Origin of the sequence: Nocardiopsis alba DSM 43377 (assembly GCF_000341225.1) — a bacterium.
Taxonomy (GTDB): Bacteria; Actinomycetota; Actinomycetes; order Streptosporangiales; family Streptosporangiaceae; genus Nocardiopsis; species Nocardiopsis alba.
Genome location: NZ_ANAC01000024.1, coordinates 57,052 through 114,722, shown reverse-complemented (window position 1 = coordinate 114,722; position 57,671 = coordinate 57,052). Strand labels below are relative to the sequence as shown.

Here is a 57,671-nt window from a genome sequence, read left to right as displayed (position 1 = left end):
TTGTGCCCACTTGTGCGGCGACTCGTCACGAACGCCCCATATTCCTTGCGCACGATTAAATCGTGGGCTTTGACATCGGGTGCGGGGTTACTACGATGTGACGTGATGCCGGACCGAGATCCCGCCCAGGAGGGCGACTTCGAACTCCCGCGAGTCGACGAGCAGATGTGCTTCGCACTGTACGCGGCGTCCCGGGCTGTCACGAACCTCTATCGACCGTTGCTGGACCCGCTCGGTCTGACCTACCCGCAGTACCTCGTGATGATGCTCCTGTGGGAACGAGGGGAGTGTTCGGTCAAGGAGATCGGGGCCGTACTCCAACTCGACTACGGGACGCTCACCCCCCTGCTCAAGCGCCTGGAGACCAATGGTCTGCTCAGGCGGGAGCGGGACCCCGAGGACGAGCGCTCGGTACGGGTCACCCTCACCGAGGAGGGGGCCGCTCTGCGCGAACGGGCCCGAGGCGTCCCGGAGGCCATCGGACGGGTGATCGACCTGCCCGAAGAGGAATTCGAGGCGACCAGACTCGCGCTGCGCCGACTGACCACCAACGTGCTCGCGGGCGAGGCCCGCGTCACCGAGGGACCCTGAGGTCGGAGCGCGCCCTCTTCGGCCTCGCCCCCGCGGCGAGGCCGAAGAGGCGGCGGGCGGGCACCACGGGGGTCGTGCCCGTCACCGAGAGAAGAAGGGCGTCCCGTGCGGATGGGCCTGCCTGTCCACCCGCACGGGTCGCCCCGGATCGGGATCGCGCGGCCCCGATCACTCGCGGGTCCGCGTCTCAGCAGCCGCCCGGAGTGAGTTCCCAGTGGCCTGCGGCGGTCTCGGTCAGCGAGGTCCGCACGGCCGTGTTCCACAGCCCGAGCGGGTCACCGGACCCGAGCGCGTAGGCGTATCCCAGACGGTGTTCGGCCCGCCCTTGTGCGACGTGGGTGTGGTTGCTCGCCGTCACGCACTCCCCCGCGGGCCCCTCGGTCGGTTCACCGGTGGGTTCACCGGTCGGCGGATCCGTGGGTCCCCCGTCGCTCCCCCCGATGCCCCAGAACAGCGCGGTGTACCCGGCGGAACAGACCGTGTCGAGGAAGTGGGCGCCGGCGGCACCGCATCCGGCGGACGGGTCGACCGGGGTCCCGTGCCCCATCCCCGCGACGGAGAAATAGGCGACCGCGGCGTCCTCCGCTCCTCCGCCGTAGTACTCGACGGTGGTGGGCCCCGGCAGGCTCTCCGTGCCGTCGGGTTCGGAGGAAAGTCCCAGGACGTTCACCCACTGGGCGACACTCGACCGTCCGTTGGCCGGGGAGACGGTGGTGTCGGCGGTTCCATGCCAGATCGCCACGCGGGGCGGCTCGGCGCCGTCGGGGAGTTTGGCCCGGACCCGGTCGCCCCACTGCTGCGGGGTCAGGCTCTTCCCGGGGTTCATGCAGGTGAACGCGTCGATCATGCCGGACGCGCATCCCACCGGCACACCCGCGACGACGCCGCCGCCGGCGAAGAGGTCGGGGTAGGCGGCCAGGAGTTCGGCGGTCATCGCGCCGCCGGCGGACAGCCCCGAGACGAAGACGCGGTCGGTGTCCAGGCCGTGACGGGAGACGGCGGACTCCACCATCGAGGCGATCGATCGGGCCTCTCCGGAGCCTCGGGCCACGTCGCCGGGCTCGAACCAGTTGAAGCACCGGTTCGCGTTGTTGGCCGTCCTCTGCTCGGCGTAGACGAGGGCCAGGCCGGAGCTCTCGGCCTGCTCGGCCCATCCGGAGGAGCGGTGGTAGTCGGCTGCGCTCTGCGTGCAGCCGTGCAGGAGGACGACCAGGGGCGCCCCGTCCGAGAGGCCGTCGGGAACGTACTCGTGCATGGCGAGGTTCCCGGGGTCGGCCCCGAAGGAGGGCACCGGGGTGAGTTCGGCGGCCGAGGCGCGCGGTGCCGTGACGACCAGGACGGCCAGGGCCAGGAGGAGGACGACGACCACGGAGAGGGCGGGGGCGCCGAGGCGGGCCGGGATCGGTGGTCCGGTGTCGGGGAGGATCCGGTGGGCGTGGGGGTGCATGGTGCGGCTCCGGAAGTGGGTCGACGAGCGGGAGGTTCGGCCGAACCGGTGCGTCGAAGCCTAGACTTCAAGTGATTCGCGCGACATGTACGTGAGACTCTGATCACAGTGGATCGACGGGTGGGAAGTCCACAGGAGCCCGGTCGGGCATGGGCACGATCCACATGAGAAGACCCGGGGGTGTGTGTTCCGGGTCTATCCCCCGTGACGCGGACCGCGCCTAGTTTTCTGGCATGACGACGCACGAGCCCCCGCGGGACGACGCGCGACAGGCCATCGGGCCCGGCGCCCCCGGCACTACTCCGGACATCTCCGGCCCGTCGACCCCCCAGGTCTCATCGACCTCTCACACCACACGAGTCGACCTGACCGGAAGGACCGCTCTGGTGACCGGCGCCGCCGGCGGTATCGGGCGGGCGTGCGCGACGCGTCTGGCCGACGCCGGAGCCACCGTCCGTCTGGTCGATATCGATGGCGCCGCCCTCGCCGAACTCGCCGAACTGGGCGTGGGCGAACCGGTGGAACTGGACCTGACCGACCTGGACGCCGCCGAGGAGGCGGCGCGGGGATCCGACATCGTGGTGAACAACGCCGGGGTGCAGACGGTCGCCGCCGTACAGGACTTCCCTCCGGAGCGTTTCTCCCTCATCCTTCGACTCATGGTCGAGTCACCGTTCCGCGTGGTGCGCGGGGCCCTGCCGCACATGTACGAGCGCGGCTGGGGCCGGATCGTCAACATCTCGTCCGTGCACGGCCTCCGCGCCTCCGCCTACAAGTCGGCGTACGTGGCCGGCAAACACGGGCTGGAGGGGTTCTCCAAGGTGGTCGCGCTCGAAGGCGCCCCACACGGGGTGACCTCCAACTGTGTGAACCCCGGATACGTGCGGACCGCCCTGGTGGAGCGGCAGATCGCGGAGCAGGCCGAGGCGCACGGCCTCCCCGAGGACCGTGTGGTCTCGGAGGTGCTTCTGGCCCGCACCCCCGTGAAACGGCTGATCGAACCGTCCGAGGTGGCCGAGATGGTCGCCTATCTGTGCTCCGACGACGCCTCGTTCGTCAACGGGGCGTCCCTGCCCATCGACGGAGCCTGGAGTTCGAGCTGAGCACCTCCCCCGGATCCCATGACACCTCCCCGGAGCGGTCGGAGGCCGAGCGGCAGGCCCTCTACCTCGGGCTCCTGCTGCGTGACGCGCCGGCCGTGGAGTACGAACGGCCGGTGCTGCGCGCGCGCTCGGACGGGGCGGACGCGGAGACGATCGCCGCGTTGGAGAACGCGAAGATGGCGGCGTTGCGGGTCCGGTCGGTGCTGCGCGATCGGCAACGGCGGGAGTCGGAGTTGAGCGCGCTCTTCGAGACCGCCAACGATCTGGCCGGGATGAGCAGTCTCGACCAGGTGCTGCGGGCGATCGTGGAGCGGGCCCGGCATCTGCTCGGGACGGACGTGGCGTACCTGACCCTGAGCGATCCGGAGGCCGGCGACACCTACATGCGGGTGACGTCGGGGTCGGTCTCGGCCACCTTCCAGCGGCTCCGCCTGGCCCCGGGAAAGGGCCTGGGCGGTCTGGTGGCCAGCACGTCGCTGCCTTACGTGACCGCCAACTACTTCGCGGACCCCCGTTTCGAGCACGCTCAGAACATCGACGACGGGGTGCGCGAGGAGGGGCTGGTGGCGATCCTCGGCGTGCCGTTGCGGATGAACGGGCGCCGAGTAGGGGTGCTGTTCGCGGCCAACCGACGAGAGCGGCCGTTCGCGCACTCGGAGGTGGCCCTGCTGTCGTCCCTGGCCACCCACGCGGCGATCGCGATCGACAACGCCAACCTCATCGACGACACCCGCCGGGCCCTGGACGAACTGCACGTCGTGAACGAACGTCTGCAACGGCACACGGCGTCGGTGGAGAGGTCGGCGAACGCGCACGACCGGTTCACCGACCTCGTGTTGAGCGGTGGCGGTGTGCGGGAGGTCGCGGCCGCGGTCGCCGAGGTGCTGGGGGGAACGGTGCGTGTTCACGACCGGGTCTCCGACACCTCGGTGACCGCCTCTCCCGAGGGGACGGCCGGCGGGTTCTCCCCCGGAGGGGACCCCTTGGCGGAGGGGGACGAGGCGCTCTCCGAGGCGGCCCGCGCCTCGTTGGCCGGTGGCCGTGCCGTATCCGTGGGGGAGGCGTGGGTGGCCACGGCGGCGGCGGGGACCGAGCCGCTGGGGACGCTCGTGCTCCACGGGGTGGAACTGGACGGCACCGATCAGCGCGTGCTGGAGCGGGCCGCGATGGTGACCGCTCTCCTACTGCTCATCCGCCGCTCGGTGAGCGAGACCGAGCACCGGGTCCGAGGCGACCTGCTGAACGAACTCCTGGAGATGCCCGCCCGCGATCCGGAGTCCCTGCGTCAACGGGCCGCGCTGCTCCACACGGACCTGGACGCCCCGCACGTCCTGGTGGTGGCCGAGGCACCGGGAGGCGACCCGCAACGGCTGCGTTCGGCCGCGGCCTTCGCCGCCGAGACGACCGGGGGCCTGGCCGCGGTCAGGGGAGGCCGACTGGTGCTGGCCCTGCCCGGCACGGACCCCTCGGACACGGGCCGCAGGGTGATGACCGAGCTGACCACCGCCGTCAACGGTCCGGTGACGGCCGGGCTGGCCGGCCCCACCCGAGGCCCGGAATCCTTCCGGAGCGCGTTCACCGAGGCGGTCCGATGTCTACAGACCCTGAGGGCGCTGGGGCGCACGGGGGACACCGCCACCACCGAAGACCTCGGCTTCTCCGGGCTGCTGCTGAGCCGGGACCGCGACGTGCCCGGATTCGTGGCGACCGCCCTGGGACCGCTTCTGGAGTACGACGCCGAACGAGGAACCCTGCTGGTGAGGACACTGCGCGCCTACTTCGCGGCCGGGGGCAACCTCTCTCGCGCCAAGGACGACCTGCACGTCCACGTGAACACGGTGGCTCAGCGTCTGGAGCGGATCGGTCGGCTCATCGGGGAGGACTGGCAGCGTCCCGACCGCGCGCTCGAACTACAGCTCGCCCTCCATCTGCACGGTCTACTCGACAAGGGTGTGGATCTGCTCGGCGAGCAGGACGGCGGTTGACGAGAACACGGACAGAGGACGTTCCCCGGAGGACTTGACCTCTACCTTTGTTGAGGTCTTTGAGTGGTTCCTGAGCACCGAAAGGCGCCCGGCCGGGATCGCACCCGGTCTCCACCGACGGAGGAGAGACGATGACCGCACCCGTTCTGGTCACAGGAGCCACAGGGAACACGGGGCGCCACGTGGTGGCGGGCCTGCTCGCGGAGGGGATCCCCGTCCGGGCCATGACCCGGGACCCGGAGCGCGCCGCCCTGCCCGCCGGCGCGGAGATCGTGCGAGGACGGACCACCGATCCCGAGGACGTGGCCGCCGCGGCCGAGGGGGCCTCCGCCGTCTACCTGGTGTGGCCCGGCACGGACGACGAGGCGGAGGGGGCGGCCGAGGTCGTCGAGGCGCTGGGAGGACGCGTCCCCCGAGTGGTGTACCTGTCCGCGCAGGGAGCCGAGGAGGGCGGGGTCTGGGGCGTCGTCGAGACCCTGGTCCGACGGAACGTGCCCGAATGGACCTTCCTCCGAGTGAGCGGGCTGGCCACCAACACCCTGCTCTGGGTGGAGGGGGTCCGGCGCGGCGTGGTCGAGGAGCCGTTCGGCCGGGCCCGGCGCTCCCTGGTCCACGAGAAGGACGTCGCGGCGATGGCGGTCCGGGCCCTGGTCGATCCGGACCACGTGGGCCGTGCCTACACGGTGACCGGCCCCGAATCGATCGGCCAGGCGGAGCAGGTACGCGTGATCGGCGAGGTCATCGGTCGCGAGACACGGTGGGTGGAGCAGTCACCGGAGGAGGCCCGGGACGGGCTCGTCGAGCGGGTGGGGGAGGAGTTCGCCGACCAGCTCCTCTCCCACTGGTCGGCCAACGTCGATGTGGTCGAACCCGTCTCCCAGGACGTCCCCCGCGTGTTGGGACGCCCCGCCCTGACCTACCGGGAGTGGGTCGGGGACCATCGGGCCGACTTCGCCCCCGAGGGGTGACCTCCGCCGGGGGCGAGGTCTCCGCTCAGCACGGCCCTTGGTCGGCCCAGGGCCCCCATTCACCGGAGGCGCTCGGCGGGTCTCCCCTGACCCACCAGCGCGCCTCGTAGAAGCGCCCCTCGTAATGGACGACGTCACCGTCGTCGTAGACCTTGTGCTCCTTCCAGGGCTGACCGGAGCACACGGCGTTCGGACCCTCGCCTCCCGACCCCGGTTCGGATCCGGCGTCGCCGGCCTCCTCCTCGACCTCGGTCTCCTCCTGTCCGGCCCCCTCGTCCGGGCCGGAGGAGACGGTCAGGACGACCTCCTGGTCCTCGGCCGCGATCGTGCCGGGTTCGGGGTCCTGCCCGATGACCTCGCCCTCCGGCGCGGTGTCGTCGGGCGTCTCCACCACACCGGCCCGCAGCCTCAGCCCTTCGAGGGCGAAGACGGCATCGGCGCGCGCCATCCCGACGAGAGAGGGGACGATGGTGCCCTCGCTGACGTTGAGGGTGATCTCACCCTCCCGGTCCCCCTCCTCCCCCACCTCGGGGGTGGAAAACAGGACGGTGCCGGGGTCGTGTTCGGAGGAGTGCTCCTGGACGATCTCCACGGAGGTGAACCCGGCCGCGCGCAGAAGGTCACGGGCCTCCGTCTCGCTCTCGCCCACCACGTCGGGGACCTCGACGTACCGGGGGCCGACGGAGATCGACAGCAGGATCCGACTCCCCTGTTCCACCACCACGCCGGCGGCCGGCTCGGTCACGGCGACCGTGCCCGGTTCGACGTCGTCGCTGTAGTCCTCCTCGTAGGAGGGACGCAGTCCGTACTCCAGGGACTCCAGTTCGTCCTCGGCGCTCTCCACCGAGAGACCGACGAGGTCGGGCAGTACGAGCTCGTCGTCGGATCCGAGGAACAGGAACCCCGTGAACAGACCGAGGACCAGAACGCCGGCGCCCACCAGGACGGGGATCCGACGCCATGGGGGCGGAGGCCGCCTCCGATCCGCGGGGCCCGCCTCCGCGCCTTCGATCACGGGGATCGGTCGGGTGCTCACGTTCTCCTCCGGCCCCTCCCCCGGTTCGGGGAGGGATCGGAGGACCTGTTCGACCAGGGTGAGGTAGCGGCCCGCGTCGCGCGGCCGGTAACGCGGGTTGGGATCGGTGGCGTTGGCGACGAGCATGTCCAGGTCGGGGTGGAGCCCGGGCACCACCGCCGAGGGGCGCGGAGCCTCGCCCTCTCCGCCCCGGAACTCCCCCGTCAGGAGCGTGTACAGCAGGATCCCGACGGCGTGGACGTCGGTGCGCGGGTCCGCCTCCTCCGCACCGACCATGCGGACCCCGGTGACGAGTACCCGGTCGTCCTCGTCCAAGAGGACGTCCTCCGGTCCCGGACCACCGTGGACGAACCCCTGGTCGTGGGCCTCCGCGAGGACGGCGAGCACATCGGCCACGATCGACAGGGCCGTACGCGGCCCGTAGCGATCGTTCCCATCCTCGGCGGTGAGCAGGGCCGCCAGGCTCTCGCCCCGGGCCGCCCCGGTGACCATGTACACGTGGTCGCCGTCGCGCCCGTCCCCCAGGGCCCGGATCAGCCCGGGCGCGTCGGTTCCGGCAAGGCTCTGCGCCCGTCCGAGGAAGGCGTGCGCGATCGCGGGATCGGCGCCCGCCGCGGGGTCGAGGAGGGTCACGGTCACGGGGAGTCCGGAGGTCGTGTCCTTGCCGGAGTACACGGCCACCGTGTCGTCACCGTGGATCCGGTCTTCGAGGAGCACTCGACCGTGCAGAACGAGACCGGTGAGGGGATCGGGGGTCATGTTCCGGATTCTATGGTGCCGAAACCACACATCACCGCCCCCATCAGGCCGAATGTGGACAGTGACCCTCCGTAGCGCCCGCTCGTCCGCTCTCGATCAGCGGCGGCCCCCGCCCCCGCTTCCTCCACCGCCCCCGGTGAAGCCGCCCGAGCCGCCGGAGGAGTGGAAGGAGGAGGGGTGGTGGGAGGAGAACACCCACCCCCGTCTCGGTCCGGAGCGCGCTACGGTCCCCATGGAGGAGAGGAGCCGGGCGTCCCACCAGGCCACGGAGGAAGGGTCGCGGTAGTGGAAGGGAGAGACCAGGGTTCTCCGCCGTTCTCTCGGCACCTCCCGTGTGTCGACCCCGCCCAGAGCGAGCTCGAACGAGGGAGCGAAGGCCGTGAAATCCGTCCCCCGATCCAGAACGTCCTTCCGGGCCTGGTCCAAGAGGTCCCTCAAGTGCCGACCGGCGGCGGTGAGACGGGAGAACGCCTTGCCGCGCCAGAGGCCGATCATCATGAACGGGGTCACCAGGAGGATCGGGCCGAGACCGGCCATGGCCTCGCCGGATATCGACAACTCGACCAGTTCACCGACCAGTAAGCACACGAAGACCCCCGCGAGGACGATCACGGTGACGATGAACGTCGTCCAGCGCTCGGGGTCGGTGAGCTTCATGAACCACCGCCGTTCGGCGAGCGTGGCCTTGAACAACTCTCTCCCCGCGCTCCGGTCGAGCGAGGAGACGAGTGTGTCCAGGTCGACGGTGCGCCTGTCCTCGAAGACCTTGAGGAGCAACCGCTCCTCCGCTCGGCCCCGGGCGGGCTTCGGCCCGTCGCTGCTCAGGTGGAAGAGGCGGCCACCCGGCGCTTCGGGTGCGGGCTCGGAGACCATCCGCCCCTTCTCCTCCGAGAGGGCGAGGAGGATCAGGGCGGCCCTCGAGACCCGCACCCGATCGTGGAGCATCGAGTACGCGGTCAACGGGTGCAGATCCCGGGGAAGATCGGGCATCCTCCGGCGGGCTCGCGTCTCCGCCAGGGCCCGGTACATCGGGCAGGCGATCGCCAGGACGAGCATGAGCAGGGCCAGGGAACCCGACCAGAGGGTGGGACGCCAGAAGTCGTTGAGCTCGGTCAGAACGACCGAGGTGTCCACGGCCCCCGACGGTAGGGACACGGTGACGGCCATCCCCTCGTCCTCGGTCAGGGAGGACGGGGATACGACGGCGGTCGTCCCGTCATGTTCGAACCCGTGGCAGCCACGGTCCTCTCCTTCCACCTTTCGATGGCAGGAGAGATCGCTGATCTCGGGGGCGGTGATCTCGACCGAGACGTCGTCCTTGGGGACGTCCCACTCGCTCCCGACGAAGTTCCAGTGGAACTCGTCGTGTCCTCTCCGCTCGACGATCGCGCCGACCAGGGTGTAGGAGATCTCGTAGGTCTGTTCCTTGGTGACATGGGTCTCGGGGGAGTCCTCCAGACCGATGAGCACGAGGTGTTCCCCCTCCTCCACCCCTTCGAAATCGAGGGCGGTCTCGGCGCCGGTGGGGCTCCGCACCTCCAGGTCGCGCACCTCGACGTGCCTGGAGCGCAGGGGGCCGCTTCCCAGGTCGACGGGGATGTGGCGGGAGATCCCCGCACTCGGTCGGTGTCCGAAGTCGTAGGTGATGGACTCGGTGACCTCGACCGTGCCGTCCTCACGGATCTCCGCCTCGGTGTGGTAGCGGGTGATGCCGTCCCCCATCAGGGAGTTCGCGGAGGCGGGGGCCGAAGAGGCGAGCGATGCGACCGTGAACAGGAGCGCCGTCAGCACGGAACAACGCCTTCGGAGGGTTTTCGGCATGGATCGACCATAGGGGGATGTTCCTCGCTTCGGGGTACGCCGGCCGACCGTGGCCGGCGTACCCGCGAACGGTCGGGTGCGACCCGTACAGTCGGTGGCCGTGCGGCATCATGGTCCCGCACGGTGCGGAACGCGAGTGGGGAGCGGTCATGACGGAGCGGATCGAGTGGAAACCCGCGCTGGATCACCCTGAGTTGATGGCCGAGGCGGTGCGCGCCGCTATGACCAGGTTCGACGGTTCCGCGCGGATCGCGCGGATCGACCCCGAGTCGGCGGACACGGCGACGTTCTGCGAACGCTACGGGTTGTCCCTGGACACGAGCGCCAACTGCGTGGTGCTGTCGGCCAAGCGCGGCGGAGAGGTCTCCTACGCGGCGTGCGTGGTGCCGGCCACGCGACGCGCGGACGTCAACGGGGTACTGCGCCGCCACCTGGGCGCGCGCAAGGTGTCCTTCGCCCCGATGGAGGAGGCGACCGGGGAGACCGGGATGGAGTACGGCGGCATCACCCCGTTCGGTCTGCCGAAGGAGTGGCCGCTCCTGGTGGACAAGGAGGTCCACGACACCCCGTGGGTGGTGGTGGGCAGCGGCCTGCGCCGTTCCAAGCTGCGGGTCCCGGGCCCGCTGTTGGCCGAACTGCCCGGCGCCGAGGTCCTCTCCCTGACGAAGTAGGGGGTCTCCTGGGGATCTTCCCGGGGAGCCTTGTGGAAGTCGATTTGTCGACAAAACGACCTATGGTTTGGGCGGATTTCCTGGGGTTTTCGGGCCGACCGTACCTCGAAGTGCCCGAGTGAGCGATTCTCGAGCGCACCCGTGAGGCCGATCGACGGGCCCTGTACGCCGCCCGAGCGGCGACGACACCCACCGGAAAGGGTCTCCGCCGAACCGGTCCTATTTACTGACCGATCGGTCTGTAATACTGTTCCACCAGACCCGCCAGCCGAGGAGAGGACCGCCAGGTGTCCGGAGTACTGGAGAGTTACGCCCGAGGGTCGTGGTTCACCCCCTCGGACGAGGGCACGCCCCTGGCCGACGCGAACACCGGGGAGACCGTCGCCCGGATCTCGAAGAACACCCCCGACATCGCCGGGATGATCGACTACGCGCGCTCCGTGGGCGGCCCCGCCGTGCGCGCGCTCACCTTCCACGAGCGGGCGGTCCTCCTCAAGGAGGTCGCCAAACACCTGATGGGGTACAAGGACGAGTTCTACGCCCTCTCCCACCGGACCGGCGCCACCTCTCGCGACACGATGGTCGACGTCGACGGCGGCTTCGGCACCCTCTTCGGCTTCTCCGGCAAGGGACGCCGCGAACTGCCCAACTCCACCGTCATCCTCGACGGACCCCCCGAACCCTTGAGCAAGGGCGGCACGTTCGTCGGACAGCACGTCTACACCTCCCGCCCCGGGGTGGCCCTCCAGATCAACGCCTTCAACTTCCCCGTCTGGGGCATGCTGGAGAAACTCGCCCCGGCCTTCCTCGCGGGACTGCCCAGCATCGTCAAGCCCGCCGACCAGACCGCCTACCTCACGGTCGCCGTGGTCCGACGGATCATCGAGTCCGGGCTGCTGCCCGAGGGATCCCTCCAGGTCCTCGTCGGCACCCACGAGGGGCTGCTCGACCACCTCGGTCCCCAGGACATCGTCGGCTTCACCGGCTCGGCCGCCACCGGCGCGCTCCTGCGCGAACACCCGAACGTGGTCCGCGGCGGCGTTCAGCTCAACGTGGAGGCCGACTCCCTCAACTTCTCGATGCTCGGGCCGGACGTGCGGGTCGAGGACCCCGAGTTCGACCTGTACGTGAAGCAGGTCGTCGCGGAGATGACCGTCAAGGCGGGCCAGAAGTGCACCGCCATCCGCCGCGTGCTCGTGCCCTCCGGCATGGCCGACGCCGTCATCGAAGCCCTCACCGACCGCCTGTCCAAGGTCCGTGTCGGGGCGGCCGACCATCCCGACAGCCGGATGGGCGCGCTGGTCTCCCTCGAACAGCGCGAGGCGGTACGCGAGGCGATCGGGGCTCTGGGACGCTCCGCCGAGATCGTGTTCGGAGACCCCGACCGGGTCGAGGTCATCGGGGCCGACGACGGGTCGGGCGCGTTCATGTCACCGATCCTGCTGCGCGCCGAGCCGGGCGCGCGTGAGCCGCACGAGATCGAGGCCTTCGGCCCGGTGTCCACCGTCATCACCTACGACACGGTGGCCGAGGCCGTCGAGCTGGCCGCGCTGGGCCGGGGCGGCCTGGTCGGTTCCCTGGTCACCCACGACGAGGACGTGGCCCGCGAGGTCGTCCTGGGCACCGCCCCCTGGCACGGGCGTGTCCTGGTGCTCGACCGGGACGACGCCAAGGAGTCGACCGGCCACGGGTCCCCGCTCCCCGCCCTGGTGCACGGCGGCCCCGGGCGCGCCGGCGGTGGCGAGGAGCTGGGCGGCGTGCGCGGCGTCAAGCACCACATGCAGCGCACCGCCCTCCAGGGCTCCCCGGACATGATCACCGCGATCACCGGTCAGTGGACCCCGGGCTCGCGCCGCCTGGCCGACGACGTCCACCCGTTCCGCAAGGACCTGTCCCGTCTGCGGATCGGCGACACCATCGAGTCGGCCGAACGCGCCGTGACCCGCGCCGACATCGACCACTTCGCGGAGTTCACCGGGGACACCTTCTACGCGCACACCGATGAGGAGGCCGCGGCCGCCAACCCGCTGTTCGGCGGGATCGTGGCCCACGGCTACCTGGTCGTGTCGTTGGCCGCCGGGCTGTTCGTCGATCCCGCTCCGGGCCCGGTGCTCGCCAACTTCGGCGTCGACCACCTGCGCTTCCTCACCCCGGTGAAGGAGGACGCGGTCATCAAGGTGACCCTGACCGCCAAGCAGATCACGCCGCGCACCAACGCCGACTACGGCGAGGTGCGCTGGGACGCGGTCGTCACCGATCAGAGCGGAGAGGTCGTCGCCACCTACGACGTCCTCACCCTGGTCGCCAAGGGCGAGGAGTAGTCGCCCCGCCGCGCCGGTGACCCTCCGGCCCGTCTCCCGTCGCCCCCGACCGGATCGTGGTATCCGTCGGGGGCGGCGGCGCGCCGGGAGCACGACGGAGGAGGGTACGTGTCGAGAAGAGGACACGACAGAAGGGTCCGTCCGCGGCGGACCACCGTCCTGAGGGTGACCGAGGACTTCGACGCCCCGGTGGATCGGGTGTTCGCCCTGATCGTCGACCGGTCGGCCTTCCTGGACGCGATGCCGCCGGGGGTGGGGGTCCGGGACTGGCCCGAACCCTTCGGCAGGGGCGGGATCCTCGACCTGCGCTGGGGCGCGGCCGGTCTCGCACCCGTACGGTGGACCGCCGTCATCGACGCCTACGAGGAGGGACGCACGTTCAGCGACCTCCAGGTGAGCGGCCCCTTCCGCTATTGGCGGCACACGCACACGGTCGAGCCGTTCGCGGAGGGCACCCGGCACACCGACGTCGTGGAGTTCTCCACCGGGCTCGGGCCGGTCGGCGACCTCGCGGTCGCGATCGCGATCCGCGGCGCGTTCGGCCCCCGCCTGCGTCGGATGCGCGCCGCGCTCGGGAGTGGATGAGAAAGGGCGTTCCGGCAGGGTCCGACCCCGCCGGAACGCCCGCCCGTCACAGGTGGGCGATGGCCCGCCCCGGGTCCTCCATCGCGTCGGCGACCACGCGCATGAAGCCCGCCGCCGTGCCGCCGTCGCAGACCCGGTGGTCGAAGGCGAAGGACAACTGCGTGATCTTGCGGACCGTCAACTCCCCGTCCACGACCCAGGGGCGATCGATGATCCGGCCGAGGCCGAGGATCGCCACCTGGGGATGGTTGATGATCGCGGCGCTGCCGTCCACCCGGAGCGATCCGTAGTTGTTCAGGGTGAAGGTACCGCCGGTCATCTGCTCGGAGGAGAGTCCGCCCTCACGCGCCCGTCGGGTCACCTCCCTGATCGCGGTGTCCAACTCGGCCGTGGTCATCCGGTGCGCCCCCATCACGGCCGGGGCGACCAGACCTCGTTCGGTCTGGACGGCCAGACCGAGGTTGACCCCGTCGTACTGGACCAGTTCCGAACGTTCGGCGTCCACCAGTCCGTTGAGTTCGGGGTGGGCGCGCAGCCCCGCCAGGACGAACCGGGCCACGTGGGCGAGGAGGCCGGGACCCTCCGGGTTCGCCTCGCGCAGCCGCACCAGTTCGGTGGCGTCCACGTCCACCCACACGGTGGCCTCGGGGATCTCACTGCGGCTGCGCGAGAGCGACGCGGCCATCGTCCTGCGGAAGGCGCCCATCGGCACCCTGCGGGATTCGATCAGACCGGTGCGGGCGTCGACCGCGCCCGGCTCCACCGGAGATGGGGGAGAGGGGACCGCGATCGGGGCGGACGGGGCCGGAGCGGTGTTGGCGCCGGCCGCCTCGATCGCGGAGCGTACGTCCCGACGGGTGACGAGCCCACCGGGTCCACTGCCCTGGAGGTCTCCCACGCGCAGCCCGGCCTCCCGGGCCATCTGCCTGACCAGGGGAGAGGTGACCAGAGGGACACGGCGCGTCTCCACCGAAGGACGGGCCTCGGGCACGGTCACCCTGACACGCGGACGGCGCCGACGTCCCGAAGGGCTCCCCTCGGATGTGCCGTAGCCGATGAGGACGTTGCCCGAACCCGCGCGCTCCTCCTCCCGGTAACGTTCACCGGCGGGGTCCTCGGTGGTCTCCGGCACGGCCGGGTCCGGGACCCGGGCCTCCGCGGAGGGGACCTCCGTCTCCACGGTGATGAGCGGTCGACCGACCTCCATCACCTCGCCCTCCGCGCCGTGCAGTACGCCGACCGTGCCGGCGAAGGGGGAGGGCACCTCCACGAGGGACTTGGCGGTCTCCACCTCGACGATCGGCTGGTCGAGGGCGACGGTGTCGCCGACGGCGACCAGCCAGCGGACCACCTCGGCCTCGGTCAGGCCCTCGCCGAGGTCGGGCAGGTCGAAGGTCCGTGCGGTCACTGGTCCTCCCACTGAAGGTCGTCGACGGCGTCGAGGACGCGGTCCACACCGGGCAGGTGGAACCGCTCCAGCTTGGGCGGGGGATAGGGGATGTCGAAACCGGAGACCCGGCGGACCGGGGCGGCCAGCGAGTGGAAACAGCGTTCGGTGACCCTGGCGACGATCTCCGAGGAGACGCTCGCGAACCCGGAGGCCTCGGCGATCACCACGGCACGACCGGTGGAGCGCACCGCCGCGCATACGGTCTCGTCGTCGAAGGGGACGAGGGAGCGCAGGTCCACAACCTGGAGGTCGCGTCCTTCGGCCGCCGCCGCCTCGGCCGCCTCCAGGGCGACGGGCACGGTCGGTCCGTAGGCGATGAGGGTGGCGTCGGCGCCTTCACGCCGGACGACCGCGCGGCCCAGCGGGGCGGCGGGCCGTTCCACGTCGATCTCTCCCTTGGCCCAGTAGAGCTTCTTGGGCTCCATGAGGACGACCGGGTCGGGGGAGGCGATCGACTCGCGCAGCAGGAAGTAGGCGTCCTCGGGGGTGGCGGGGGTGACCACCTTCAGGCCGGGGGTGTGGGCGTAGTAGGCCTCTGAGGAATCGCAGTGGTGTTCGACGCCGCCGATGCCGCCGGCGAAGGGGACCCGGATGACCAGGGGCACCTCCACACGGCCGCGGGTACGGTTGCGGATCTTGGCCACGTGGCTGGCGATCTGCTCGAAGGCCGGGTAGGCGAAGGCGTCGAACTGCATCTCGACCACCGGACGCAGTCCGTTCATCGCCATGCCCACGGCCATACCGACGATCCCGGACTCGGCCAGCGGGGTGTCGAAACAGCGTTCCTCGCCGAACTCGGCGGTCAGCCCGTCGGTGATGCGGAAGACACCGCCGAGCGGGCCGACGTCCTCGCCGAACACGTGGACGGTCGGGTCCTCCGCGAGGGAGTCGCGCAGCGCTCGGTTGAGGGCCTGCGCCATGGAGAGCTTCTCGGTCGCCATCGTCACAGACCCTCTCTGCTCAGTTCCTCGGCCAGGAAGGCGGCCTGCTCGGCCAGTTGGGGGGTGGGCTCGGAGAACACGTGCGCGAACAGTTCGGCGGGCTCGGGTTCGGCCCCTTCGACGACGCCCTCGCGCATGTACGCGGCGACGGCCTCGGCGGCCTCGGTGATCTCGGTCCGGCGTGCCTTGGTGAGGGCCCTCTTGCGCTTGAGGTGCTTCTCCAGGCGGGTCAGGGGGTCGCGCGCGACCCAGGGGTCGACCTCGTCCCCGCTCCGATAGCGGGTGTCGTCGTCGGCGTTGGTGTGCGCCTGGATCCGGTAGGTGTGCGCCTCGATCAGGCGGGGGCCTCCCCCCGCTCGGGCGTCCGCGACCGCCCGTTCCAGGACGGCCAGGACCGCGGCCGGGTCGTTGCCGTCCACCCGTTCGCCGGGGACCCCGTAGCCGACGCCCTTGTGCGCCAGGGAGGGGGCCGCGCTCTGTCGGGCGAGGGGGACCGAGATCGCGTACTCGTTGTTCTGCACGAAGAACACGACCGGTGCCCGGAAGACGGCGGCGAAGTTCAGGGCCTCGTGGAAATCGCCCTCACTGGTGGCGCCGTCGCCGCACAGCGCCATGACGACGGTGTCCTCTCCCTTGAGCCTGGCCGCGTGGGCGACGCCGACGGCGTGCAGGAGCTGGGTGGCCAGCGGGGTCGCCTGGGGCGCGACCTTGCGCTCGTAGGGGTCGTAGCCCGCGTGCCAGTCGCCTTGGAGGAGGGTGAGGACCTCGATCGGGTCGACTCCGCGCGCGATGACGGCGGCGGTGTCGCGGTAGGTCGGGAAGAGCCAGTCGCCGTCGGAGAGGGCGAGAGCGGCCCCGACCTGGCAGGCCTCCTGGCCGTGCGAGGAGGGATAGACGGCGAGGCGTCCCTGGCGGACGAGGGCGCCTGCCTGGTCGTTGACCCGGCGCGCCGTCACCAGGGAGCCGTACACCTCCAGAAGGCGTCGGGTGTCGGGCATGGGGAGGCCGGAGCCGTCGACCCGTGAGCCCGACTCGTCGAGCAGTCGAAGGGGTTCCTCGGAGGGGAGTAGGGCCTGATGTTCCGCCATGCTGCAACCTCCTGGGCGCGGAAGATCTGTATGCAGACATGGTGCTGTTCGCGACCATCTGTTCGCCACAAACCGGTCAAAATCGAGAAAATGTCGCAAATCGATCAGAGTTTTCGGGCCGAGTGTCCACATATGTGACCTGGGACACCACTTCGCGTGGACATGTGGCCTACACCTCACACCCGAGTGACCCTCTTCTCGACCCGACCCGGTCCGGCCTTCGGGAGGGGCACCGCGCCTCGGAGAGGTGCGGGGGCGTCGTTAGCATGGGTCGGTGCCGCGAGCGGCCTGACCTGCGAGGCGCCGCGCACATCGGACACCGCAGGGACATCAGGGGGAGACAAGACCGTGAGCGACGAGCGCGAGAACCTGAGCTATGAGCTCTTCGGCACCGCGATGCGCGAGATGGCACAGGCGATCGCCGACGACGGGTACGAGCCCGACATCATCCTGTCCATCGCCCGCGGCGGCCTGTTCGTCGCCGGCGGCCTGGGCTACGCCCTGGACGTCAAGAACCTGCACGTCATGAACGTCGAGTTCTACACGGGTGTCGGCACCACCCTGGACATGCCGGTCATGCTGCCCCCGGTCCCCAACGTGGTGGACCTGAGCAACAAGAAGGTGCTCGTCGCCGACGACGTCGCCGACACCGGCAAGACCCTCAAACTCGTGCACGACTTCTGTTCCGAGCACGTCGCCGAGGTGCGCAGCGCCGTCGTCTACGAAAAGCCCCAGTCCCTGATCAAGTGCGAGTACGTGTGGAAGCACACCGACCGCTGGATCAACTTCCCCTGGTCGGTCCTGCCCCCGGTGGTCCACCGCGAGGACCAGGTCCGCGACGCCTGACACGAACGCACCGGAGGGAGCCGGCCCCGGGCGGGGGCCGGCTCCCTCCGTATTCGGGCCGTTCAGGACCCGTCGTCGGCACCGGTCAACCGCCGACGAGGCGGGACAGCTCTACGCGGGAACGGATCCCGAGCCTGGTGTAGATGTTGCGCAAGTGGTGATCGACCGTCCGGGTGCTCAGAAAGAGCCGCGCCGCGACCTCCCGATTGGTGGCGCCGCCCGCCACATGCCGGGCGATCCGCAACTGTTGCGGGCTGAGCCGTTCCAATCCGCCCGCCTCAGGCGTCGCCGTGCCACCGCGCGCCGCCCGGAGCTCCTGTCCGGCCTGACGCGCCCACGGCCGGGCCCCCAGCCGTTCGAAGGCCTCCATCGCGGTGTACAGATGCTCACGCGCCCGCCCCGGATGGCGTGACCTGCGCAGATGGCCGCCGTACAACAACCGGGTGCGCGCCTCTTCGAAGTCGCAGTAACCGGAGGAGTGCAGTTCCAGCGCCCTCTCGAAGAACCCGGTCGCCTCCTCTCCCTCGCAGAGCAGACCCCGGCAGCGCATCACCTGGGCCCGGGCGGTGTCCTGGCCGGTCGCCTCGGCCCACCCCGCGAAGGTCTCCACCGCGCGACGCACCCGCACCTCGACCCCGCCGCGTACCGACGCCTCCACCAGGTGCGGGGTGATCAACAGCCGCACCGCCGCGTGACCGCGTCCGGGGCCGGAACGGGCCAGGGAGCGCAACCGCATCGCCGCCTCCGCCGTACGGCCGGAACCCAGATCGAGCAGGGCCAGGGCCCAGGAGGCGAGCCCCGCGGGGAGGCCGACGTCGTGTTCCCCGGCCAGCGCCAGCGCGGTCTCCGCGTGCTCCCGACAGTCGTCCTCCTCACCCCGAAGGGCGGCGACGAAGGCGAGCGCGCCCCGGTGATGGCTCGCGCAGTTGTCCTGCCCGGACCCCACCGCGCTCCGCAGCCCTTCGGCCGCGCTCTCCTCGGCCAGGGAGAGGCGTCCGAACCACATCTCCGCGTAGGTCAGGAACTCCAGGGCCTGCGGGACCAGGGCCAGAGCACCGGTCCGGCGCGCGATCGTCACGGCCCGCCCGGCCAGGGACCGGGTGCGCATGTGGTCGCCTCGGAGCAGGCCGGCGATCCCGCCCAGAACGAGCGCCTCGGGGTCCCCGATCCGCTCCGCGACCCTCTCGGCCCGTTCCAGGAGCTCGGCGCCCTCACGGTGCCGGCCCTGGAACATGGCGGCCTTCCCCGTCATGTAGTCGAGGACGAGACGATCCCAGGGCCTCGCGCGGCCGCCATCGGGCACGGCCTCGGAGACGAGGGTCCGGGCGCGTTCGACGGTGGCGAAGAAACGCTCGTGGTCACCGGACAGGCATCCGGCCTCGCCCGCCTGCAACAGGGCCCGCAGGGCCGTACCCGGATCGCTCCGTGCCAGCCGTTCGGCGGCCGGGCCGAGTCGTTGGACGGCGTCGATGGCCACCCCCGAGCGCAGGTCCATCTCGGCCCGGAGCAGGTCGGCGTGGTCCTGGACGGCGTACCCCCGGTCGCTCCGGACGGGCAGTGAGCGCACGCGTTCGAGGAGCCGCCCGGCCCGGGCCGGAGCACCGGACAGCCAGGCGGATCGGGCGGCGTCGACCAGGCGCCTCCCCCGAAGGATCGGATCGAGGCTCAGGCGGGCCGCGTGTTCGTGGAGCAGGGAGGCCGGGGCGTGGCCGTTCCGCTCTACGGCGCGGTGCGCCTCCGCGTGAAGGGAGGCCGCGACCCTCTCGTCCGGGCCGCCCCCGGCGAGCGCGCGATGCCAGAGGGCCCGGCCGGTGTCCCGGGCGTCCTCGTGCGCGCGGGCCAGGTCCAGGTGCGCGGAGCGCCGTTCGGCGGGGGAGGCGTGGTGGTAGCCGGCCGAGCGGGCCAGTGGATGGGCGAAGACCGTCCGGTCCCCCGTCTCCACGACCAGTCCGGCGCGACGCGCGGGTTCGAGGACGTCGGGGTCCGTCGACGCGGGGGCGTGCGGGTCGGCGGCGGCCCGCACCAGGGCGAGTCGGGTCTCCTCCGGAAGCCGATGGAGACGCTCGGCGAAGGCATCGGTGAGTTCACCGTGAGAGCGTGGTGGTCGTTCCAGGGCGACCGCCCCGGAACGCTGGTCGGGGGTGCTCCCCTCCAGTAGCTCGAGGGCCGCACGGGGGTTGCCCTCGGCGGCCTCGGCGAGCGCGGAGGCCACCGGTTCGGTCGGCCCGTCCTCGGCACGCCCTCCGTGCCCCGCGGCCGACTCGCGCAGCAGGCGCAGAACGGCCCGTTCCGGCAGAGGGCGCAGACGAAGGGCCGGGACGCCGGCGAGCAGCCCCGGCTCCGGACCTTCGGCACTGAGCAGGACCACCGCTCCGTCGTGGGTCAGTCTGCGGGCGGCGAAGGCCACGACCCTCCGGGAGAGCGGGTCGAGCAGGTGGAAGTCGTCGACGTGGAGCAGGAGCGGACTCTGGGCCGCGACCTCGGCGAGCAGCCCCAGGGCCGCGCCGGCCAGGGGGAGGTCGCCGCCCGGCTCTCCGGTGTCCAGGGCGCGGGTGAGGGTCTCGCGTTGGACGTGCGGCAGACGTGGGAGGTAGGGGAGCGCGGGCCTCAGGAGTTGGTGGAGCCCGGCCAGGGGGATCCGGCTCTCGCCCGGCGCCGCGCGGGCGTGGAGCACGGTGAAGTCGGGTGCCTCGGACACGGCGCGCTCCAGGAGTGCGGTCCTGCCGGAGCCGGGAGGCCCCGTCACGAGCAGGCCGCCGCTCCGTCCCGAACGGGCGGATTCGAGCAGGTGGCGGAGGGAGAGCAGTTCGTGGTCGCGCCCGTACAGGGGCGCTGTACGTGTGAGCGGGTTCACGCTGTTCACCCCCTTAAGTTACTCGTCGGTTAAAAACGAGTAAAGGGACCGGCGATTCGGCCGATGCGCGCGCCATGGTCCGCGGCGCACAATCGGGATCCCCCGCCTCCCCCACCCTCGGAGCTCATATGAGACGCCCGATCTCCCTCCTGCTCGGATTCGTCCTCGCCCTCGGAATGTCCCTCCAGGCCGCCCCCGCCGGCGCCGACTCCCACACCCCCGTCGTCTTCGTCCACGGGTTCATGGGCAAGGGCGGCCAGTGGGACGACATGCGGGCCGCCCTCGTCGACTCCGGCTACCCGGAGGACCGGCTGCACGTCTTCTCCTACGACTGGGCCCGTTCCAACACCACCATCGCGGAACGGCTCTCGGAGCGGATCGACGAGGTGCGCGGCGAGCACGGTGTCGACCGCGTGCACCTGGTGACCCACTCCATGGGCGGCCTGTCCTCGCGCTACTACATCAAGAACCTCGGCGGCACGGAGACCGTCGACCAGTGGATCTCCATCGGCGGCCCCAACAACGGGACCGACATCGCGAACCTGTGCCCATCGCCGATCACCCCTTGCGCCGAGATGAGGCACGGGTCGGACTTCCTCGCCGACCTCAACTCCGGCGACCCCACGCCCGGGCCGGTCGGGTACACGACCCTGCGTTCCCCCTGCGACATCGTCATCTCTCCCACGGAGAGCACCTCCCTGCCCGGGGCCGACAACATCCGGGTCGGGTGCGTGGAGCACATCTCGATGATGTGGAACGGCGAGGTCATCGATCACGTCCGTCGCGTCGTCGGCTGACCCGTCCCCGACATGGGACGGGGCGACGGTCCGTTCCCACGAACCGTCGCCCCGTCCTCGACCGGAGGCCTACCCCGCGGTGGCGGGGTCGGCCTCGTCCGCGTGCAGGTCCCGGCCCTCCTGGACCTTCACCAGTGAGACCGCGGCGAAGGAGATCACGGAGAGCCCGACGATGTACACGCCGATGGTCCACGAGGCGCCGAAGCTGTTCAGCAGCAGCTCGGCGATCATCGCGGCGAAGGCCCCGCCCAGGATCGCCCCGAGGGCGTAGCCGATCGAGACGCCCGAATAACGGACCTCCGCCGGGAACATCTCCGCGTACAAGGCGGACTGGGGTCCGTAGCTCAGGCCGAAGGTCAGCGTGAAGACGAAGACCCCCACGAAGTACAGGAGGACGTCGCCGGTGTCGACCAGGAACCACATCGGCACCGCCCAGGCGGCGAGCAGCACGTAGCCGATCTGGAAGGTCCGCACCCGGCCGATCCGGTCGCAGATCCATCCGCCGTACAGCGTCGAGATCAGCCAGCCGAAGGAGGCCAGGGTCGTCGCCAGCAGGACCGGGCCGCGTTCCATCCCCAGCCCCATGTCCTCGACCGGCCTCGAGGCGTAGGTGGCGAGGAAGGCGATGACGAGGTAACCCGCGGCGTTGTTGGAGACGAAGATCAGCGCGGAGAGGACGACCTCACGGGTGTTCTCGCGGAACAGGCGGCCCAGCGGGGCGGAGGACTTGGCCCGACGCGCCTGCATGTGCTTGAAGACCGGGGACTCCTCGACCGTCTTGCGGATGAGGTGGCCGACGACGATCAGCACGACGGACAGCAGGAAGGGGATGCGCCAGCCCCACTCGAGGAAGGCGTCGGTACCGATGATCGCGGTGATGACCCAGACCACGAAGGTCGCGAGGATCATGCCGCAGGGGACGCCGATCTGCGGGTAGGCGCCGAAGTAGCCCCTCTTGTGCACCGGAGCGTGTTCCACCGACATCAGGGCGGCCCCGCCCCACTCGCCGCCGGCGGAGAAGCCCTGGATGATGCGCATCAGGATCAGCAGGATCGGGGCGGCCATGCCGATCTGCGCGTAGGTGGGCAGCAGGCCGATGACGAAGGTCGCCACGCCCATCATGACGAGGGTCGCCACCAGGATCCGCTTGCGTCCGAACCGGTCGCCGAGGTGACCGGCGACGATCGCGCCGAGCGGCCGGAAGAGGAAGGAGATGCCGATGGTGGCGAAGGAGAGCACCTGGGCGACGCCCGGGCTGCTGGCGGACAGGGGTTCCAGGAAGAGCGGTGCGAGTACGAGGCCCGCGGCCTGGGCGTAGATGAAGAAGTCGTACCACTCGATGGTGGTACCGACCATCGTCCCGGCGAGGACCTTGCGCTTCTCTCTTCGGTCGAGAGGGGCACCCGGTTCGGGGGTCGTGGCGTCGGAAGTCGCCATTGCTGCTCCGTAGTTCTCTGCCGGCATGGGCCGGATCCGTCGATGGGCCACGGCAGGCGCCGTCCGCGTATTCGGGGCGTACAAGGGGAAAAACGGACGACATGCTCATGAGCCCCAGAACACCATGCCATGTGAGGCACGACACTTTCTACACCGGGGCCTTACTTTCGCAGTTGAGAACACATGTCCTTACCGAACGGTCGGTCGGAAAGTCCGGGTTCCGGCACACTCCGTGACGCCGTACCGCACCCCACCCCACGTCCTCGAAAGGACGGTGGACTACCTTGAGCACCAGTGACACGGGGTGCTTCGGACCGCACAGGGGTTCCGAGCTGAGATCACACCCGTCGAACCTGATCCGGGTAACGCCGGCGAAGGGATGTCCACTCACCCGCCCCCGGCGGTGACTCCTCTGTGCACGGCTCCCTTCTCCGCCAGACAGAAAGGGAACCGATGTCCTCCCCCGAAGCCGCACAGGCGATCCCTCTCGACCGACAGGTCGTCCTCGTCACCGGTGGAGCCCGCGGGCTGGGCTCCCATCTGGCCCGGGCCTTCCTGCGCGAAGGGGCCCGTGTGGTGATCAACCACCGGAGCAGCGCCGAGGCCGCCCGCGAACTGGCCGAGACCCACCCCGACACCGCCCTGGCGGTCCGGGCCGATGTGCGTGACCGCGACCAGGTCACCGCGATGGTGGAGGAGGCCGAGAGCCGCTTCGGCGCCCCCGTCACCACCGTCGTCAACAACGCCCTCGTCGACTTCTCCTTCAACGGCGACGCTCGACCGCACGCCGACACCTTGACGTGGCAGGACCTCGACCGGCAGTTCAGCGGGACCGTCCAGGGCGCCTTGAACACCGTGCAGGCGGCCCTCCCCGGAATGCGCCGGGCCGGGGGAGGGCGGATCGTCAACGTGGGCACCAACCTGTTCCAGCACCCGGTCGTGCCCTACCACGACTACACCGCGGCCAAGGCGGCCCTGCTCTCCCTGACCCGCACCCTCGCCCACGACCTGGGCCCCGACGGCATCACCGTCAACATGATCTCGGGCGGTCTGCTGCGCACCACCGACGCCAGCTCGGCCACCCCCGAGGAGGTGTTCGACCTGATCGCCTCCGGCACCCCGCTGCGCCGGGTCACCACCCCGGCCGAGTTCGCCGACACCGCCCTGTTCTTCGCCTCCCCCTGGGCCCGGTCGGTCACCGGACAGAACCTGGTCGTCGACGGCGGGCTGGTGATGGACTGATGTCCGAGATCGAACGTCAGGCGCACATCAACCTGTTCATCTTCGGCTCCGGCCACCACAAGGCGGCCTGGCGTCACCCCGATTCCCCCGCCGAGCGGATCGGGGACATCCACTACTACGAGGAGCTGGCCCGCACCGCCGAGCGGGGCCTCCTGGACGCGGTCTTCTTCGCCGACGGCCACGCCGCCGGCGAGGTGGCCGAAGGGCCGTGGTGGTTCCTCGAGCCCCTGACCGCACTGGCCGCGATGAGCCGGACCACGGAACGGATCGGGCTGGTCAGCACCGTCTCCAGCACCTTCTACACCCCCTTCCACGCCGCCCGCATGCTGGCCTCGCTCGACCACATCTCCGGCGGTCGGATCGGGTGGAACGTGGTCACCTCCATGTTCGACACCGAAGCGCGCAACCACGGCTACGAGAGGATGCCGGAGCACGGGGAGCGCTACGCCCGCGCCGAGGAGTTCGTGGACGTGGTGCTGCGTCTATGGGACTCCTGGGGCGAGGACGCCCTGCGCCACGACCGCGACGGCGTCTTCGCCGATCCCGAGCTGGTCCGCCCCATCGACCACCAGGGGGAGCACTTCCAGGTCGACGGCCCGTTGAACGTACCGCGCCCGCCCCAGGGTCACCCGGTGCTCTTCCAGGCGGGCGCCTCCGAGCAGGGCCGCGCGCTGGCCTCCCGTCGCGCCGAGGCGATCTACTCGGTGGCCTACGACCTCCCCAGCGCCCAGGACTACTACCGGGACGTCAAGGCGAGGATCCGGCGGGCGGGCCGCGACCCCCGTTCGGTGGCGATCATGCCGGGGCTGGTCACCTACGTGGGCTCCACCGAGGCGGAGGCCGAGGCCAAGCGGAACGAACTGGACCTGCTCCTTCCGGTGGAGGAGTCGTTGCGACAGTTGGGCCTGTTCGTGGAGCAGGACTGCTCGAACTGGAAGCTGGACGCGCCCGTCCCCGAACTCCCCCCGTTGGAGGCGTTCACCGGACCCAAGGGCCGCTACGCCACCATCCTGCGGATCATCGAGTCCGAAAGGCCCACGGTGCGCGGGCTGCTCGGACGTCTGGCCGCCGGCGGCGGGCACTGCACCATGACCGGCACCCCCGAGCAGATCGCCGACCGGATCGGCGTATGGCTGCGTGAGGAGGGCGCGGACGGCTTCAACCTCATGCCGCCGTCCCTGCCGGGAGGGATCGAGGACTTCGTGGACCACGTGATCCCCGTCCTCCAGGAACGGGGGCTGTTCCGCCGCGAGTACACGTCGGAGACCCTGCGCGGGCATCTGGGGTTGGAGCGCCCGGCCGCACCCTCGCATCGGTGACTTCGCCGGCCGGGTCCACCCACCTCGATCACGGTGGGCGGACCCGGCGGTGCCGTCGCGGTGGTCTACTCAGAGCAGGTGCCTCAGGTAGCGGCCGGTGCGGCTCTCCGAGGTGGCCGCGATCCGCTCCGGCGTCCCCTCCGCCACGATCCGACCGCCCGCGGAGCCCCCGCCCGGGCCCAGGTCGACGACGTGGTCGGCGCCGGCCACCACCCGCATGTCGTGCTCGGCCGCGACCACCGTGGCCCCGGACTCCACGAGGTCCCGGAGCCGGTCCATCAGCACGTCGGTGTCGTACGGGTGCAGCCCCGTCGTGGGTTCGTCCAATAGATAGACCGTGTCCGCCACCCGACGCCGCTGGAGTTCGCCCGCGAGCTTGATCCGCTGGGCCTCCCCGCCCGAGAGCTCGGTCGCGGACTGCCCCAGACGCAGATATCCCAGACCGACCGCGCGCAGGGTCTCCAGGGAGCGCCGCACCGCCGGCACCTCGTCGAAGAACTCCAACGCCTCCTCGACCGACATCGCCAGGACGTCGGCGATGGTGCGCCCCCGGTAGAGGACCCGCAGGGTGTCGGGGTTGTACCTGGAGCCGCCACAGGTGGGGCAGGGGGCGTAGGTGGTGGGCAGGAACAGTAGCTCCACCGAGACGAAACCCTCGCCCTCACAGGTGGGACAGCGTCCGCCCGTGACGTTGAAGGAGAAGCGACCCGCGCCGTAGCCGTACTCCTTCGCCTCGTCGGTGGCGGCGAAGAGTCTGCGCACGGTGTCGAACAGACCCGTGTAGGTGGCCAGGTTGGAGCGAGGGGTGCGACCGATGGGCTGCTGGTCGACCCACACCACGCGCCCGCGTTCCGACGCGCGTTCCTCCACCGCCGCCAGCAGGCTGGACTTGCCCGCCCCGGACACCCCGGTGACGGCGGTGAACACCCCCAAGGGGAGATCGAGGTCGACGTCGCGCAGGTTGTTGCGGTCGGCGCCGCGTAGTTCCAGCACGCCCCGGGCCTCGTGTCGAGGACGCTCGGGAACGACGTTCTCGAACAGGTAGCGCCGCGTCACCGACTCCGGCTCGTCGCGCAGACCCTCCACCGGGCCGCTGTAGAGGACACGGCCACCGTTCTCACCGGCCCCGGGGCCGACGTCGACCACCCAGTCCGCCCCGCGCACGATGTCGAGGTTGTGCTCCACCAGGCAGACGGTGTTGCCGCCGTCGCGCAGCCGTCGCAGGATGTCGGAGAGCGCCTCGCGGTCGGCCGGGTGCAGCCCCGCCGAGGGCTCGTCGAGGACGTAGACCACACCGAACAGTCCGGTGCGCAACTGGGTGGCCAGACGAATGCGCTGTAGTTCCCCGTGGGAGAGGGTGGGGGCGGGCTGGGCCACGCTCAGATAGCCCAGTCCCAGCTCCATCAAGATCTCGGCCCGGCCGGTGATGTCCCGGGTCAGGACCCCGGTGGCCCCTTCCTCGTCGTCGTTGTGAGGACGTAGCAGATCGACCAGGTCGGTCAAGGACAGACGGGCCAGTTCGGCGACGTTGTATCCCGCGAAGGTGACCCTCAGGGCCTCCCGCCGCAACCGGAGCCCTCCGCACTCGCGACAGGTGCGGTTCTCCATGAACTCGGCGGCCTTGCGTCGCCGGGCCTCGCTCGCCGAGGTGCCGTAGGCCTTGAGCACCAGTCGACGGGCGCTGGTGTACCGCCCCTGGTAGGGGCGGTGGATCCGACCGGCCTCGCGGACCGGATGGACCGTCACCACGGGTTCCTCGTCGGTGAACAGGATCCACTCCCGCTCCCGTTCGGGCAGTTCCCGCCAGGGTCGGTGGATGTCGTATCCGAGGGTGTCGAGGATGTCGCGCAGGTTCTTGCCCTGCCAGGCTCCGGGCCAGGAGGCGATCGCCCCGTCGGCGATGCTCAGGGAGGGGTCCGGGACCAGGGAGGCCTCGGTGACCTCGTGTTCGACGCCCTCGCCGTGGCAGACCGGGCAGGCCCCGACGGCCGTGTTGGGGGAGAAGGCGTCCGAGTCGAGGTGTTCGTCTCCCGGTGGGCGCTCTCCGGATCGGGACAGGAGCATCCGCAACGAGTTGGAGATCATGGTGAGCGTGCCCACCGTGGACCGGCCCGAGGGGCTCGTCCTGGGCTGGGCCAGCGCCACCGCAGGCGGCAGACCGGTGATCGACCCCACCTCCGGGTCCGGGAGTTGGCGCAGGAGCCGCCGGGCGTAGGGCGCCATGGACTCCAGGTACCGGTGCTGGGCCTCGGCGTAGAGGGTCCCGAAGGCCAGCGAGGACTTGCCCGATCCGGACACCCCGGTGAAGGCCACCATCGCGTCGCGGGGCAGCGACACGTCCACGTTCCTCAGGTTGTGGATGCGCGCCCCTCGGACACGGATGTGATCGTCGATTTCCGCCATGTTCCCAGGTCTACCCGGTTCGACCGCTCACCTCGACCGACGAGGCGCCGCGCCCCCATCGACCTTTCTTGATCAGTGACCTACTATCTCTTGTTCAGCAACCAATAAGGGGCAGAACATGGATCAGAGGGTCGTGATCGTCGGGGCGGGTCCGGTGGGCCTGTGGCTGGCCGCGGAACTGAGGTACGGCGGGGTCGAGGTGACGGTCCTGGAGCGGCGCACGGAACGGAACGCGAACTCCCGGGCACTGACCGTCCACGCGCGCACACTCGAACTGTTCGACTCCCGAGGGGTGCTCGACCCCTTGCTGGCGGAGGGCACCCGGATACCGAACGGGCACTTCGCCGTACTCGACAGCCGACTCGACTTCCGCGGGCTCGACTCGCCCCATCCGTTCACCGTGGCGATCCCCCAGGAGCGCACCGAGCGGATCCTGGAGGAGCACGCCCGAGGGAGGGGCGCCGATGTCCGCCGCGGGGTCACGGTGTCCGGTCTGGAGTTCGGCGAGGACCAGGTGCGCGTTCTGACCGAGGACGGGGAGAGGATCGACGCGCCGTGGGTCGTCGGGTGCGACGGCACCCGCGGCATCGTGCGCACGGCGGCGGGCATCGACTTCCCGGGAACCTCCTCGACCTGCCTCGGATGGTTGGCCGACGTCCGCGTCGCGGAACGGCCCGACCCTCCGATCGTCGACGCCTGGAACGACGAGGGACAGGTCCTCGGGGTGCCCCTGTCGGAGGACCTCTACAGATTCGTGGGCATCGCGCGCGAGGACGTGCGCGAGGACCGACCGGGCGAACCGACCTTGGAGGAGGTACGGCGCAAGATCACCGCGGTCACCGGACGGGACTGGGGCGCGCACTCACCGGTCTGGCTCTCCCGGTACGGGAACGCCGCACGGATCGCCGAGCGCTATCGCTCGGGCCGGGTCCTGCTCGCCGGGGACGCCGCCCACCGGCACATGCCCGCCGGCGGTGTCGGGATGAACGTGGGGATCCAGGACGCGGCGAACCTGGGCTGGCGACTCGCCTCGACCGCCCTGGGGACGGCCCCCGAGGGCCTACTGGACGGCTACCACGACGAACGCCACCCCGTGGGCGTCGATCTGCTGCGCGCCACGCAGGCCCAGACCGCTCTGCTCACGGACTTCTCCCCGGACGGGCGGAGACTTCGGGAGTTGATGAGCGAGCTGATCTCGGAGGTCCCCGCCCTCGCCGACGACCTCGCCCGACGCCTCTCCGGACTGAAGGTCCGCTACCCGGCCCCGCCGGACGCGCACCCGCTCGTGGGGACGAGGGCCCCGGATCTCCCGCTCGCGGACTCCGGCGGGCTGTTCACGGCCATGCGATCCGGCGGGTTCGTCCTGCTCGACCTCACGGGCGGGCTCAAAGCCCCGGGCCTGCCCGCCCACCGGGTCGCCTCGATCGAGGGCCGCCGAGAGTGGACGAACGTCGACGCGGCGCTCGTACGTCCGGACGGACACGTGGCCTGGGCGGGCGACGCCTCCGGTGTTCCGGCGGCCCTGAGAGCGGTGGGGATCGGCGCGACCAGGGCCGAGGCCGGCGGATGACGTAGGCTTTCGGGTCATGGTGAGGGATCGTCGGGCCGAGATCGTCCGGGCAGCGTTGGAGTTGTTGGACGAGAAGGGGCTGGAGGCGGTCAGCCTTCGCGCCGTCGCCGACCGGCTCGGGGTACGGATGAACACCGTCTCGTGGCACGTCAAGACCAAGGCCGGGTTGCGCGACCTCATGGCGGACGCGATCCTCGCCGAGATCCGGCTCGACGACCTGCCCTCTCCTGGGGAGGAGGCGGTGCGCGCACTGCTCCGCCGCTACCGGGGGGCCATGCTCGCCCATCGTGACGGCGGACGGGTCGTGGCCGGAACGTTCACCGCCGAACCGGCCACCCTGCGCTACGCCGACCGGCTCGTCGGCGCCCTGCTGGAGGGCGGTCTCGACGAGCGGGCCGCGGGTTGGACCGCCTGGACGCTGATCTACTTCGCCCTCGGTCTGGTCCAGGAGGAGCAGGGCGCGGAGCGTGAGCAGGGCTCCCTCTCCGACCGTCTGGCCTCGGCGTTGGACGTCCGGGCCCATCCCGCGTTGGTGCGCGTCTTCCCGCACCTGACCGAAGGATCGTTCGAGGAGCGGTTCGAATACGGGATGGACCGCGTGCTCTCGTCCCTCGCCTGACCTCGACCCTCAGGAGTCGGCGGGGCGGCGCAGGCCCAGGCGACCGCGGGTGGCCAGGGTGAGGACCACCGCGACGAGGAGCACCGCGGAGACCTCGAACAGACCGGCCGGGTCGCCGACGAGCATGCCCTTGAGTCCGGCGACGACGTTGACCGCGGCGTGGGCGACCACGGCGGCGAGCACCCCGCCCCGGGCGGAGTTGAAGACGTGGCCGAGGACGACGGTGAGACCGACGCAGAGCAGGGCGTAGGCGGGGAAGTACACCTCGGACTGGATCGTGCCGGCCACCTCGAACAGCGGGGCGTGCCACACGGCCCAGATCGCGCCGAGGACGACATTGGCGGCGAGCGGGGGAAGTGATCCCTGGAGACGGGGCAGCGCGAACCCTCGCCACCCCAGCTCCTCGTTGCCGCCGCCGACCAACGCGATGAGCAGGAACTGGACGGGCACCGTCATCAGCGCCGCCTTCAGGGCCTCCTCCTCGACCGAGGCCGTCCCCAGGTACACGGGGAGCGCGGCCGACCCCGCGATGGCCAGGACGACGAGCGCCATGATCGCGTAGGGGGCGATGCCTCCCCTGTGTCGGAGCGAGTGGCGCCGGAAGAGCGCGCCCACCCCGGCACGTCCCTTCGTGGCGGCGGTGACGAGGATCGCGGCCACCATCGGGCCGAAGCCGCCGACCAGGACGGCCGGGGTCGGATCACCGCCGTCGAGGAGGCGGGGGCCCAGCCACCAGGCGGTCCAGGAGAAGGCGAAGGAGATCACCAGGAAGGCGGTGAGGCCTCGGGGGTCGACGGCCGTCGTCCGTGACGGGTCGGGGGAGTGGGCGGGAGCGGGGGAAACGGGGTGCGTGGAGGGGGTCTCGGTAACCATGCCGAGAAACATACACTGTTGGAGAGAAACCTACAACGTATGATTACTTGTATGCTGTCGGACATGGACGAAACAGGCTCCGACCGGCACGTCGACAGCGTCTTCCACCGCCCACAACGGCGCCGCAGGTCGAAACCGGCCCTCAGCAGGGAACGCATCGTCACCGCGACCATCGCGTTGCTCGACCGGGAGGGGGCCTCGGCGCTGACCATGCGCAAGGTCGCCGCCGAACTCGGGGTGCACGCGACGAGCCTCTACTGGCATGTGGACCGCCGAGAGGATCTCGTGGACCTGGCCGTGGACGAGATCCTCGCCGAGGCCGCCTCCCGGCTCCCCTCCGCCGACCTGCCCTGGGACGTCGCCCTCAAGGAGACGGCCCAACGCTTCTATTCGGCCCTGACCGCGCACACCTGGGCCGCCGAGTTCGCCGGGTCCCGTCCCCTCGTCGGACCGAACGCCGTCGCCCTGTCGAGGCGGATCATCGAGGCCCTCGCCGCGCTCGGCGGGGAGGAGGAGAAGCGGGCGGTCGCGATCCGGGCGGTGTCGAACCAGCTCCTCGGCGCCGCCACGTCCGCCGTCGCCATGCGTGTGGCCAGATCCGGCGGAGCGGGGGAGCACGAGGAGGCCGTCGCCTCGGCGGTCTCGGAGGCGGACGCCCTGGCCGTGGAGAACACCTATTTCGACCAGGTACTGGACCTGATCGTGCTGGGCATCAAGGCCCGCCACGACGCCTGACCCGAGCGCGGGGCGGCGGGCCCCGCTCCGGAACACGACCGAGGGCCCACCGAACGGATCGGTGGGCCCTCGTGACGTTCATGCCGGCCGGTCAGTCCCGGCGATCGCCCTCGGTCTCCTCGGGACGATCCTCGGGGGCGTTCGGGGTGTCGGTGTCCTCGTCGGGGCGGTTCTCGTAGGGCTTCGTCTTCAGACGCACGCCGACCTCCTTCTCGGCTCTCCCACCAACGTAGGAACGTCCGGGAACGACACCAAGCCCCTGACCGGACCCGGCCGGAAACGGGGAACCGCGTGGCCGATGGTCCTCATGAGGCCCCGCGGCCGTCGAGGGCCGGGGCCGTTGAGCGGGACGGTGGGATCAGCCCGTGTAGGAGGGCTCCCGCTCGATCGGTTCGGACGGCGCCGCCTCGGGGAACTCCGGACTCGGTTCCTCGACGGAGGGATCCTCCGGCTCGAAGGTGGGGTCGTCGGGGGCCGGGGTCGGGACCTCGGGGGCCGGGGTCGGGACCTCCGGCCCCTCCGTGGTGGAGACCGCCGGAACATCCGGGGCGCCCTCCGAGGCGAACGCCGGGGCGGCGCCGAGGAAGGCCACCGCCAAGGCGGCGACGATGAGCGTTCGGGACTTCACTCGCATGATCGACCTCTGGTCTTGTGGGTGTCCGCTCGCTGAGCGGTCATTCGGTGATCTCGACCGGGGTGCCGATCGGCAGGCGTTCGGCCATCCAGGTGATGTCGTCGTCGGACACCCGGATACAGCCGTGGCTGACCTCACCGCCCAGACCCGACTCGTCGTCGGTTCCGTGCACGCCGAGTTGGCCGGGCCCTCCCGCGAAGCTCTCCAGGGTGTCGGAGTGCCCGCTGAGGCCGAAGGCGTAGGCCCCGTACTCCCCTCCGGGGTCCGGGGGCCGGAGCAGCTCGGTGAAGTAGTACTCACCGGGCGGTGTCGGGGCGTCGCTCGTACCGATACCGACCGGTCCGGTCCGGAGCTCCTCCTCTCCCTCGGTCACGGTGAAGGAGAAATCCGACATGTCGACCACCACGCGGAAGGCGGTGACGGTGACCTCCACGTCGTCGGCCTCGATCCAGCCGGTGGAACCGTTGGGCCGTACCGGCAGAAGCACCTCCAGCCAATCGCCCCGGGTCCGCCTGACGAGGAAGACCCGGTCCGCGCCGAAATCGTTCGGGCTCGCGAGGGTGTGCACCACCTCGCCGCCGTCGGGTTCGGAGCGGATCTCGATCTCGTCGGCGAGGACCGTGGCGATGTGGCCGCCCGTCGACCCCTCTCCCCGCTCCGGCGCCTCGGCGGTCTCCTCGGACTCCGCCGAGGTCTCCGAAGACGAGCAGGCGGAGGCGACGGCCAGGACGGCGACGGCGGCCAGGACGGGAAGCGTCCCGGCCGGCCCACCGGGTGTCAGGGATCGGAACATGGGGTCCATCCGGTCGAGGGGGTCCGGTGGGCCTCTCCGCACCGGACACCATGAAGACTGGCCGAGGAATGTGAAGAACCCGTGTGGCCGCCGTGTGCGTCCCATGTGGTGACCTGCGATGTCACCCGACACCCCCTTCGCCCCGTGTGTCCGCGGTCGTACGATCGTGGACGTCGGGGGGCCTCCCTCCCCGACCGGAGAACGGAGGCCCTCCACGTGTGCGCGCATGTCCTGGTGGCCGAGGACGACGTGAACCAGGCCGAGCTGATCCGGCGATACCTGGAGCACGAGGGCCACACGGTCCGCGTGGTCCACGACGGCCGGTCCGTGCTGGACGAGCACCACCGTGCCCGCCCCGACCTCATCGTGATGGACGTGATGATGCCCGTCATGAGCGGGCTGGAGGCGTGCAGGGTCCTGCGCGCCGAGTCCGACGTCGCGGTCCTACTGCTCACCGCACGCTCCACGGAGGACGACCTGCTGACCGGGCTGGACCTGGGCGCCGACGACTACGTCACCAAGCCGTACAGCCCGCGCGAGCTGATGGCGCGGGTGCGCACGCTGTTGCGCCGCTCCCGTGCGACGGTCCCGAACGAGGAACGGGTGCTGGAGGCGGGACCGATCACCGTGGATCCGGCCCGGCACATGGTGCGGGTCGACGGGGAGCCGGTGACGTGCACCCCCGTGGAGTTCCAACTGTTGCGGGCCCTGGCGGTCCGGCCCGGACGGGTACTGAGCCGAACCCAACTCCTGGAGACCATCCACGGGATCAGCGGGTACATCACCAAGCGCACCATCGACGTCCACGTGAAGAACCTGCGCCGCAAACTCGAACCCGACCCCCGACGACCGGTCCGGTTGATCACCGTCTACGGCGTCGGCTACAAGCTGGCGGGGCCCGACCGTGTCCGTTGAGGGGTCCTCGCCCCGACCTCACGGGGAACGGCGACGGGCCTCCCTGCGGCACGGGCTTCTCTTCCGGCTGCTGGCGGGATCGTCCCTGGTGGCGGTCTGCTCGATCACCGCGACGGCCTGGCTGGCGGTACAGAGGACCTCGGAATCCATCACCGACCAACAGGGCGAGACCCTGACCGTGGACACCCACATCCACGACACCCTCGTCGGATACGCGGCCACGCACTCGGACTGGGCGGAGGTGTCGGAGAGCGTCCAAGACCTGGCGGAGGAGACCGGGCGCCGGATCGTCCTCACCACCGAGGGCCGTGCGGTGATCGTCGACTCCGCCTCCCCGGCCGCGGGGGCCCAGGGTGAGACCCCTCCCCTGCCCGCTCGAACGTCGTCCGTGGTGGACCCGCTCGCGGTGGACGTGACCCTGGTCTCGGGGAACGGCGACCGCATCGATCCGCGCGCGACCGGACCCTTCACCCTGACCGATGAGGAGCGCGGCGCGCTGCGCTCCCGGGCGGAAGAGGGCGCGTCCTGCCTGGAGGAGGTCTACGGCGTCACCGCGGATGTGGTGACCGGGCCGACGGGACGTCCCGCGGTCGAATCGGAGCACGGGGACGCCTACATGTGGGCCGGCTGCGGCCTCACCGCCCTTGACCGGCCGTTCGGCGGCGAGGTGGAGGCACTGGCCGACCTGAACGAGCGCGCCTCCGACTGCGGCGACGCCGGAACGGACCTGGTCTACGCGATGGACGGCCGCACCGGGGGCCTCGTGATCACGGGCACGCCCCCCGACTCCCCGGGACCGGCCCCGGACGAGGCCCGACCCCCCGCCGCTCCGGACGACCCGACGGCCGAACTCCCGGAGGATGCCCCGGACGGCGCCGACCCCGTGGAGGGAGTCACCGAACCCACCCCCGGCCCGGAGCTCCCGTCCGGCCGGCCGGAGCCGCCCGCGCCCCCGTACGACGAGGCCCCCGTCGAGTCGTATCCGCTCCCGACCGAAGAGCCTTCGGAGGCGAGCCCCGGGGCCTGGCCGGACGACCCGGGTTCCGATCCCCCCGGTGCCGAGAGCCTGACGTGGTCGAGGGTCGAGTTGAGTCGGGAGACCGCCGCCTGCCTGGACTCCGCCCGGCGCGCCCAGCTCGACCCCTACGTCGCGCCCGCCGCCCTGCTGTTCATCGACGACCCCGCGGAGGGCCCGGAGACCGGACTGTCGTTGTCCAGGGAAGGCGCCCTGCGGCTGGGTGGCGTGGTCCTACTGGTGCTCTTGCTGACCGTGGTGGTGAGCACGACCCTGGCGACCCGCCTGCTGCGCCCCGTGCACGCGCTCACCGACGCCGTGAACCGCATGCGGGAGGGCGGTGGGCCCTCGATCCGGGTGCGGGTTCGCGATTCCGGGGAGATCGGCCGGCTCGCGGAGGCGTTCAACGAGATGTCCGAGCACCTGGAGCGGGCCGAGGACCAGCGCAAGGCGATGGTGAGCGACGTATCGCACGAGTTGCGGACCCCGCTGAGCAACCTGCGCGGCTGGTTGGAGGCCGTCCAGGACGGCATGGTCGAACCCGATCCGGAACGCGTGAGGATGTTGTTGGGGGAGACCCTGCTGCTCCAGACGGTCATCGACGATCTCCAGGATCTCGCCCTGGCCGACGCCGGTCGGCTGCGCCTGTCCCCGGAGGCCGTGGAGGTCGTGCTCCTGATCGACCAGGTGATCGCGGGCCACGGGCTGCGCGCGGAGGAGGCCGGGGTGCGCCTGGTCGGCGAGGCCCGTGACGTGACCCTCGTCGCCGACCGGTCCCGGATGCTCCAGGTCTTGGGGAACCTGGTCGGCAACGCGCTGCGGCACACCCCGGAGGGCGGGACCGTCACCGTCGGCGCCCACCGGGCGGGCTCCCAGGTCGTGATCCGAGTGGCCGACACCGGGGTCGGCATCGCCGAAGAGGACCTGCCGCACGTCTTCGACCGGTTCTGGCGCGCGGACCGGTCCCGTAACCGACGCACCGGCGGCAGTGGGCTCGGGCTGGCCATCGTGCGCGGACTGGTGGAACTGCACGGTGGTTCGGTGACGGCGGACAGCACGGTCGGGGAGGGCACGACCTTCACGTTGCGGCTGCCCCTGACCGGCCGCCCCGAGGGGGACACGGACGACACCGGAAGGGGGAGGGCCGCCTCGGGCCCTGGGTGACCTCGGCAAGGTCGAGTCCATCCCTGGAACGGCACTCCCAAGGTCCGATCGCCATGGGTACGGCCCCGGCCGTCGAGGGCCGGGGCCGTACGGGTGCGCCCGTGACGCCGCTACACGCGGCCCTCGCCGGTTTCGGCGATGAGGGCGAGGAGCGCGTCGGCGGCCGGACCGGAGGAGGCCGGGTTCTGGCCGGTGACGAGCAGTCCGTCGGTGAGGACGTAGGGCAGCCAGTCACCGATCTTGGAGTAGTCGGCTCCGAGCCGCTTCAGTTCGTCCTCGACCAGGAAGGGGACGACCTCGGTCAGGCCGACGGCCTCCTCCTCCCCGTTGGTGAAGCCGGTGACCCGGCGTCCCTCGACCAAGGGGGCGCCGTCGGGGTCGACGGCGTGGCGCAGCACGCCGGGGGCGTGGCAGACCAGGGCGAGGGGCTTGCCGGCGCGCGAGGTGGTCTCGATGAGCCGGATGGAGTCGGGGTCCTCGGCCAGGTCCCAGAGGGGGCCGTGGCCGCCGGCGTAGAAGACCGCGTCGAAGTCGTCGACGGAGACGGTGTCGAGCCGGACGGAGTGCTCGAGGGCGGCCATGGCCTCCGGGTCGTCCTCGAACCGGCGGGTCTCGTCGGTCCGGAAGTCGGGCTCGTTGCTCTTGGGGTCCAGCGGCGGCCTGCCGCCCTTGGGCGAGGCGATGACGGGGTCGGCCCCGGAGTCCTTGAAGCGGTAGTAGGGGGCGGCGAGTTCCTCCAGCCAGAAGCCGGTCTCGCGGCCGGTGTCGCCGAGTCGGTCGTGCGAGGTGAGGACGATGAGGACCTTCATGATGACTCCTTGTTTAAGTAGACCGGTCGTCTCAAAACAGACAGAACGGCGACCGGTCGGGTGATCACGGGTGATGAGCGTCCCGGGGCGGGCCCGCCCCGGGTCCTACAGGTTCAAGAGTCGACGGGTGACCCGCGTCGTGGTGTCCAGCGGGCCGATGTCACGGTGGATCTTGGCCATGACGCTCGCGCCGAGCCACATGTCGTACAGGACCTGCGCGGTGTCGCGCGGGGCACCGTCCACGACGATCGAGCCGTCCTCCAGGCCGTCCGCGATCGTCCGCTCCAGGCGGTCGATGATGGCGGTGGTGCCCTCCTTGAGGGCGATCCGCATCGACTCCGACAGGTCGGCGACCTCGGCGCCGAGCTTGACGGCCAGACACCTGCCCTGGCACTCGTCGACGCTCTGCGACTCGCGCCAGTTCCGCCAGTAGTTCATCAGTCGCTCCGCCGAGGTCGTACCCGACTCGCCGAGGACGCGGTCCATGTCCGCCAGGTAGTCGGCGAAGTAGGCCTTCATCATCGCCTCGCCGAAAGCGTCCTTGGAACCGAAGTAGTGGTAGAACGACCCCTTCGGCACCCCGGCCGCGGAGAGGACCTCGTTGATGCCCACCGCGGCGAACCCCTTGCGGGACATGATCCGCTGCGCGGCGTCGAGGATGCTGCGACGCGTGTCGCCCTGGTTGACTGTCACGATCTCACCCTATCGCTCATTAGACCAGTCGTCTAAGCGAGTCCGAGCGTCGACCCGGGCGACCCGCCGCGTCATCGGCCCAGGAAGTCCAAGAGGATCTCGTTGACCTCGGCCGTGTGGGTGGTGAGCAGCCCGTGCGGAGCACCCTCGATCTCGACGTACTCGGCGGCGGGCAGGGCCTCGGCGAAGCGGCGCCCGGTGGCGTCGATGGGCAGGGTCCGGTCGGCCGTACCGTGCACGATCAGGGCGGGCACGTCGATCCGGGGGATGTCCGCCCGGAAATCGGTGGGCCAGGTCAGCGGCGCGGCGGCCGAGGCGATCGGACCCGCGCCGGCCGCCACGTTCCAGGCGTTGCGCACGGCCTCCTCGCTCACCCGGGTGCCCAGGTTCTCGTCGAGGTTGAAGAAGTCCGCGTAGAAGCCGGTGAAGAAGGCGTAGCGGTCCTTCTTCACCGCCTCGGAGACACCTTCGAAGAAGGAGGGCGGAGCGGCGCCGTCGGGGTTGTCGTCGGTGATGGCCAGGTACGGCTCGAGCGAGGCGAGGAAGACGGCCTTGGCGACCCGGTCGGAGCCATAGGTGGACAGGTAGCGGGCGACCTCGCCGGTGCCCATCGAGAAGCCCACCAGGACCGCGTCGCGCAGGTCGAGGGTCTCCATGACCGTGTGCAGGTCGGCGGCGAACGTGTCGTAGTCGTAGCCGATGGAGGGCTTGTCGGACCTACCGAAGCCGCGCCGGTCATAGGTGATGACCCGGTGGCCGGCGTCCAGCAGGGCCGGGATCTGCCCCTCCCAGGAGTCGCCGCTCAGGGGGTAGCCGTGGATGAGGAGGACCGGCCGCCCGGCCCCCTTGTCCTCGTAGTGCAGTTCGATGTCGGTGCTGTTCTCCGTGCCGACCTTGATGCGTCCCATGATGTCCGCCCTTTCGAGGATCTCGGTGTCCGCCGTGTGCCGACAACGGGACTATACGACCGGTCTACTCTAATGACAACCCCCTCCGTCGCGGAATACGACGAGGGCCCACCGATCCGCTCGGCGGGCCCCCTGGGACCGGCGGCCTCGAAAGACCCCGGACATGAGAAAAGGCCCCCGCATGGGAGCCTTTTTCTTCGAGGTGGGCGTACCAGGACTTGAACCTGGGGCCTCATCCTTATCAGGGATGCGCTCTAACCGACTGAGCTATACGCCCTCGTTCCGTCAGGAACTCTACCGCATCCGGGGGACCGGGGCGAACCGGCGACCTCCTGGCGCGAGAGAGGGGACACGGGTCTCCCGCGTCCCTCTTCACCTCCCATTTTAGCCGGTTCCCGACAGTGCTCGGGACGGTCCGGGAAAGAGGTCGGGCCCGGCCCCGCGAAGGGTCCGGGCCCGCAGGAGGCCGTGTGGTCCTACTCGGCCTCGGACAGGGTCACGTCGACCCCGCCGACCAGGTCGGAGACCAGGTTGTAGACCATCGCGCCCACCGTGGACAGGGCGGTGATCAGCACGACGTTGAGCGCGCCGATCACACCGGTGTAGCCCAGGACACGACCGGGGGAGAACCAGGCGGCCGGGTTCAGGCCCAGCTCGTCGTCTCCTCCGTCCCCCTCCAGGAGGGCGTTGATCATGTTGGTCAGCTCGTCGAACACACCCAGCATCGACAGGGTCGCGTAGATCACCGCGACCGCGACGAACAGGATGATGAAGCACACGAGGGAGACCACGAAGCTGAACTTCATGACCGACCAGGGCTCCACGCGGGAGACCGTCAGGTGGGCCTTACGACTCGCCAGCGTCGCCTTGACGGCGCCGGGGGTCGCGGGAGCGGGTTCGGCCTCGGTCACCGTGTCGGTGCCCTCTGCCTCCTTCTCACCGGCAGGCTCGGTGGAGTCCGCAGCGGTCGAGTCCGCAGTCTCCACGTCCGAGTCCCCGGCGACACCCGCCGCGTCGGAATCTTTGCTGCTGGCGTTCGGCTGATTCTCAGACATAGAAACGTTACCGGTGGACTTTCGTTGAGACGGATCGGTCCGTGTGCCCCGTGGGGGCGCCGAAACGCACCCCACGGGACGTACTGCGCTTAACGCGCAGTCTAGGCCTCCTGGTTGCCTTCACCCGCGACCTCTTGATCGCCCGTGTCGAGCGGACCCTCCGTGTCGTCGATCTCCTCGGCGTCCTCCGCCGCTTCGGCGTTGGCGGCGACGGCGACGATCTTGTTGCCCTTGTCGAGGTTCATCAGCCGGACGCCCATGGTGGTACGGCCGGACTGCTTCACCTCGGCGGCCCCGGTGCGGATGACCCCGCCCGCGGAGGTGATCGCGAAGATCTCGTCGACCTCCGGGTCCACCATGAGGGCGCCGACCAGCTTGCCCCGGGCCTCCACGACCTTGGCGGTCAGGACGCCCTTGCCGCCCCGGTTCTGGGTCGGGTACTGCTCGGACGGGGTCCGCTTGGCGTAGCCGTTCTCGGTGGCGACCAGAACGTCGGTCGAACCGTCACCGGGCCGGATGACGTCCATGGAGAGCAGGTAGTCGCCCTCCAGGAAGCGCATGCCGATCACACCGCTGGTGGCGCGACCCATCGGACGCAGCGACTCGTCGGAGGCGGAGAAGCGGATCGCCTGGGCGTCGCTGGAGATCAGCAGCAGGTCGTCCTCGGGGAAGACCAGTCGGGCGGCGATCAGCTCGTCGTCCTCGCGCAGGTTGATCGCGATGATGCCCGCCGAACGCGCGGAGTCGAAGTCCTCCAGACGCGACTTCTTGACCAGGCCCTCCCGGGTGGCCAGCACCAGGTAGGGGGCGGCCTCGTAGTCGCGCAGGGCCATGATCTGCGCGATCTCCTCGCCCGGCTGGAAGGGCAGCAGGTTGGCCACGTGCTGGCCGCGCGCGTCACGTGCGGCCTCCGGCAGCTCGTAGGCCTTCGTCCGGTACACCCGTCCCTGGTTGGTGAAGCACAGGATCCAGTGGTGGGTGGTGGTGACGAAGAAGTGCTGGACGATGTCGTCCTGCTTGAGCTGGGCCCCGCGCACGCCCTTGCCACCGCGCTTCTGCGCCCGGTAGTTGTCGATGCGGGTGCGCTTGGCGTATCCACCGCGGGAGATCGTGACGACCACGTCCTCCTCGGCGATGAAGTCCTCCATGCGCATGTCGCCCTCGAAGGGGATGATGTGCGTGCGCCGCTCGTCGCCGTACTTCTCGACGATCTCGCCGAGCTCCTCGCGGATGATGGAGCGCTGGCGCTCGTCCGAGGCGAGGATGTCGTTGTAGTCGGCGATGAGCGTCATGAGCTCGTCGTACTCGGCGGTGAGCTGGTTGCGCTCCAGCGCCGCGAGCTTGCGGAGCTGCATGTCGAGGATGGCGCGGGCCTGGATGTCGTCGATCTCCAGAAGCCCCATCAGTCCGGTGCGGGCCTCGTCGGCCGACGCGCTGGAGCGGATGAGGGCGATGACCTCGTCGATGCGGTCCATGGCCCGCAGCAGGGCACGCAGGATGTGCGCCCGCTCCTCGGCCTTGCGCAGGAGGTACTTCGTCCGGCGGACGATGACCTCGACCTGGTGCTTGACCCAGTGCCGGATGAGCTGGTCCAGGCGCAGGGTGCGCGGCACCCCGTCGACCAGGGCCAGCATGTTGGCGCCGAAGGTCTCCTGGAGCTGGGTGTGCTTGTACAGGTTGTTCAGCACGACCTTGGCCACGGCGTCGCGCTTGAGCACGATGACCAGACGCTGACCGGTACGGCCGCTGCTCTCGTCGCGCACGTCGGCGATGCCGGTGATCTTGCCGTCCTTGACCAGGTCGGCGATCTTCAGCGCGAGGTTGTCCGGGTTGACCTGGTAGGGCAGCTCGGTGATGACCAGGGTCTGCCGGCCCCGGCCGTCCTCCTCGACCTCGACGACGGCGCGCATGGTGATGGAGCCGCGGCCGGTCCGGTAGGCCTCCTCGATCCCGCGCTTGCCCACGATGAGTCCGCGGGTGGGGAAGTCGGGGCCCTTGACCCGGGCGATGAGCTCGTCGAGCAGCTGCTCGTCGTCGACCTCGGGGTGGTCCAGGTACCAGTTGACGCCGTCGGCGACCTCGCGCAGGTTGTGCGGCGGGATGTTGGTCGCCATACCGACCGCGATCCCGGAGGAGCCGTTGACCAGCAGGTTCGGGAAACGCGCCGGCAGTACGACGGGCTCGGCGGAGCGGCCGTCGTAGTTGGGCCGGAAGTCGACGGTCTCCTTGTCGATGTCCCGGAGCATCTCCATGGCCAGCGGCGCGAGCTTGCACTCGGTGTAGCGCATGGCGGCCGCCGGGTCGTTGCCCGGAGAGCCGAAGTTGCCGTTCGGGTCGACCAGCGGCATCCGCATCGACCACCACTGGGCCAGGCGGACCAGGGTGTCGTAGATCGCACTGTCACCGTGCGGGTGGTAGTTGCCCATCACGTCGCCGACGACGCGGGCGCACTTGAAGTAGCCGCGGTCGGGCCGGTAGCCGCCGTCGTACATCGCGTACAGCACACGCTGGTGGACGGGCTTGAGGCCGTCTCGGACGTCGGGGAGGGCGCGGCCGACGATGACGGACATCGCGTAGTCGAGGTAGCTGCGCTGCATCTCGACCTGGATGTCGACCGGTTCGACCCGGTCCGTCACGCGCGGCAGGGACTCCACCTGGGAGTCGCCGCCCTCAGGGGCGTCGGGGTTGTTCGCATCCGTCACGGATGTCGATCCCTTCTAGGCTGGCTTGAGCGGGTGAGAGCGGGATTCCCTAGATGTCCAGGAAACGGACGTCCTTGGCGTTGCGCTGGATGAAGGAACGCCGGGACTCGACGTCCTCGCCCATGAGCACGCTGAACATCTCGTCGGCCTGGGCCGCGTCCTCCAGGGTTACCTGGAGCAGGACACGGCGGTCGGGGTCCATCGTGGTGTCCCACAGCTCGTTGGCGTTCATCTCGCCCAGACCCTTGAAGCGCTGGACCATGTCGCGCGGGCGCGGGTCCTTCTTGCCGGCGGCGATGCCGGCCTCGATGACCTGGTCGCGCTCGGCGTCGGAGAAGGCGTAACTCGCGTCGTTGCCCTTCTGGTCCCACTTGATCTTGTACAGCGGCGGCGCGGCCAGGTAGACGTTACCGGCCTCGACCAGCGGCTTCATGAAGCGGAACAGCAGGGTGAGCAGCAGGGTGCGGATGTGCTGACCGTCGACGTCGGCGTCGGCCATGAGGATGATCTTGTGGTACCGGAGCTTCTCCGCGTCGAAATCCTCGTGGATACCGGTGCCCAGGGCGGTGATGATCGCCTGGACCTCCTGGTTCTTGAGGATCCGGTCGATGCGGGCCTTCTCCACGTTCAGGATCTTGCCTCGGATGGGCAGGATGGCCTGGTTGTGCGGGTTACGACCGCCCTTGGCGGAGCCGCCCGCGGAGTCACCCTCGACGATGTAGACCTCGCACTCCTCCGGGTCCGTGGACTGGCAGTCCGACAGCTTGCCCGGGAGGGAGGTGGTCTCCAGGAGGGTCTTGCGGCGGGTCAGATCGCGGGCCTGGCGCGCCGCGACGCGAGCGCGGGCCGCCTGGCTGGCCTTGGAGACGATGTCCTTGGCCTCGCCCGGGTTGCGCTCGAACCAGTCGCGCAGGTGCTCGTTGGTGACCTTCTGGACGAAGGACTTGGCCTCGGTGTTGCCGAGCTTCGTCTTGGTCTGACCCTCGAACTGCGGGTCGGCGAGCTTGACCGAGATGATCGCGGTCAGACCCTCGCGGATGTCGTCGCCGGTGAGGTTGTCGTCCTTGTCGCGCAGCAGCCGCTGGTCACGGGCGTACCGGTTGACCAGGGTCGTGAGCGCGGAGCGGAAACCCTCCTCGTGGGTGCCGCCCTCGGCCGTGTTGATGGTGTTGGCGAAGGTGTGGACCGACGAGGTGTACGACTGGTTCCACTGCATCGCGATCTCGACCGCGATGCCCTCGCCCTCCTCCTCGAAGGAGATGATCGAGGCGTGGGCGGGTTCCTTCTTGTTGTTGATGTGTCGGACATAGTCCGACAGACCCTCCTCGTAGTGGAAGGTGTTGACCACCGGGCCGTCGTCGGTGTGCTCGGGACGCTCGTCCCGAATGGTGATGGACAGCCCCTTGTTGAGGAAGGCCATCTCCTGCATCCGGCGGGCGAGGGTCTCGAACGAGAACGTGGTCGTCTCGAAGATGTCGCCGTCGGCCCAGAAGGTGATCTGGGTACCGGTCTCGTCGGTCGCCTCGCCCTTGACGAGCTCGCCCGTGGGGGCGGTCATCTCGTAGTGCTGACGCCAGACGTGCCCCTGCTGACGGATCTCCACGTCCAGGGCCGTGGACAGCGCGTTGACGACGGAGATACCGACGCCGTGCAGACCGCCGGAGACCGCGTAGGACTTTCCGTCGAACTTTCCGCCCGCGTGCAGCGTGGTGAGGACGACCTCCACGGCCGGACGCTGCTCCACGGGGTGGATACCGACCGGGATACCGCGCCCGTTGTCGGTCACCCTGAGGCCGCCGTCGGCCAGCAAGGTCACCTCGATGGCGTCGGCGTGGCCCGCCAGGGCCTCGTCGACCGAGTTGTCGACCACCTCGTACACCAGGTGGTGCAGACCGCGCTCGCCGGTGGAGCCGATGTACATACCCGGGCGCTTGCGTACTGCCTCAAGCCCCTCGAGAACCGTGATTGATCCTGCGTCGTAGGCCAAGTGGGAACACCCTCCTGCTGGGGACGCCTGTCGGCCGCGGCCGAGCGGACAACGGTCAACCCACGACAGGGCGATCGGAGGGGCGACGTACATCGCAGCACCTGGGAGATCACCGTTCGCCGCACGGGCCGCCCGCCCACCCTCTACATGGGGGCGTGGTACCGGCTACAGGCGTCTGAAGAACCTTCTCCATGATACCTCGCGCGGTACGACAAAGTGGCATTGGCGGCGCTGTGCCGCCCGAGAACGAACGATCAGGGAGGGAGCCGAGCCCCTACACGCGGGAGGGCCTTCTCGCAACTCCCGGCGCGGTTCAGTGCCCTTGCGCGCCCCTTCGCCCGTTCCCGCCCGAAGGGTGAGGTCCGGTCCTCGTAGGGTCACCCGGAACGACCGGACCGCTCGATCCTCCCGAACAGGCCGTAAAGCCCCTGTTCATGGCGGTCTCGGATGAACCACCCCGCTCCCGACGCGTTCAGCGACGACGGGAACCGGGCCCCTTCACCTTGATGGAGACGACGGTCCCGTCCCCCAGCTCCTCGTTGAGCCGGCGCATGAGATCACGCACCATCGCTCGCGCATGGGCCGCCATGGTCGGCGAATCGGCCACCACGACCAATTCACCTTCCGAATAGCTCTCCGGTCGCAGATGTTCGGCGTTGAACTCGCCGACGATGTCGCTCCACCGGCCGAAGACCCCGCCGATGGCCACCTGTTCCTGCCAACCGTGTTCGATCAGCCAGGTGCGGACCGCGTCTCCGAAGAGTTGGGGCTCGTTCCGTGACCGCAATCGGCCACGCGCGCGCGGGCGCGAGGTGCCTCTGGGGACCGCCCCTCGTTCACGGGCCTCGGCCCTGGCGCGGGCCAGGGCCTGCCGGGCCAGATCGGCCCCCGAGGCGTGCGGCACGGTGGGGACCACCGCCTCCCCCGAGACCGCCGACCCGTCCACAGGCTGTGGACGGTGCCGGTCGCCACCGCCTCCGAACGTTCCCCGTCCCGCCATCGGATCCACAGGCTGTGGATGACGCTCATTCACGCTCGACCACCCCCCGACGCACCCCGTATCTCACGCCGTCCAACTCCCCGGGGATGTCCTCGCCGACCGCGGCGGTCACCAGGACCTGCTCGGCGTCGCCGACCCGTTCCGCCAGACGACGTCGCCGCTCGGCGTCGAGCTCGGCGAACACGTCGTCCAGGATCAGGACCGGATCGTCCCCCTCCGCCCTGAGCAGATCGAACGCCGACAGCTTGAAGGCCAGCGCGTACGACCAGGACTCCCCCTGACTGGCATACCCCTTCGCGGGCAGCTCACCGAGGCGAAGGTGCAGTTCATCGCGGTGCGGCCCCACAAGACCGACCCCGCGCTGGAGTTCGCGATCGCGTTCCCGTTCCAGGGCGCCACGCAGGAGGTCCACCAGCGCCGGGCGGTCGAAGGGGATCTCCTCCCCCTCCTCCACCGCGGAACTCCGGTAGGTGGGGACGGCGGGCCCACCGGAGTCGGTCAGCCCCGCGTAGTTCTCCGCCACCAAGGGCCGCAGCTCCTCCACCAGAGCAAGACGGGCGGCCAGGAGCTCGGCGCCGGCCTCCGCCAGATGCGCGTCCCACACCTCCAACGTGCTCAGGTCGGGGGCGGCCCGCTGACGAAGACGCGCGGAGGCCGACTTGAGCAGGGCGTTGCGCTGTTTGAGGACCCGCTCATAGTCGGAACGCACCCCCGCCATCCGGGGAGTACGGGCCACGAGGAGGTCGTCGAGGAAACGGCGTCGCTCTCCCGGATCACCCTTCACCAGGGCCAGGTCCTCGGGGGCGAAGAGCACCGTGCGCAGGATCCCCAGCACATCGCGGGGGCGCCCGGCCGCGCCTCGGTTCACCCGGGCCCGGTTGGCCCGGCCCGGGTTGATCTCCAGATCGACGAGCATGTCCCGACCGTCCCGCATGACCCTGGCGCTCACGATCGCCCGGGCGGCGTCCTGACGGACCAGCGGGGTATCGGAGGAGACACGATGGCTGCTCAGGGTGGAGACGTAACCGATCGCCTCGACCAGGTTGGTCTTGCCCTGACCGTTGGAGCCGACGAACACGCTCACGCCGGGTTCGAGTTCGAGCAGAGCCGACTCATAGGTGCGGAAATCGGCCAGTTGCAGGTGAGAGACGTACATCCGGCCTTCCTCCTGGTGCGGGGGAGCGCAGAACGATGACAGAGGGTGAGAAAAGGGAGAGGGGCGGTCCGGGTCGGGCCCGGCCGCCCCATGACGCGGGGATCAGCTCTGTGATCCGGCGTCGTCGGCCTTGGTGACGGCGTGTCCGCCGAACTGGTTGCGCAGGGCGGCGACGACCTTCATGGCCTGGCTGTCGTCCTGGCGGGAGGCGAAGCGGGCGAAGAGCGCCGCGGTGATGGCCGGGGCCGGGACGGCGAGGTCGACGGCGGCCTGGACGGTCCAGCGGCCCTCACCGGAGTCCTGGGCGTAACCGCGCAGGCCGGACAGGTCCGGGTCCTCCTCCAGGGCCCTGCTGAGCAGGTCGAGCAGCCAGGAGCGGACCACGGTGCCCTCGCGCCAGCTCTCGAAGGTGCCGGGGACGTCGTCCACGATGCCCGAGGCGACCATGAGCTCGTAGCCCTCGGCGAAGGACTGCATCATGCCGTACTCGATGCCGTTGTGGACCATCTTCACGAAGTGACCGGCACCGACCGCTCCGGCGTGCACGAAACCGCCGCCGTCGTCGGGGGTCAGGGAGTCGAAGACCGGGCGCAGACGCTCCACGTTCTCGGCTCCGCCGCCGACCATGATCCCGTAACCGTTCTGACGGCCCCACACACCGCCGCTGACCCCGGCGTCGACGTAGCCGATGCCCTTGGCGGCCAGCGCCTCGGCGCGGTTGCGGTCGTCGACGTAGTGGGAGTTGCCGCCCTCGACGATCAGGTCGCCCTCGGTCAGGAGCTCGCCGAGCCGGTCGATGGTGGCGGAGGTCGGGTCGCCCGCCGGGACCATCACCCAGACCACGCGGGGCGTCTGAAGGCGGTCGACGAGGGCCTCCAGGCTCTCCACGTCGCGCTCACCGGGGGAGGCGTCGTAGCCGACGACGTCGTGCCCCTTCTCCCGCAGGCGGGCGGCCATGTTGCCGCCCATCTTGCCGAGTCCGATCATTCCGAGTTGCATGCTTGGGCTCTCCCTTGGGCACCTGTGGACACGTGGAAGCCGACCGGCCCGGGCATGGAGCCGCGGGCCGGGCGGCGGACGCCGGTCTTCGAGTTCGCCGGATCCGTCAACCGGACAGGCGCACCGGCATGATCAGGTAGCGGTATTCGGGGGAGCCGCCCTCCTCGGCCGGCTTTCCGGTGAGGATCGCGGGCTTGGTCGAGGTGGTGAAGTGCAGGCGGGCCACGTCGGTACCGATGGCGCCGAGCCCGTCGAGCAGGTAGCCGGAGTTGAAGGCGATCTGGATGTCCTCGCCGTCCAGCTCGGCCTCCAGGGTCTCCACGGCCTGGGCGTCCTCGCCGGTCCCGGCCTCCAGGACCAGGGCGCCCTGGGAGAAGGCCAGACGCAGCGGGGTGTTGCGCTCGGCGACCAGGGAGACGCGCTTGACCGCCTCGATGAACTCCGAGCGGCTGACCTCGGCCACCGTGTTGAAGGTGTCCGGCAGCAGGGCGCGGTACTTCGGGAACTCACCGTCCAACAGACGGGTGGTGGTCCGGCGACCGCCGCCCTCGAAGCCCATCATGCCCTCACCGGAGTCGCCGCCCGACAGGGCGATGGAGACCTCGGCGCCGGAGGTCAGCGACTTGGCGGTGTCGTGCAGGGTCTTGGCCGGGACCAGGGCGACGGCGGACAGTTCGGGGTTCTCCGGCTTCCAGCTCAGTTCGCGCACGGCCAGGCGGTAGCGGTCGGTGGAGGCGAGCGTGATGGTCTCGCCCTCGATCTCGACCCGGATGCCGGTGAGCATGGGGAGCGTGTCGTCACGCCCGGCGGCGACGGCCACCTGGCCGACGGCCGCGGCGAAGACGTCGCTGCCGATGGTGCCGCTGACACCGGGCATCTCCGGCAGGGAGGGGTAGTCCTCGACCGGCATGGTGTTCAGGGTGAACTTCGCGCTGCCGCAGGTCACCACGACCTTGGGGCCGTCGGTGGAGATCTCCACCGTCTGCGGCGGGAGGTTGCGGGTGATCTCGGCGAGGAGACGACCGGAGACCAGGGTCTGCCCGGGCTCCTCGATCTCGACGTCGACCGAGACCTGGGCGGAGACCTCGTAATCGAACCCGGACAGGCGGACCCGCTGACGACCGTCGACCTCGGAGGCGTCGAGCAGGATGCCCGCCAGGACCGGTACCGAGGGGCGTGTCGGGAGTGTGCGCGCTGTCCAGGCGACAGCGTCGGACAGTACGTCGCGTTCGACCCGGAACTTCACTTACCGACTCACTTTCCGCAAGGCCGGTGGACCGGCCATAGCCTCAACGTTGCAGCTCGTGGGCCCACCGAGGGCTCCGTCAACAGGGTGTGGACGCGCCGATCGCGGGAGCCGCCTCGATGCCCGTGGGACCACCGCCCGAAGCGGGGCGGCGAAGGACAGGGGCGAGAACACACGTTACCCGGATTCACCCGCTGTCGCTGCCGGCTCGGGGCTCGACCGCCGTCACCTCGATCTGGAGGCGTTGTCCACAGTTTTTCCGCGAAGCTGCTTTGAAGCCCCAACTGAGCTTAGGTAGGTGCGTCGTAGTAGTAGGGCCTGTGGATAATGTGGATAACCATTGTTTCCGCAGGTCAGCTCAGGAATTTTTGTCCACAGGCCTTGTGGAGAACCCTGTGGGTAACTCGGGCCGCCTGTGGACGGAGCAGACGCCTCTCAGTTTTTCCACACGCCGTCCACAGTCTCATCCACAGGTTTTCCCCATCTTTTCCACAACAGCCGGTGATGCGGTGGTCGGATCATGGGTTCCCCTGTCCACAGGGCGACCCCGGGTTACCCACAGGGCCGAGGCGGTTGTCCACAGCTTGTCCACAGGGTTATCCACAGATTTTGGGGCCTGGCTGTGGATAACTCGGCTCCGATGCGGCAAAAATTTTTTTCCCGACCCTCGCGCATACCTCTCGAATCAGGGCGAAAGGTCTGTGCACAGGGTTTTCCACAGGTCACCGGAACTTTGTGAGCAACGTTCGTTGTCACGGTGGTCGCACCCCCTCCGGCCGGCACGGACAAAAGGTCGCCCCACCTCCCGAAAGCCCTGAGGAGCAGGGGCGAACCATACGTGTCGGGCACGGACGGTAGCACCCGGCGACGACACTCTCCTATCCCCCGAGAGGGGAGGAAACCTCGCACAAGCCTGTGGATAACTCTCCGTGGGCGGACCCTGGAGGGTTCGGACGACGGAGGGACGCGGAACCTGTGGACAACGTCTCTCTCCTCGGGGCGGAGGGGCTGTGGACGGCGGAACGGGGCTCTCGGAGGAACGAGGGCCCCGATCCGGGGGATGTGGACGTGTCGACTTGTGGACGGAGCGACGAGGCGACTCGTCCACACGTGGGCGACGGAGAGCGGGAGAGAAGAGAGGAGGAGGGGCACCGCACGGTGCCCCTCCTCCTCTCGCGCGTCGTCCCCGACCGGGACGGTCAGGTGAGCGTCGGTTGATCCTTGATCCGACTGGTGAGCTCGTGGACCTGGTTGTAGATCGAGCGGCGCTCCGCCATCAGCGCCCGTACCTTGCGGTCGGCGTGCATGACGGTGGTGTGGTCCCGACCGAACTGCTGGCCGATCTTGGGCAGGGAGAGGTCGGTCAGCTCCCGGCACAGGTACATCGCGATCTGACGGGCCGTCACCAGCACCCGGGAACGGGAGGTCCCGCACAGGTCCTCCAGGCTCAGCCCGAAGTAGGCGGCCGTCTGGGACATGATCGTGCTCGCCGTGATCTCGGGGACCTCGCTGTTGGGCACCAGGTCGCGCAGGACCTGGCCGGTGAGGTCCAGGTCGACCGACTGCCGATTGAGGCTGGCGAAGGCGGTCACCCTGATCAGGGCGCCCTCCAACTCGCGGATGTTGGTCGAGATCTTGCTGGCGATGAACTCCAGCACCTCGGGCGGTGCCGCCAGGCCCTCCTGGGCCGCCTTCTTACGCAGGATGGCGATGCGGGTCTCCAGCTCGGGCGGCTGGACGTCGGTGAGCAGACCCCACTCGAACCGACTGCGCATGCGGTCCTCCAGCGTGGTGAGCTGCTTGGGAGGCCGGTCGCTGGAGATGACGATCTGCTTGTCGGAGTTGTGGAGCGTGTTGAAGGTGTGGAAGAACTCCTCCTGCGTCTGCTCCTTGTTCTCCAGGAACTGGATGTCGTCCACCAAGAGCACGTCGATGTCCCGGTAGCGGCGGCGGAACCCGTCCGCCTTACCGTCCCGGATCGAGTTGATGAACTCGTTGGTGAACTCCTCCGAGCTGACGTAGCGGACCCGCGAGCCTTCGTACAGCCGGTGCGTGTAGTGGCCGATGGCGTGCAACAGGTGGGTCTTGCCCAGACCGGAACCGCCGTGGATGAACAGCGGGTTGTACGCCTTGGCCGGGGCCTCGGCCGCGGCGACGGAGGCCGCGTGGGCGAACCGGTTGCTGGAGCCGATGACGAAGGTGTCGAAGGTGTACTTCGGGTTCAGCCGCGCGTGATCGCCCGGCGGGATCTCCGGAGAGCGCCCGGGCGGTGCGGTGGGGGAGGGGGCCTCGGCGGCGGGCCTCGCCGACTCCGGGGGCTCCTCCTCCGTGGCCTTCGCGTCCTCGACCTCGTTCGGGGCCACCGTGCCGACCTCGGGTGTCTCGGCGGCCTCGGACGCCGGGGTCTCCCAGCGGTTGGGGCGGTCCCAGTCGGCCTCGCCCCAACCCTGCTGTCGCCAGAGTTCCTCCTGGGTGGGCCATCCTCCGGCCGCCCCCCAGGACGCGGGGGTCTCCGGCGGTGTCTCCTGGAGCCCGGGCGCCTCGGCAGGGGTCTCCGGCGCGGGTGCCTCGGGCCACGGTTCCGCGGATCCGCCCGCGGTGGGGAGCGGCTCCTGGGTCCCGTGCGCCCCCTCGGGGCCGAGCAGGTCGGCGGGGACCGGGCCTCGCTCGGGGGCGGGCGGCGCGGGAGGGCTCGCCGGGCGCGCGTGCTGCCCGCGCGGCTCCTGGAAGGAGGGCCGGGCGGGGGAGGGGCGCGGTTCGGTGACCGGCGGCGCGTGGTCGGGCAGGGCCGGGCCCTGGTCCCGCCCGGGGGAGAACGGCCCGGGCACGGGCTCTCGGGGCCCGCCATAGGGCGACGGGGTCGGGGGAGGGGTGGGGACGGCGGTGGGATCCACCGTCACCGCCACACGGATCTCCCGTCCCAGGTGGGCGGAGAGAGCCTTGCTGATCGCCGGGTGGAGCCGGCTTTCGAGGACCTTCTTCGTGAACTCGTTGGGCGCCGCGATCAGCGCGGTGTCCTCGATCAGGCCCAGCGGACGGGTCTGCGGCAGCCAGGCGCGCTGGTGTGCGGGGAGGGCGTCGTTGTCGATCCCGTCCAACACGCTCGACCAGACCATTGCGAGGTTGACCTGTGCGTCAGCCAAGGTGACCTGCCATGGTTGCTGTCCCTTCGGTGCGGATCTGTTCGGGTGGGTTTCGGAGGCGGTGAGGGGACGGGGGAGATAGGTGCTGCGTGTCTCGGTGTCGGACCCCGGGAGGTCCGCCACTCCCATTGTCCTCCCCTGAGGGAGGTGTCGGGGCAGGGATGGAGGTACGGATCCGGACTCTCGGGCCGGAACCACCCTGTGGAGAACTCCACCGCCCGCGTGTCGCGGGGGCGGCGAGGTCCCCCGGGTTTCCACAGGTTCCCGGGGTTGTCCACAGGTTGTGCACAGGTTTATCCACAGGATGTCAGGAGTCTGTGCACAGTGGGAGGTTATCCACAATCCCCTGGTCAGAAGGGGTTTATAGCGTTTCTGTTCGACGGCGGGGAGGCTGTGGACAGCTTCGGAGGTGAGTTATCCACAGGTTGAGGTTATCCACAGACCCCACCTTCTGTGGAAGTCTCACACGCCGATCGGGCGGGTTGTCCACAGGCCGTCGGGGTGAGCGCGCGCAGTGGTCTCCACCACCGCCCGGCCCCCGCCCGGAGGCCCACGCAGCGGTCTGATTTGACCCCGACCCGACCAGGTCGTATCTTCTTTATGCTTATGCCGAGGATTCTGCCTGCGCTCGTGAGATCACGATGTCGCGGCGACGGCGTACGCACTGTAAGGCCCCGCATATCCTGGGGGTCTGTCGTAGTACTTTCCTGACACGCCCCTGGAGCCAGTAGTGAGCAAGCGTACGTTTCAGCCGAACAACCGGCGTCGCGCGAAGGTCCACGGCTTCCGGCTGCGCATGCGTACGCGCGCCGGTCGCGCCATCATCGCCTCGCGTCGTCGTAAGGGACGCGCCGCGCTGACCGTGAGCCACTAGGCCACGCGCAGCCTCAAGTCTTCACTGGGACCGTCCGGCCTTCTCGCCGGCCGGTCCCTTTGTCGTGGCATGACGGCGTCGGTCGAGGCGTCCGGCCGTGCCACCTTCCGCTCCCGGAGGAACGCCGATGTTGTCGCCGCGGAATCGGATGCGTCACAGCTCCGAGTTCGGATCGGTCATGCGTTCGGGCAGGCGCGCCTCGCGTGACGCCCTGGGCGTGGTCTATCTCGCTCCGAAGAAGGAGACCGACGCCGCCGACCCGCCACGTATCGGTTTCGTCGTGAGCAAGGCGGTCGGGGGAGCGGTGGTGCGCAAGCGCGTCCAGCGCAGACTGCGTCACCTGATGCGCGCTCGATCGGAGTTTCTGCCAAACGGTAGCCTGCTGGTAGTACGTGCCCGACCCTCCGCCGCGCATCTGCGGCAGGAGGAACTGGCTGTACAACTCGACAGCGCGATCGCCGCGGCCCGACGACCCCGTGGGGCCTCGCGACGCCGACGCGGACGCGGGGGAGACGAACCCGCGCCGACCGAGGCGACGAAGAGCGGAACAGACGGGAACCGCCGCCCCGACGAGGGCGCAGAACGGTGGACGAGCCGATGACCGAGCACAGACCGACGGCGTTCGCGCGGTTGCTGATCTTGCCGATCCGCGGCTACCAACGTTTCATCAGCCCGCTCTTCCCCCCGGTCTGCCGCTTCTATCCTTCGTGCAGCGCGTACGCCGTCGAGGCGCTCCGCGTGCACGGCGCGCTGTACGGGTGGTGGCTCGCCGTCAGGCGCATCGCCCGTTGCCACCCCTTCCATCCGGGGGGTCTTGATCCGGTTCCGCCGCCCAGGGGGCGCCGGAACGAGGAGTCCGAGGAGTCTACGGGCGGAACCGGGTCCACCGGCACCGCTTCCGGGGACCAGTAGCTGAACCGAATCACCGAGGAGTTGGCCGGTGCTGGACTGGCTTTACAACATCATCGGCCACGTGTTGGTCTGGATCCACTCGGGTCTGACCATCGTTGGCCTGAACCCCGACAGCGGGTGGGCGTGGGGCCTGTCCATCGTGCTGCTGACCTGCCTGATGCGTCTGCTGATGGTGCCGCTGTTCGTCAAGCAGATGAACACGCAGCGCAAGATGCAGGAAGTGCAGCCGAAGATCATGAAGCTTCGGGAGCGCTACAAGCACGACAAGGAGCGACTCCAGCGGGAGTCGATGAAGCTCTATCAGGAGAGCGGCACCAACCCGATCATGGGTTGCCTCCCGCTGCTGCTCCAGATGCCGGTCTTCTTCGCTCTGTTCAGCGTGCTGCGCAGCGTCGCCGAGGGCAAGGTGCAGTTCGGCTTCACCCAGGAGTTGGCCGACAGCGCGCGTGAGGCGCTGATCTTCCACGCTCCGATCGCGGCCCAGTTCAACACCTCGCCCGAAGAGCTTCGGGCCCTGGGCGCCACCGACCCGATCATGGCGAAGATCGTCATCGCGATCGCGTGTGTGGTCATGGGAACGACGACGTTCCTGACCATGCGTCAGAGCATCAAGCGCAGCATGGCGCAGCAGCCTGACAACCCGATGATGCAGACCCAGAAGATCATGATGTACATGGCGCCCCTCTTCGGGCTCTTCGGTCTCATGATGCCGATCGGTGTCCTCGTCTACTGGGTCACCTCCAACATCTGGACGATGGTGCAGCAGCACTTCCTCTATCGGAACCAGCCGCTTCCGGGCGAGTCCGACGCCTCCGCCAAGGGCACCCCCTCCAAGGGGCCGGCCAAGGGGATGTTGGGTCGCAAGAAGAGCTCCGAAACCACGCCGGAGCCGCAGGAACAGCCTAAGATCGAACGCAGGCAGCCGAAGAAGCAGTCGCGTTCCAAGCGCGGCGGTGGGTCCAAGTAGGGTCGAATCCGCTTCGTGTCGACGGCGGTGACTTGCGAGTGCGCAGGCGACAATGCCCCTGAGGCGTACGGCGGTCAGGGACTTGACGGATACGAGGAGACGGGATCGCTGTGGGAAGTAGCGCGGAAGAGAGCGGTGGAGTAGCGGTGGCTGAGGCACCTGAGGCCGGAATCGACGTCGAGGCCCTGGAGAACGAGGGTGACATCGCCGCGGACTACATCGAGGGTCTCCTCGACATCGCGGACTTCGACGGCGACATCGACATGGACGTCGAGGGCGACCGGGCGATGGTCTCCGTCGTCGGTGCCACCCTGGACGAGCTCATCGGCGAGGACGGCGAGGTCCTGGAGGCCCTCCAGGAGCTGACCCGGCTGGCGGTCCACCGCGCCACGGGCGAGCGCAGCCGTCTGATGCTGGACATCGGCGGGTACCGGGAGGGGCGCCGCAAGGTGCTCTTCCAGACCGGGACCGAAGCGGCGAACAAGGTCAAGGAGACCGGTGAGGCCCGCGAGTTGGAGCCGATGACCCCCTTCGAGCGCAAGGTCGTTCACGACGCGGTCGCCGCGGCCGGCCTGCGCAGCGAGTCGGAGGGCGAGGAGCCCAACCGCTACGTGGTGGTCCACCCGGCGGACTGACGTCCGCTCTTCGAGCGTCGGGGGCGGTGTTTCACGTGGAACACCGCCCCTTTCGTATGCGCTCGATCGGTACGGGGAGGCGTTTCACGTGAAACCCGGGGGCGCCTCACACATAGGATCGAGCCGAGACCCTTCCCTCGTGTCGTCCCGCTCTCGGCAGTGTGAGGACGACCCTGAACCGCGCACCGCGCGATCCCTCGGTGGGAGAGTCTCTGTGCGCGCGGACTGCCGTGATCCGCCGTGCGCTCCGCTCGTCGTCGACCGATGGACAGGTCGACATGACGACTCAACGGTTCATGGAAGTGACGATGGACGAGTTCCGACAGGTGGTGACCGATGACCTCGGGCGCTGAGGAGACCGGCGCTACGCTCCCCGCACCGCCCCCGCAGGCGGAGGCGGTGTTCGGCGACAGCCTGCCCGTGGCCATCCGCTACGCCGAACTTCTCGCCGACGATGGTGTGCGGCGTGGGCTGATCGGCCCCCGGGAGGTGCCCCGCCTCTGGGGGAGGCACCTCATCAACTGCGCCGTCGTCGAGGAGTTGCTTCCGGAGGGCGCGGAGGTGGTGGACGTCGGATCGGGTGCCGGCCTGCCCGGGCTGGTGCTCGGCCTGGTACGTCCCGACATCCGGATGACCCTCTTGGAGCCTCTGCTGCGACGGACCGTCTTCCTCGACGAGGCGGTCGAACTGCTGGGGCTGAAGAACGTGACGGTGCGTCGAGGGCGTGCGGAAGAGGCCCACGGGGAGCTCCACACCGACTTCGTCACGGCTCGTGCGGTGGCTCCGCTCTCCCGATTGGCCGGTTGGTCGCTACCTCTGTTGCGCAAGGACGGCAGCCTGCTGGCCCTCAAGGGGGAGCAGGCGGAGGCCGAACTCGCGGAGGCCGAGAAAGACGTTTCGAAACTGCGGCCCAGTGCGTGCGATGTGATCAGGGTGGGTCGGGGTAAAGTCGATCCCGCTACCACGGTCGTTCGCGTCACGGTGACATCCGACGGTGGTCCGTCCCGATCCGGAGGTTCCCAGAAGAAGAGACGGGGCGGCAAGAAGAAACGCGGACGGAAGAGGTGAACTCATTCGTGTCCCAGAACCCAGCCGACAACGCCGGTGTTTCACGTGAAACACCGGTAGGCGCCTATGGAGACCTGCTCGATGTTTCCCCTGGAGCACCGGCGGATCCAGCGGTGGGTCAGTCCCCTGTTTCACGTGAAACATGGGGGGCGGCTCACGGTGGCGCTCCCGAAACCCCCCTCGCCCAGGCGGCCCGTTCGGCCATGTCCGGCCGAGGACGCGAGGAGATCTGGCCTCGTCCCCGGTCCTGCCGGGTGATCAGCGTCGCCAACCAGAAGGGCGGCGTCGGTAAGACGACCACGACGGTCAACATCGCCGCGGCCCTGGCCATGCACGGCCAGCGTGTCCTCGTGGTCGACCTCGACCCGCAGGGGAACGCCTCCACCGCTCTCGGTATGGAGCGCGACGATCAGACCCGGTCCATCTACCACTGTCTGGTGGAGGACGAAGAGATCCGGAAGCTGGCCAAGCCGGTCCCGGACATCCCCGACCTGTGGTGCGCCCCCGCCACGATCGACCTGGCCGGCGCCGAGATCGAACTGGTCTCCCTCGTTGCGCGAGAGGCCAGGCTCAAGAGGGCCTTCAGCGCCTACGACACCTCCGACCTCGACTACATCCTCATCGACTGCCCGCCCTCGCTCGGCCTGCTGACGGTCAACGCGATGGTGGCGTGCGACGAGGTCATGATCCCGATCCAGTGCGAGTACTACGCGCTGGAGGGCCTGGGGCAGCTGCTGCGCAACGTGGAGCTGGTCAAGTCCCACCTGAACACGGGGCTCTCGGTCAGCACGATCCTGCTGACGATGTACGACGCGCGGACCCGGCTCTCCCAGCAGGTGGCCGACGAGGTGCGTTCCCACTTCGGCGACCTGGTCCTGAGAACCCAGGTGCCGAGGAGTGTCCGTGTCTCCGAGGCGCCGAGCTACGCCCAGTCGGTCATGACCTACGACCCCATGTCCACCGGGGCGATGGCCTACCTCGAAGCGGCGCGCGAGATCGCGCATCGGGCCGAGGGGCCCGGTGTCGGCTGACGCCGATTGTTTCACGTGGAACACCCGTTCTCCGGTCGGACGGACGGCACGCTAGGAATGTGAAGGGAATTGCCGGTGAGTCAGCAGCGGCGCGGATTGGGCAAGGGACTGGGGGCACTCATCCCGCAGGGGCCGGCGGTCCCCGCGCCGGGGGAGAGTGTTCGAGAGACGGTGAACCCCGCGGTGATCCCGGCGGCCCCGGTGGCTCCGGTGACCGAGCCTCCGAAGACCGAGGACCCCAAGGAGTTGCCGGACGGCACCTACCTGGAGGAGATCGCCCTCTCCGACATCGTCCCCAACCCCCGACAACCCAGGACGCACTTCGACGACGAGGCCTTGGAGGAACTGCGGGAGTCGATCGTCGAGGTCGGTCTGCTCCAGCCCGTGGTGGTCCGCAAGGTCGAGGGCGGCGACCGGCCGCGCTACGAGCTGATCATGGGCGAGCGTCGGTTCCGCGCGAGCAGGCTCGCCTCGCTCGAACGGATCCCGGCGATCGTCCGTAAG

The 57,671-nt window shown here is 69.9% G+C and carries 46 protein-coding genes, 1 tRNA gene, 1 pseudogene and 1 riboswitch (1 of these 49 running past the window's edge); of the genes and pseudogenes, 24 read left to right on the top strand and 24 right to left on the bottom strand.

The window, feature by feature from the left end; translation table 11 throughout:
- Positions 1-105: 105 nt before the first annotated feature.
- The gene (locus tag D451_RS0122865) at positions 106-591 is read left to right on the top strand and encodes a MarR family winged helix-turn-helix transcriptional regulator (RefSeq protein ID WP_014913523.1); all 486 of its coding nucleotides are present in this window, start codon (positions 106-108) and stop codon (positions 589-591) included.
- 187 nt (positions 592-778) lie between these two features.
- Here the strand turns inward: D451_RS0122865 and D451_RS0122860 are convergent, their stop codons facing one another.
- Positions 779-2,038: an extracellular catalytic domain type 1 short-chain-length polyhydroxyalkanoate depolymerase gene (locus D451_RS0122860; RefSeq protein WP_017536120.1), complete on the bottom strand. Its 1,260-nt coding sequence runs from the start codon at positions 2,036-2,038 to the stop codon at positions 779-781.
- A gap of 233 nt (positions 2,039-2,271) precedes the next feature.
- On the opposite strand from D451_RS0122860, the gene D451_RS0122855 reads away from it, so the two are divergent.
- The 3 genes from D451_RS0122855 to D451_RS0122845 all read left to right on the top strand — a co-directional run bounded on the left by D451_RS0122855 (position 2,272) and on the right by D451_RS0122845 (position 6,094).
- Positions 2,272-3,141, top strand: a complete 870-nt coding sequence (locus D451_RS0122855) for a 3-hydroxybutyrate dehydrogenase (RefSeq protein ID WP_026125289.1) — start codon at positions 2,272-2,274, stop codon at positions 3,139-3,141.
- The gene (locus tag D451_RS0122850; protein WP_026125288.1) at positions 3,126-5,126 is read left to right on the top strand and encodes a helix-turn-helix domain-containing protein; all 2,001 of its coding nucleotides are present in this window, start codon (positions 3,126-3,128) and stop codon (positions 5,124-5,126) included. The genes D451_RS0122855 and D451_RS0122850 overlap by 16 nt, the downstream gene beginning before the upstream one ends.
- Before the next feature lie 131 nt (positions 5,127-5,257).
- Complete coding sequence (locus D451_RS0122845) at positions 5,258-6,094, top strand: SDR family oxidoreductase (protein WP_017536118.1); 837 nt, start codon at positions 5,258-5,260, stop codon at positions 6,092-6,094.
- Positions 6,095-6,119: 25 nt separating this feature from the next.
- On the opposite strand, the gene D451_RS0122840 is transcribed toward D451_RS0122845, so the two are convergent.
- Positions 6,120-7,889 carry a PASTA domain-containing protein gene (locus D451_RS0122840; RefSeq protein ID WP_017536117.1) on the bottom strand — a complete coding sequence of 590 codons (1,770 nt, stop codon included), beginning with the start codon at positions 7,887-7,889 and terminating at the stop codon, positions 6,120-6,122.
- A 96-nt stretch (positions 7,890-7,985) separates the two neighbouring features.
- A complete protein-coding gene (locus D451_RS0122835) occupies positions 7,986-9,710 on the bottom strand; it encodes a DUF2207 domain-containing protein (protein WP_241463371.1) in 1,725 nt (574 codons plus the stop codon).
- A 149-nt stretch (positions 9,711-9,859) separates the two neighbouring features.
- Between D451_RS0122835 and D451_RS0122830 the strand changes: the two genes are divergently transcribed.
- The 3 genes from D451_RS0122830 (at position 9,860) to D451_RS0122820 (ending at position 13,287) form a co-directional block, all read left to right on the top strand.
- Positions 9,860-10,381: a YbaK/EbsC family protein gene (locus D451_RS0122830; protein ID WP_026125286.1), complete on the top strand. Its 522-nt coding sequence runs from the start codon at positions 9,860-9,862 to the stop codon at positions 10,379-10,381.
- 287 nt (positions 10,382-10,668) lie between these two features.
- Positions 10,669-12,702 carry a phenylacetic acid degradation bifunctional protein PaaZ gene (gene paaZ, locus D451_RS0122825; protein WP_017536114.1) on the top strand — a complete coding sequence of 678 codons (2,034 nt, stop codon included), beginning with the start codon at positions 10,669-10,671 and terminating at the stop codon, positions 12,700-12,702.
- A gap of 108 nt (positions 12,703-12,810) precedes the next feature.
- Positions 12,811-13,287, top strand: a complete 477-nt coding sequence (locus D451_RS0122820; protein ID WP_014908164.1) for an SRPBCC family protein — start codon at positions 12,811-12,813, stop codon at positions 13,285-13,287.
- A 46-nt stretch (positions 13,288-13,333) separates the two neighbouring features.
- On the opposite strand, the gene D451_RS0122815 is transcribed toward D451_RS0122820, so the two are convergent.
- From D451_RS0122815 to pdhA, 3 genes are read right to left on the bottom strand one after another with little or no spacing between them, the layout of a single operon-like run.
- On the bottom strand, positions 13,334-14,695 hold the full coding sequence (locus D451_RS0122815) for a dihydrolipoamide acetyltransferase family protein (RefSeq protein ID WP_017536112.1): 1,362 nt from the start codon (positions 14,693-14,695) through the stop codon (positions 13,334-13,336).
- On the bottom strand, positions 14,692-15,678 hold the full coding sequence (locus tag D451_RS0122810) for an alpha-ketoacid dehydrogenase subunit beta (RefSeq protein ID WP_026125285.1): 987 nt from the start codon (positions 15,676-15,678) through the stop codon (positions 14,692-14,694). The genes D451_RS0122815 and D451_RS0122810 overlap by 4 nt, the downstream gene beginning before the upstream one ends.
- A gap of 2 nt (positions 15,679-15,680) precedes the next feature.
- Positions 15,681-16,766, bottom strand: a complete 1,086-nt coding sequence (pdhA, locus tag D451_RS0122805; RefSeq protein ID WP_014913225.1) for a pyruvate dehydrogenase (acetyl-transferring) E1 component subunit alpha — start codon at positions 16,764-16,766, stop codon at positions 15,681-15,683.
- Positions 16,767-17,114: 348 nt separating this feature from the next.
- Here pdhA and D451_RS0122800 point away from each other — a divergent pair, with 348 nt between their 5' ends.
- Positions 17,115-17,612, top strand: a complete 498-nt coding sequence (locus D451_RS0122800) for a phosphoribosyltransferase (RefSeq protein WP_017536110.1) — start codon at positions 17,115-17,117, stop codon at positions 17,610-17,612.
- Positions 17,613-17,697: 85 nt separating this feature from the next.
- On the opposite strand, the gene D451_RS0122795 is transcribed toward D451_RS0122800, so the two are convergent.
- On the bottom strand, positions 17,698-20,475 hold the full coding sequence (locus D451_RS0122795; RefSeq protein ID WP_017536109.1) for an AAA family ATPase: 2,778 nt from the start codon (positions 20,473-20,475) through the stop codon (positions 17,698-17,700).
- Positions 20,476-20,594: 119 nt separating this feature from the next.
- On the opposite strand from D451_RS0122795, the gene D451_RS0122790 reads away from it, so the two are divergent.
- Entirely contained in the window at positions 20,595-21,263 is a 669-nt protein-coding gene (locus D451_RS0122790) for an esterase/lipase family protein (protein ID WP_014911450.1), read from the top strand.
- Between the two features lie 69 nt (positions 21,264-21,332).
- Here D451_RS0122790 and D451_RS0122785 read toward each other — a convergent pair whose 3' ends face one another.
- Complete coding sequence (locus D451_RS0122785) at positions 21,333-22,700, bottom strand: MFS transporter (protein ID WP_014909649.1); 1,368 nt, start codon at positions 22,698-22,700, stop codon at positions 21,333-21,335.
- A 290-nt stretch (positions 22,701-22,990) separates the two neighbouring features.
- A riboswitch (TPP riboswitch) is annotated at positions 22,991-23,097 on the top strand.
- Between the two features lie 56 nt (positions 23,098-23,153).
- Here D451_RS0122785 and D451_RS0122780 point away from each other — a divergent pair.
- Together D451_RS0122780 and D451_RS0122775 are read left to right on the top strand one after the other, a co-directional pair.
- A complete protein-coding gene (locus D451_RS0122780) occupies positions 23,154-23,942 on the top strand; it encodes a 3-oxoacyl-ACP reductase (protein ID WP_017536108.1) in 789 nt (262 codons plus the stop codon).
- Positions 23,942-25,261, top strand: a complete 1,320-nt coding sequence (locus D451_RS0122775) for an LLM class flavin-dependent oxidoreductase (RefSeq protein WP_017536107.1) — start codon at positions 23,942-23,944, stop codon at positions 25,259-25,261. Before D451_RS0122780 ends, D451_RS0122775 begins: the two co-directional genes overlap by 1 nt.
- Positions 25,262-25,330: 69 nt before the next feature.
- Here the strand turns inward: D451_RS0122775 and D451_RS0122770 are convergent, their stop codons facing one another.
- A complete protein-coding gene (locus D451_RS0122770) occupies positions 25,331-27,664 on the bottom strand; it encodes an ATP-binding cassette domain-containing protein (RefSeq protein ID WP_017536106.1) in 2,334 nt (777 codons plus the stop codon).
- A gap of 118 nt (positions 27,665-27,782) precedes the next feature.
- Here D451_RS0122770 and D451_RS0122765 point away from each other — a divergent pair, with 118 nt between their 5' ends.
- Together D451_RS0122765 and D451_RS0122760 are read left to right on the top strand one after the other, a co-directional pair.
- Positions 27,783-29,234, top strand: coding sequence for an FAD-dependent monooxygenase (locus tag D451_RS0122765; protein WP_017536105.1), 1,452 nt, complete (start codon positions 27,783-27,785; stop codon positions 29,232-29,234).
- A gap of 16 nt (positions 29,235-29,250) precedes the next feature.
- Positions 29,251-29,853 carry a TetR/AcrR family transcriptional regulator C-terminal domain-containing protein gene (locus D451_RS0122760; RefSeq protein ID WP_017536104.1) on the top strand — a complete coding sequence of 201 codons (603 nt, stop codon included), beginning with the start codon at positions 29,251-29,253 and terminating at the stop codon, positions 29,851-29,853.
- A gap of 9 nt (positions 29,854-29,862) precedes the next feature.
- Here D451_RS0122760 and D451_RS0122755 read toward each other — a convergent pair whose 3' ends face one another.
- Positions 29,863-30,738 (bottom strand): CPBP family intramembrane glutamic endopeptidase, encoded by an 876-nt coding sequence (locus D451_RS0122755; RefSeq protein ID WP_017536103.1) that lies wholly within the window; start codon positions 30,736-30,738, stop codon positions 29,863-29,865.
- 39 nt (positions 30,739-30,777) lie between these two features.
- On the opposite strand from D451_RS0122755, the gene D451_RS0122750 reads away from it, so the two are divergent.
- Positions 30,778-31,461, top strand: coding sequence for a TetR family transcriptional regulator (locus tag D451_RS0122750; protein WP_017536102.1), 684 nt, complete (start codon positions 30,778-30,780; stop codon positions 31,459-31,461).
- Between the two features lie 358 nt (positions 31,462-31,819).
- Here the strand turns inward: D451_RS0122750 and D451_RS28120 are convergent, their stop codons facing one another.
- Together D451_RS28120 and D451_RS0122735 are read right to left on the bottom strand one after the other, a co-directional pair.
- Positions 31,820-32,095: a hypothetical protein gene (locus D451_RS28120; RefSeq protein ID WP_161628231.1), complete on the bottom strand. Its 276-nt coding sequence runs from the start codon at positions 32,093-32,095 to the stop codon at positions 31,820-31,822.
- Between the two features lie 40 nt (positions 32,096-32,135).
- On the bottom strand, positions 32,136-32,897 hold the full coding sequence (locus D451_RS0122735; protein WP_017536099.1) for a L,D-transpeptidase family protein: 762 nt from the start codon (positions 32,895-32,897) through the stop codon (positions 32,136-32,138).
- Positions 32,898-33,104: 207 nt separating this feature from the next.
- On the opposite strand from D451_RS0122735, the gene D451_RS0122730 reads away from it, so the two are divergent.
- Together D451_RS0122730 and D451_RS0122725 are read left to right on the top strand one after the other, a co-directional pair.
- Positions 33,105-33,803, top strand: a complete 699-nt coding sequence (locus D451_RS0122730; RefSeq protein WP_017536098.1) for a response regulator transcription factor — start codon at positions 33,105-33,107, stop codon at positions 33,801-33,803.
- On the top strand, positions 33,793-35,982 hold the full coding sequence (locus D451_RS0122725) for a sensor histidine kinase (RefSeq protein ID WP_152472977.1): 2,190 nt from the start codon (positions 33,793-33,795) through the stop codon (positions 35,980-35,982). Before D451_RS0122730 ends, D451_RS0122725 begins: the two co-directional genes overlap by 11 nt.
- A 110-nt stretch (positions 35,983-36,092) precedes the next feature.
- On the opposite strand, the gene D451_RS0122720 is transcribed toward D451_RS0122725, so the two are convergent.
- The 12 genes and pseudogenes from D451_RS0122720 to dnaA all read right to left on the bottom strand — a co-directional run bounded on the left by D451_RS0122720 (position 36,093) and on the right by dnaA (position 51,653).
- On the bottom strand, positions 36,093-36,791 hold the full coding sequence (locus tag D451_RS0122720; RefSeq protein WP_017536096.1) for a type 1 glutamine amidotransferase domain-containing protein: 699 nt from the start codon (positions 36,789-36,791) through the stop codon (positions 36,093-36,095).
- Positions 36,792-36,896: 105 nt separating this feature from the next.
- Positions 36,897-37,484 (bottom strand): TetR/AcrR family transcriptional regulator, encoded by a 588-nt coding sequence (locus tag D451_RS0122715; protein ID WP_017536095.1) that lies wholly within the window; start codon positions 37,482-37,484, stop codon positions 36,897-36,899.
- Between the two features lie 71 nt (positions 37,485-37,555).
- Entirely contained in the window at positions 37,556-38,392 is an 837-nt protein-coding gene (locus D451_RS0122710; RefSeq protein ID WP_017536094.1) for an alpha/beta fold hydrolase, read from the bottom strand.
- A gap of 203 nt (positions 38,393-38,595) precedes the next feature.
- Positions 38,596-38,669 (bottom strand) — tRNA-Ile (locus D451_RS0122705).
- Between the two features lie 199 nt (positions 38,670-38,868).
- The gene (locus D451_RS0122700) at positions 38,869-39,447 is read right to left on the bottom strand and encodes a DUF3566 domain-containing protein (protein ID WP_026125284.1); all 579 of its coding nucleotides are present in this window, start codon (positions 39,445-39,447) and stop codon (positions 38,869-38,871) included.
- A 101-nt stretch (positions 39,448-39,548) separates the two neighbouring features.
- Positions 39,549-42,149, bottom strand: coding sequence for a DNA gyrase subunit A (gene gyrA / locus D451_RS0122695; RefSeq protein WP_017536092.1), 2,601 nt, complete (start codon positions 42,147-42,149; stop codon positions 39,549-39,551).
- A 49-nt stretch (positions 42,150-42,198) separates the two neighbouring features.
- Positions 42,199-44,136: a DNA topoisomerase (ATP-hydrolyzing) subunit B gene (gene gyrB / locus D451_RS0122690; RefSeq protein WP_081536485.1), complete on the bottom strand. Its 1,938-nt coding sequence runs from the start codon at positions 44,134-44,136 to the stop codon at positions 42,199-42,201.
- A gap of 472 nt (positions 44,137-44,608) precedes the next feature.
- Entirely contained in the window at positions 44,609-45,136 is a 528-nt protein-coding gene (locus tag D451_RS0122685) for a DUF721 domain-containing protein (protein ID WP_017536091.1), read from the bottom strand.
- Between the two features lie 25 nt (positions 45,137-45,161).
- Entirely contained in the window at positions 45,162-46,292 is a 1,131-nt protein-coding gene (recF, locus tag D451_RS0122680; RefSeq protein ID WP_014910955.1) for a DNA replication/repair protein RecF, read from the bottom strand.
- 102 nt (positions 46,293-46,394) lie between these two features.
- A pseudogene (gnd, locus tag D451_RS0122675) lies at positions 46,395-47,303 on the bottom strand (phosphogluconate dehydrogenase (NAD(+)-dependent, decarboxylating)); the annotation flags it as partial.
- A 94-nt stretch (positions 47,304-47,397) separates the two neighbouring features.
- Positions 47,398-48,537 carry a DNA polymerase III subunit beta gene (gene dnaN / locus D451_RS0122670; protein ID WP_014912073.1) on the bottom strand — a complete coding sequence of 380 codons (1,140 nt, stop codon included), beginning with the start codon at positions 48,535-48,537 and terminating at the stop codon, positions 47,398-47,400.
- Between the two features lie 1,199 nt (positions 48,538-49,736).
- Positions 49,737-51,653: a chromosomal replication initiator protein DnaA gene (gene dnaA / locus D451_RS0122660; RefSeq protein WP_026125282.1), complete on the bottom strand. Its 1,917-nt coding sequence runs from the start codon at positions 51,651-51,653 to the stop codon at positions 49,737-49,739.
- 757 nt (positions 51,654-52,410) lie between these two features.
- On the opposite strand from dnaA, the gene rpmH reads away from it, so the two are divergent.
- From rpmH to D451_RS0122620, 8 genes are all read left to right on the top strand, one after another.
- Complete coding sequence (gene rpmH / locus D451_RS27510; protein WP_014909187.1) at positions 52,411-52,554, top strand: 50S ribosomal protein L34; 144 nt, start codon at positions 52,411-52,413, stop codon at positions 52,552-52,554.
- A 127-nt stretch (positions 52,555-52,681) separates the two neighbouring features.
- Positions 52,682-53,155 carry a ribonuclease P protein component gene (gene rnpA / locus D451_RS0122655; RefSeq protein ID WP_014911370.1) on the top strand — a complete coding sequence of 158 codons (474 nt, stop codon included), beginning with the start codon at positions 52,682-52,684 and terminating at the stop codon, positions 53,153-53,155.
- On the top strand, positions 53,152-53,466 hold the full coding sequence (gene yidD, locus D451_RS0122650; protein ID WP_014909391.1) for a membrane protein insertion efficiency factor YidD: 315 nt from the start codon (positions 53,152-53,154) through the stop codon (positions 53,464-53,466). The genes rnpA and yidD overlap by 4 nt, the downstream gene beginning before the upstream one ends.
- 28 nt (positions 53,467-53,494) lie before the next feature.
- The gene (gene yidC / locus D451_RS0122645) at positions 53,495-54,433 is read left to right on the top strand and encodes a membrane protein insertase YidC (protein ID WP_014908764.1); all 939 of its coding nucleotides are present in this window, start codon (positions 53,495-53,497) and stop codon (positions 54,431-54,433) included.
- Positions 54,434-54,579: 146 nt separating this feature from the next.
- Positions 54,580-55,068 carry a Jag family protein gene (locus D451_RS0122640; protein ID WP_014910891.1) on the top strand — a complete coding sequence of 163 codons (489 nt, stop codon included), beginning with the start codon at positions 54,580-54,582 and terminating at the stop codon, positions 55,066-55,068.
- Positions 55,069-55,404: 336 nt separating this feature from the next.
- Entirely contained in the window at positions 55,405-56,136 is a 732-nt protein-coding gene (gene rsmG, locus D451_RS0122630) for a 16S rRNA (guanine(527)-N(7))-methyltransferase RsmG (RefSeq protein ID WP_017536084.1), read from the top strand.
- Positions 56,137-56,339: 203 nt separating this feature from the next.
- Positions 56,340-57,167: a ParA family protein gene (locus D451_RS0122625; RefSeq protein ID WP_187294547.1), complete on the top strand. Its 828-nt coding sequence runs from the start codon at positions 56,340-56,342 to the stop codon at positions 57,165-57,167.
- A gap of 75 nt (positions 57,168-57,242) precedes the next feature.
- A protein-coding gene (locus D451_RS0122620; protein WP_017536083.1) for a ParB/RepB/Spo0J family partition protein crosses the window boundary here: on the top strand, positions 57,243-57,671 show its 5' portion. The gene runs 555 nt beyond the window's last position; 429 of the gene's 984 nt are visible here — the first part of the coding sequence; its start codon is at positions 57,243-57,245; the stop codon falls past the right edge of the window.

Bases quoted from the DNA above. Each gene is read 5' to 3' on its own strand.
- D451_RS0122865 (WP_014913523.1), top strand. From the start codon at position 106: ATGCCGGACCGAGATCCCGCCCAGGAGGGCGACTTCGAACTCCCGCGA.
- D451_RS0122860 (WP_017536120.1), bottom strand. From the start codon at position 2,038: ATGCACCCCCACGCCCACCGGATCCTCCCCGACACCGGACCACCGATC.
- D451_RS0122855 (WP_026125289.1), top strand. From the start codon at position 2,272: ATGACGACGCACGAGCCCCCGCGGGACGACGCGCGACAGGCCATCGGG.
- D451_RS0122845 (WP_017536118.1), top strand. From the start codon at position 5,258: ATGACCGCACCCGTTCTGGTCACAGGAGCCACAGGGAACACGGGGCGC.
- D451_RS0122840 (WP_017536117.1), bottom strand. From the start codon at position 7,889: ATGACCCCCGATCCCCTCACCGGTCTCGTTCTGCACGGTCGAGTGCTC.
- D451_RS0122835 (WP_241463371.1), bottom strand. From the start codon at position 9,710: ATGCCGAAAACCCTCCGAAGGCGTTGTTCCGTGCTGACGGCGCTCCTG.
- D451_RS0122830 (WP_026125286.1), top strand. From the start codon at position 9,860: ATGACGGAGCGGATCGAGTGGAAACCCGCGCTGGATCACCCTGAGTTG.
- D451_RS0122810 (WP_026125285.1), bottom strand. From the start codon at position 15,678: ATGGCGACCGAGAAGCTCTCCATGGCGCAGGCCCTCAACCGAGCGCTG.
- pdhA (WP_014913225.1), bottom strand. From the start codon at position 16,766: ATGGCGGAACATCAGGCCCTACTCCCCTCCGAGGAACCCCTTCGACTG.
- D451_RS0122790 (WP_014911450.1), top strand. From the start codon at position 20,595: ATGAGACGCCCGATCTCCCTCCTGCTCGGATTCGTCCTCGCCCTCGGA.
- D451_RS0122785 (WP_014909649.1), bottom strand. From the start codon at position 22,700: ATGGCGACTTCCGACGCCACGACCCCCGAACCGGGTGCCCCTCTCGAC.
- D451_RS0122780 (WP_017536108.1), top strand. From the start codon at position 23,154: ATGTCCTCCCCCGAAGCCGCACAGGCGATCCCTCTCGACCGACAGGTC.
- D451_RS0122775 (WP_017536107.1), top strand. From the start codon at position 23,942: ATGTCCGAGATCGAACGTCAGGCGCACATCAACCTGTTCATCTTCGGC.
- D451_RS0122770 (WP_017536106.1), bottom strand. From the start codon at position 27,664: ATGGCGGAAATCGACGATCACATCCGTGTCCGAGGGGCGCGCATCCAC.
- D451_RS0122765 (WP_017536105.1), top strand. From the start codon at position 27,783: ATGGATCAGAGGGTCGTGATCGTCGGGGCGGGTCCGGTGGGCCTGTGG.
- D451_RS0122760 (WP_017536104.1), top strand. From the start codon at position 29,251: ATGGTGAGGGATCGTCGGGCCGAGATCGTCCGGGCAGCGTTGGAGTTG.
- D451_RS0122755 (WP_017536103.1), bottom strand. From the start codon at position 30,738: ATGTTTCTCGGCATGGTTACCGAGACCCCCTCCACGCACCCCGTTTCC.
- D451_RS0122750 (WP_017536102.1), top strand. From the start codon at position 30,778: ATGCTGTCGGACATGGACGAAACAGGCTCCGACCGGCACGTCGACAGC.
- D451_RS28120 (WP_161628231.1), bottom strand. From the start codon at position 32,095: ATGCGAGTGAAGTCCCGAACGCTCATCGTCGCCGCCTTGGCGGTGGCC.
- D451_RS0122735 (WP_017536099.1), bottom strand. From the start codon at position 32,897: ATGGACCCCATGTTCCGATCCCTGACACCCGGTGGGCCGGCCGGGACG.
- D451_RS0122720 (WP_017536096.1), bottom strand. From the start codon at position 36,791: ATGAAGGTCCTCATCGTCCTCACCTCGCACGACCGACTCGGCGACACC.
- D451_RS0122710 (WP_017536094.1), bottom strand. From the start codon at position 38,392: ATGGGACGCATCAAGGTCGGCACGGAGAACAGCACCGACATCGAACTG.
- D451_RS0122700 (WP_026125284.1), bottom strand. From the start codon at position 39,447: ATGTCTGAGAATCAGCCGAACGCCAGCAGCAAAGATTCCGACGCGGCG.
- D451_RS0122685 (WP_017536091.1), bottom strand. From the start codon at position 45,136: ATGGCGGGACGGGGAACGTTCGGAGGCGGTGGCGACCGGCACCGTCCA.
- recF (WP_014910955.1), bottom strand. From the start codon at position 46,292: ATGTACGTCTCTCACCTGCAACTGGCCGATTTCCGCACCTATGAGTCG.
- dnaA (WP_026125282.1), bottom strand. From the start codon at position 51,653: ATGGTCTGGTCGAGCGTGTTGGACGGGATCGACAACGACGCCCTCCCC.
- rnpA (WP_014911370.1), top strand. From the start codon at position 52,682: ATGTTGTCGCCGCGGAATCGGATGCGTCACAGCTCCGAGTTCGGATCG.
- yidD (WP_014909391.1), top strand. From the start codon at position 53,152: ATGACCGAGCACAGACCGACGGCGTTCGCGCGGTTGCTGATCTTGCCG.
- rsmG (WP_017536084.1), top strand. From the start codon at position 55,405: ATGACCTCGGGCGCTGAGGAGACCGGCGCTACGCTCCCCGCACCGCCC.
- D451_RS0122625 (WP_187294547.1), top strand. From the start codon at position 56,340: ATGTCCGGCCGAGGACGCGAGGAGATCTGGCCTCGTCCCCGGTCCTGC.